Consider the following 51,725-nt stretch of genomic DNA (forward strand, 5'->3'; position numbering starts at 1 on the left):
GACCAGCAACTGACCCCGAACCAGCTGCTGAACCAGCTGGACGTAAACCCCGACCAGATGCCCGCCGCGGATGCGCTAGAGGCCGAAGTGAACCGCCACAAGCGCCAGCGTGACGCCATGGGCGCAGTGAACCTGCGGGCCGAGGAAGACAGCAAGGACGTTCAGGAAGAATTCGACACGCTCAGCAGTGAAAAGGCCGATCTGGAAGAGGCGATCAAAGCCCTGCGCAGCGGCATCTCCAGCCTCAACCGCGAAGGCCGCGAACGTCTGCTGACCGCTTTTGAACAGGTGAACTCGAACTTCGCGATGCTGTTCAAGCACCTCTTTGGCGGGGGCGAGGCCAATCTTGTGATGGTCGAAAGCGACGACCCGCTGGATGCGGGGCTGGAAATCATGTGCCAGCCGCCGGGCAAGAAGCTCTCGACCCTCAGCCTGCTGTCGGGCGGCGAACAGACGCTGACCGCGACCGCGTTGATCTTCGGCGTCTTCCTTGCCAATCCAGCTCCGATCTGCGTGCTGGACGAGGTTGATGCGCCTCTGGATGATGCAAACGTGACGCGTTTCTGTGATCTGCTGGACGAGATGTGCCGCCAGACTGACACGCGGTTCCTGATCATCACCCACCATGCGGTGACAATGGCGCGCATGGATCGCCTGTTCGGTGTCACGATGCAGGAACAGGGCGTCAGCCAGCTGGTTTCGGTCGATCTGAAGAAGGCCGAGCAGATGGTGGCCTGACCGCTCACTGCAAGTTTATGACGGTTGCGGCTTTATCGCGCTAACCTGAGCGCATGACGCACTTTCTGATCCCCGCCCTCATCGCCGCCGGCCCTGTATTTGCAGCCGACTGGCCTGTCAAAACCGGGGACACACCCCTTACGGCCGCAGAGCTTGATGCTTTGGCGGGGCAGACGCTGACCTTTTACGACGACGGACAGGCCAAATTCTCGGCCGGGGGTGCCTATTCCTATACATACGCAAGCGGAGATTCTGCCTTCGGAACTTACGAGATTGCTGATGATGGCAGCGTGTGCATCGCTTACCGCAACGGGTTCAGCCGTTGCGATTTGTATGTGCGTAACGGGGACAGGTTGATCCTGATTGACGAAAAAGGCGATCGGTATCCTGTGCGTAGCAAGTGAACTTGATCTGAAAGTTTTGCATTTTCTGCGCATTTGATAGACGAAACCCGACAAATCAGATGATCTATGGGAGAAAACCTGATAGCCAAGGTGGTATCGTCCCGGAAATCTTCACTGACGGACGGAGACAGGCACATGTGCCGATTTTTGGCTTGGGTTGGGCAGCAGCGATACCTGGACGAACTGGTCCTCGAGCAAGAACAATCGCTTGTCATTCAAAGCCGAAACGCATTGATCGGAAAAACACCGATAAACGCGGATGGGTTCGGTCTGGCATGGTATTCTGATCGTGACACGCCGTGTTTTTACAAGGACACTCATCCAGCGTGGTCTGATGCCAATCTGAAGCAATTGGCGCATCACACGAAATCTCGCCTGTTTCTGGCCCATGTACGGGCCTCGACGGGTACGGCGACCTCGCGCAACAACTGTCACCCCTTCGGCGTTGGCAGGTGGAGTTTCATGCATAACGGTCAGGCCGGGGGTCATGAACGAATCCGGCAAGAGCTTGATGCCATGATCCCGGCGCATCTGTACCAGCATCGTATGGGCGCAACCGAGAGCGAGGCGATCTTTCTCATCGCTCATGGCGAAGGGCTGGACGCCGATCCTGTGGGTGCAATGGCCCGTGCGGTCGGTCGGGTCGAAGCCCTTTCCAGGCGCAGCGGAGCATTACCCTATCTTCGGTTTGCCGCCTGCTGGTCGGACGGCAAACGGGTTTTTGCGGCCCGTTATGCCTCGGATCGGTTTGCGCCCAGCTTGCACTACAAGGCCTGCAAAGACGGTATCATCATTTCGTCCGAGCCACTGGATGCCAACAACGAGGGGTGGCTCGAGATACAACCCAACACGGCAATCGAAACCGAGGGTGCCGCGGTGACGACGCGCGCCTTTGCGCCTTGTGTTTTGCAGCAACGGGAATGGGTCGCGTAAGAGTGGTTGCCGCCTAAAGCCGGTTTAGCAGATCCACTGTCGGCCACGCATCCGCAGGCAGGCCAAGCCGCTTCTGTTCCGCCTGCACGGCTGCCCGCGTGCCAGCGCCCAGGATCCCGTCGACCTTGCCAATGTCATACCCTTTGGCCTGAAGCTTGCTTTGCAGCTGCTTCATCTGTGCACCGTTCAGACCCTGTGCGGGATTGCCGGCATCATAGATCTGTGCCCCTTCCAGACGTGTCCCGAAATAGGCGGCGGTCAATACATAGACAAAGCTCTGGTTCCATTCGAAATAGACGTCGAAGTTGGGATAGGCCAGAAAGGCAGGACCCTTGTGCCCCTGGGGCAGGATCAGCGAGGCGGGCAGGTTTGCCAGCGACCCGCCGCGTGCCTGAACGCCCATGGCCTGCCAATCGGCCACCGACCGGGGCTTGCCGGGGCCGGACAGCGACCAGTCCATCTGCGCGGGCACTGTGACCTCTTGCAACCACGGTTCGCCTGCGCGCCAGCCCAGATGCGACAGCATCTTGGCCCCGGACATCAGCGCATCGGGGGCCGAGGTTTTCAGGCGGACATGCCCGTCGCCGTCACCATCGACACCGTTTTCCAGAATGTCCCGCGGCAGCATCTGGACCATACCGATTTCTCCAGCCCATGCGCCCGTTGTGCGGGCCGGGTCGAAATCACCATTCTGATAAAGTTCGATGGCGGCGAAGATTTGAGGGCGGAACAGGTCGGGGCGACGGCAGTCATGGGCCAAAGTCACCAGCGCATTGCGGGTGTTGAAGTCGCCCTGAAATGATCCGTAATCTGTCTCGAACGCCCAGAAGGCCAGCAACACCCCGCGTGAGATTCCGTATTGCTTTTCGATCCGGTCAAACACCGCATCGTATTTGCGCGACATCGCTTGCCCGCGTTCGATCCGGTTTTGCGAAATCAGCCGTCGGGAAAACTCGATAAAGGGTTTCTGAAACACCCCCTGCGCCCGATCGGCCTTCATCACGGCGCTGTCCTGCTGCACGCCTTTGAAAAATGCGTTCACGGTGGATTTGTCAAAGCCTTGCTGCACGGCCTCGGCCTTTAGCCCTTTGACAAAGGAATTGAAGCCACCGCCACATTGGGCCAGGACAGGTTGGGCAAACAGGGTGGCGGCGATCAGGCCGGAAAGAAAACGCATGACAAATGTCCGTCAGTAAATCAGGTCGATCCCAACCGACACCGACACGAGCCCAAGCGCAAGCCCCCAAACACGCCACAACATGCGACATGCGCGGAAAATGTCCAAAGCTCCGATCTCGCGCTGAGCATTGCCATTGACCCATGCCAGATCCCGCACCTTGCCGTCATAGCTGCGCGGCCCGGCCAGGGCGACGTTCAAGGCGCGGGCCATGGCGGCCTCGGGCCAGCCCGCATTGGGCGAGATGTGACGGTGCGCATCTGCCAAGATTTCGCGCCAGCGCGACCACTGGCCCGACAGCGCCACGATCATCACGCAGGTCAGGCGGGCCGGGATCAGGTTCAGCAGGTCGTCGAACCGGGCCGCAGCCCAGCCAAACGCGCGGTACGTTTCATTGCGATACCCGATCATGCTGTCGGCCGTGTTCACCGCCTTGTAGACCAGCAGCCCCGGCAACCCGGCAATCAGAAACCAGAAAGCAGGCGCGATGACGCCGTCACTTAGGTTTTCAGCGGCGCTTTCGATGGCCGAGCGTGCCACCTGTGCCTCGGTCATGTCCCGTGTATCGCGCGAGACGATCATGGCCACCCGTGCCCGCCCCTCTGACAGCGAGGCCATCAACCCTTCGCCCACGGCACGCACGTGGGCGACCAACGATTTTTGCGCCAGCAGGATCGCGCAGACCAGGATTTCAACCACTGGCCCCAACAGGGACAAACCCCACCCAAGCACCCCTGCGCCGCAAACCAGCACGATAAGCACACCCACCCCTTTTGACCGGCGCTGGGCCCCGTGGTTCAGGCGTGTATCCAGCCAGCCGATCAGGTTGCCGATCATCACCGCCGGATGCCTGACGCGCGACCAGAGCCAGTCGGGTTCCCCCAGCGCTGCGTCAAGACACATGGCACAGACCAGCATCAGGCCAAGGCTCACAGGGCGGCCTCCAACCTGTTCCATCCATCCTCGGGCGGGAGCCCAAGGCGCAGATAGGTTTCAGAATAGGGGAAGATGCGGCTCCAGATATGGGATTGTGCCAGACGACCTTGCCAATGGGTGGCGTTGTCGACCTGATAAAGTCGGAACAGGCTGGTGCCGCCGATCACCTTGGCCCCCTTTCTCGTGACCAGCGCATCCAGCCTTGAGGCCTCGTCAGCCAAACGCGCACGCGTGGCGTCCGCCCAACGGTTGTCCATCAAAGCCTGTGTGCCGATCCGCAAGGCCGGGCCTGATACCGACCAAGGACCGGTCAGATCGTTCAACCGGCTGATCATATCCGGCCGTCCGATGGCAAACCCCAGTCTTACCCCGGCCAGCCCCCAGAATTTGCCAAAACTCTTCAGCACGATCGCGCCGGGGCGGTCTGCCAATTGGATCAAGGACTTGTCCGGCATGACGTCGCAAAAGCTTTCGTCAATCACGGTAAGTGGTGCCGATACGTCGCTTTCCTGCCAGATACGTCCGTCCGGGTTGTTCGGATGTACGATCACGCGGGCGTCGCTCGGCGCGTCTTGCCGTACCTTCCATCCCTGCGCCGAAAAGGCGGCGGCGTGTTCGTTATAGGTGGGTGGCGTGATCTGTACCGTACCCGTCGCGGTCAGAGCCGGCAGACGCGCGATGATGGCCGACGCTCCGGGCGCGGGCAGGATCGCGGCACGCTGCGGCACGTTCCAGAACCGGCGCGCGGCACCGCTGAGCCGTTCAAACGCCCCGTGATCCGGCAATTCGGCCCAATCCCCGGCCGTCAGGCCGGACACGGGATAGGCATGGGGATTGATGCCGGTGGACAGATCGATCCAGTCGGTGCGTTGCCCGCCGTATTTGACAATCGCTTTGTCCAACCCGCCGCCATGGTCACGAACCGCGCGTGGATTCAGACTTTCATCCAATGTGTTCATCTGCTCTCTCTGCGAGAAATTACCGCTTTTGGCCCGCTTCAAGCGGATTTTCGCCTCTTACACAAGCAAATCCGCCTGTTCACGGAGCTGTGGGGCTGCTGTTAACACTTTGTTAAGGAAATAACGAGATCACGGACCATGGGGGTCGGCACCACTCACCATACCAAGTGCCGAGGTTGTTGCAAATGAAAGTTCTGATTGTTGAGAGTAATCCCGACCTTGGTCGGGTCTGGAAAAGGCATCTGGAACGGCAGGGCGCCGAGGTCACGCTGGTCGAGACGCAGGAAGCCGCCATTCTAGCGCTGTACGGCACGGATTTCGAAATCATCGTGCTGGATCTGGTTCTGGAAACCGGCAGCGCATTGGCCGTGGCCGATTTTGCAAGCTATCGCCGCCCCCAGGCGCGGGTGATCTTTGTTACCAACACCACCTTCTTCTCGGATGGATCGATATTTGCCCACAGCCCGAACGCCTGTGCTTATGTGCAAAGCGAAACACCGCCAGAGGATCTGGCGGCGATGGTCGAGCATTACGCAGCAGGGCGCTGATCGCGGCGGTGCGGTTCTGTGTAATCCAGCACCGGGTTCACCGGAATGATCCGGTGCGGATTGATGCTGTCATGGCTGTAGTGATAGTGGCGCACGATATGGTTCATGTTCACCGTGGGGGCCACGCCGGGCCATTGGTACAGTTCACGCGTAAAGGCCCATAGATTCGGGTAATCGATCAGGCGCCGCTTGTTGCATTTGAAGTGCAGGTGATAGACCGGATCAAAGCGGATCAGCGTCGTAAACAGCCGCCAGTCAGCCTCGGTGATTCGATCCCCCATCAGGTAACGGTTCCGGGCCAGACGATCTTCCAGCCAGTCCAGCGTGTCGAACAACGGGCCCACGGCGGCGTCGTAGGCCGCTTGCGAGGTGGCAAAGCCAGACTTGTAGACGCCGTTGTTGACGTCTGAATAGATGCGCGCGTTGACCTCTTCGATTTCATCGCGCATCGCTTCGGGCCAATAATCATCGGTATTGCCGGTGATCCCGTTGAAGGCCGAATTGAACATGCGGATGATTTCCGAGCTTTCGTTCGACACGATGGTTTCCTGCCGCTTGTCCCACAGGATCGGCACGGTCACGCGCCCCGAATAGGCTGGATCGGCTTTGGTATAGATCTGGTGCGCAAAGCCCAGCCCGTAAAGGTCGTCTCCCGTCGCGCCATGAGCGTCTGTTTCAAAGGTCCAACCCTGATCCAGCATGTCCGGATGCACGACCGACACCGAAATCAGATCGCTCAGCCCTTTCAGCTGGCGAAAAATCAGCGTGCGATGGGCCCAGGGGCAGGCATAGCTGACATAAAGGTGATAGCGCCCGGGTTCTGCTTTGAACCCACCTTTGCCTGATGGCCCCGCCGCGCCGTCAGCTGTCAACCAATTGCGAAACTGCGCGGCGCTGCGCTGGAATGCACCGCCCGTGGATTTGGTATCATACCAGGTGTCGTGCCATTTTCCGTCGACCAGCAGGCCCATATCTTTTCCTCCGCATGTGCGTTCCAAAAAACATAGGGCCAGAGCCTGCACCTGCCTATGCGAGCGCCCGCGCAAACCCTCTGCACACGCGCACAGCAAAGGCCGGGATTTCTGCGCAACAAACCTTGGCCGGATCGCAGTCTGTGACGTGCTTCACTGGATTTTTACAACTTATCCCGCACAATAGAAGTCATTCACGGGGGAACGGATTTATGAGTACCTATGTTTCAAAGGAAATACGCGCCGAGTTGGACGCGGCCCGAATCGCCACATTGAAAAAAGCCAGCCGTTTACGGGTGGAGATGGGCGACAATACTTACAAAATACTCAAATTGTGGAAAGACGGTTTTACGGTCGAGGCGGAAACCACGCCGCGCCTGCGCGGGCTTGTCGATATCTTTGACGGGGCCAACCACCTCTACCAATGCCTCATCGTCGCGGACGAGGATGAAGGCGGTGAGATGCGGTACGAATTCAAACGCAGCACGGCGACCCATGACAGCGCGCCGCTTGACTTTTACCGCGCGCCCGATGCGCCGATCGCCCTGCTGGGGCATGACGACTAGGGGCGAATTTCAACCGGTGTTCCGATTTGGCCCAGGCTTTGGTCGACGCCAAAGGCCAGCGGTGCCAGCCTAAAGACAGGCACGCGCGGGCCAAAGCGGACTCAGCCAAGTCAACCGGCACCTGTGAAAACAGGGCAGGGCTTGCAAGCCCTGGCCGGCACGTACTTATTGCAGATCCCCGAAGGCTTGTTTCAGCCGCTGGCAAGCTTCCTCGACCCGCGCCCGTTGCGTGGCCAGGTTGAACCGTTCAAACGTTTCTCCTCCAGTGCCAAAACCCGGACCTGACGATGTTGCGATCCGCGCGTCCTCGCGCAATCGACGCACAAACTCAGCGTGATCCATGCCGGTGCCCGAGAAATCGACCCAGGCCAGATAGGTCGCCTGCAAGGGCATCGACCAGAGCCCCGGAATCTCGGCGATGGTCTGATCGAACAGACGCCGGTTTTCCTCCAGATGCGCGATCTGGGCATCTACCCATTCGGCCCCTTCGGGGCTGTAGGCGGCGGTGATCATCGCCACGCCCAACGCACCGGGATCATAATCCAACGTTTGCAGCCGTTGCTTCATGGCCGCACGCAATTTGGGATCGGGAATGATCATGTTGCCGGTCCGCTGCCCGGCGATGTTGAAGGTCTTCGATGCCGCAGTCAGCGTCACGGTCCACGGGCGTGCATCCGGGGCCGCCACATCCATCGGCACAAATTTGGCGCCGGGGTAGACCAGATCGTGGTGAATCTCGTCCGATACCAGGATCAAACCGTTCCGTTCGGCAAACGCGGCCACGGCCTGCAACTCCTCGGGCGCCCAGACGCGACCTGACGGGTTTTGCGGCGAACACCACAGCAGCATTTTCTCGGACCCGTCCAGCCGGGACTGGGCGTCGTCCAGATCAAGGCCATAACTTTCCCCGTCCCGCACCAAAGGGCATTCCACGACCCGGCGGCCCGATTTGTTCACCTTGTGGGCAAACTCATGGTAAACGGGGGTGAAGATCACGATGCCATCACCGGGATCGGTCCAGACATCCAGCGACAGGGCGATTGCATTGCCCAAGCCCTGAGTGGTCAGAATCCAATCCGTGTCGATTTCCCAATCATGGCGGGTTTTCATCCACCATTGAACCGAGGCCAGATAGTCCGGGTGCATCCATGAATAGCCGAAAACGCCGTGATCTGCGGCTTTGCGCACGGCCTCGATCACGCAGGGTGCCGTTTGGTAATCGGAATCGGCCGTCCACATGGCCAGACCGTCCTCGGGCGAGACGCCATACAGCATCTCCATCTTGTCCCATTTTGAACTGTTGGTGCCCCGGCGGTCGATCAGGTCGTTGAAAGTCATGTCTGCTCCATTTTCTCGACCGAAAGCTAACCGCAATTCAGGCAGGTGCAAGGGGGGCGTTGCGGCGCGGGGCGGGATGGCCTAAATCAGCCTCATGAAACGCACTATCCTGATCCATCCCGATCCCCGCCTGAAAAAGGTCTGCGCGCCTGTGCCCGACCTGACGGACGCGCTGCGCACGCTGGCTGACGACATGCTGGAAACCATGTATGACGCACCCGGGATTGGCCTTGCCGCGCCGCAGATCGGTGTGCTGGAACGGCTGATCGTGCTGGATTGCGTCAAGGAGGAAGGCGAGACCCCGCGCCCGCTGATCATGTTCAACCCCGAGGTCATCGCCTCTTCCGAGGAAACCAATGTGTACGAGGAAGGATGCCTGTCGATCCCGGATCAATATGCCGAAGTGACCCGCCCCAAGGTGGTCGATGTCACATGGATGGACGAGAAGGGAAACCTGCAACAGGAGACTTTCGATGGGCTTTGGGCCACTTGTGTGCAGCATGAAATCGACCATCTGAACGGCAAGCTGTTCATCGATTACCTCAAACCGCTGAAACGGCAGATGATTACCCGCAAGATGCAAAAGCTCAAGCGTGAACGGGCGCGCGCATGACCGTCCGCACCTGTCTGCCCTGGCCTGACAAACGCTTGCGCACAAAGGCGGATGAGGTGACTGAAATCACCGATGACATTCGCCGGATTTGGCAGGACATGATAGACACGATGGAGGCCATGCCCGGTGTCGGTCTGGCCGCGCCGCAGATCGGAGTGATGTTGCGCCTGGCCGTGGTCGATGGGTCGGCCGAGCGGGGCAAGGCCGTGCGTCTGGCGAACCCGGAAATCCTGCACAGCTCGATCGAACTGCGTGAACATGAAGAGGCCAGTCCGAACCTGCCGGGCGTGTCGGCCACGATAAAACGCCCGCGTGCGGTGACTGTCAAATTCCTGAACGAACAGGGGATGGTGGACCGTCGCGATTTTGTCGGCATCGAGGCCACCAGTGTCCAGCATCAGATCGACCATCTGAATGGCCGGATGTATTTTGACCGGCTCAGCAAGGTCAAACGCGACATGCTGCTGCGCAAAGCCAAAAAACAGGGGTAAAGATGCGCGTTGTTTTCATGGGAACCCCGGACTTCTCGGTGCCGGTTCTGGATGCACTGGTCGAGGCCGGGCATGAGATCGCCGCCGTCTATTGCCAGCCCCCGCGCCCGGCGGGGCGGGGCAAGAAGGATCGCCCGACGCCGGTTCACGCGCGTGCCCTGGCGCTGGGTCTGGACGTGCGTCACCCAACCTCGCTGAAACCGGCCGAGGAACAGGACAGTTTTGCGGCACTGAACGTGGATGTGGCGGTGGTTGTGGCTTATGGGCTGATCCTGCCGCAGCCCATCCTCGATGCGCCGGCTCATGGCTGCCTGAACATTCATGCCAGCCTGTTGCCGCGCTGGCGCGGGGCGGCTCCGATCCACCGCGCGATCATGGCGGGCGATGCGCAAACCGGCATCTGTATCATGCAAATGGAGGCGGGCCTTGATACCGGCCCCGTTCTGTTGCGGCAGGCCACTGATATCGGGCCCGAGGAAACCACTGCGGAACTGCATGACCGGCTCTCGGCGATGGGCGCGGCCTTGATTGTTGAGGCGTTGGCAAAGCTGCCCGGCCTGACCCCTGATCCGCAGCCCGAGATTGGTGTCACCTATGCCGCAAAGATCGACAAGTCCGAGGCCCGCGTGGACTGGTCGCGCCCCGCGGTCGAGGTCGATCGGCAGATCCGCGGCCTGTCGCCCTTTCCCGGGGCCTGGACCGAGATCGACGGCAACCGGGTAAAACTCCTCGCTTCGCGTCTGGCCCAAGGGCAGGGTGCGCCGGGCGAGGTTCTGAATGACGATCTGTATGTGGCTTGCGGGCAGGGCGCCATAGAGCTGCTGCGCTTGCAAAGGGCGGGCAAAGGCGCGCAGGATAGGAAAACGTTCCAGCGGGGCTGGCCAATCCCGATCGGCACCCGGATGTCTTCGGAGTAAAGCCATATGTTCATGGTGATGATGGGCACTGTCGTGATTGCCGGGATCGTCGGGTATCTGTCCGAACAGACCGGTTTCACCCATAACGGCTATTTGCAGTCCATCATCATCTGCGTGGGCGGGGCGTTCCTGTTCTACTTCATCCGCATCATGTTCGGCATCAGCTTTGGCCCTCCGGGTCTGGATGCGGTGATCTCGTCTGTCGGCGCGCTGATCATCGTGCCGACGCATTGGAGGAAATGACATGCCCATCGTCGCCCTGATCATCATCCAAGCTACGCTTGAAGTTTTGCTCGCTAGGTTGATCCCGACGGCGATGCTGATCGGTATTGTTGGGGCTATGATCGGTGGGCCCCTTCTGTGGTCTCTGATACCCGACGCTGGCTGGATGTCGGGCTTTGCGGGCGCGGTTCTGGGCGCATTGCTGGTGATCTGGATCTGGCAGACCTACCTGCGCCGCTAACCCCTTGACCCGGCGTCTTTCCTCCGTCCAGATCGCATTCAACGAAAAAGGGGAATGATGATGCCGTATGATTTGAAGCCGGGAGATGTTGCCCTGATGGGCATTCCTTTGGATCTGCATTCCTCGTTCCTGCAAGGGCCGGCCTTCGCCCCCGGACGCATCCGCGAGGCGCTGCATTCCGGCGCGGCCAACCTGACGGCCGAGGATGGCACAGATCTGGGTGCAAGTGCCCAATTCCGGGATACCGGCGATTTGGATGTGTTTGAAATGCGCGGGCAGGAGCCGATAGACCGGATCGAGGCCGAAGCGGCGAAACGGATCGCTACCGGCGCGCGCCTGTTGTCGCTGGGCGGCGACCATTCCGTGGCCTATCCGCTGATCAAGGCCCATGCCGACTGGTACGAAGGCCTGAACATCCTGCATATCGACAGCCACCCGGATTTGTACGACACGCAGGATATCGGACCGCTCGGCCATGGCTGCCCCTTTGCCCGGGTGATGGAGAGCTGCCCGGTCAAGCGGCTGGTGCAGGTCGGCATCCGCACCATGAACGCCCATCAGCGCGAACAGGCCGACAAGTTCGGCGTCGAGGTGATCGACATGCGCAACTGGCGCCCCGACTTGCAGATTTCATTCGATGGCCCGGTCTACCTGTCACTTGATCTGGATGCGCTGGACCCGGCCTTTGCCCCGGGCGTCTCGCACCATGAACCTGGTGGGCTGAGCACGCGCGAGGTTATCGACCTGATCCACCGGTTCAAAGGTCAGCTGGTCGGGGCGGATATCGTCGAGCTCAACCCGCATCGCGACCCCTATGGCATGACGGCGATGGTGGCCGCGAAATTCGTCAAGGAAATCGGCGCGCGCTTGCTGAACGGCTGACTTACCGTTCGTCGCACACCGTCGCAGACCCAAGTGCCGGAGCGCCCCTGGTAGTCAAATCGAACCGGTTCGCCTCGGCGGCGGTCATCCAGTGGATGCTGTCGGCCGGGGCAGCAAACAGGGTGTACCAATAAAACTCTTCATCCACACCGATATCCTTGAAATAGTCCAGGTATCGGTCATGTTCGGGATCGTCCTCGGGCAAATCGGTCGCCACCAGACCCGACCCGGCCCAGCTGTGGACACCGACACAGGCCCCCGGTTGCAGCTCGCGGCGGTTTCCGGCCAGGAACAGATCGGTGCCCCCGCTGGCCACCAGACCGTTCGATGGAACAACGGTATCGAACCCGGCCCTGTGCACTTCGCGGGCGAAGATGACATTGGCGTCATCATCAACCGATCCTTCAATGTATTGCAGAATCAGAGTGCGGGCTTCGGGGTTTTGGGCCGTCACTTCCTCAAAGGCAGACAGCGTTGTCTCGTCAATCGTGCCCGAGGCGATGATCTGGTCGCCCTGCGCAACAAAACTGACAGGGGTGTAATACGCGCCGCATGAGGCGAGCAGGGCCAGGCATGCTGTGATGGATGCAAGTCTGAATGTCACGTTGGCCTCCGGGCTGTGCTTTCAAAAGGGGTATCAGCCAGCCGCTTTGGCGTCCACTATCGGGCTCAATTGCGCGGCGGCCGGCTTTTGTAGACCGGCAATTGCCAGCCAAACATCAACGACCCGGCGCGCAACGCCCAGCACACCAGGGCGCAGAGAGCCAGAGAAAACGCAGGCTCTGCCCCCAATCTGGCAGCCAGCACTGCCGTCAGGGCACCTGTGAAAGCGCAGGACACATAAAGCTCGCCCTGTTTCAGCACCAGCGGCACTTCGTTGCAGACCACATCGCGCATCAGCCCGCCCAGGCATCCGGTCGTCACACCCATCAAAACGACAATGATCCCGGACTGATCCAGCGACAACGCCGCGCCGGTTCCGGCCGCGACGGCCACTGACAGTGCAAAACTGTCCAGCCAGACCAGCCAGTTATAGCGGCTTTCCACCAGATGTGCGGTAAAGAACACCAGGACCGACGCCGCGACTGCGATCAGGATGTAATTCGGCTGCCCGACCCAAAAGATCGGGTGACGATCCAGCAACAGGTCGCGCACCGTACCGCCCCCGACGGCGGTCAGGCAGGCCATGAAGGCAAATCCCACCAGATCCAGCTGGGCACGGCTGGCCACCAGTGCCCCTGTCAACGCGAAGATCAGAACCGAGGCATAGTCAAGCAGCGTCAGCGCGGTCACGCCTGTGCCTTTTTCGGTTTGAACGGCGCCATGCCGGCCCGAGCCAGCTCATCAGCTTTTTCATTCTCGGGGTGGCCTGCGTGCCCTTTGACCCACTCCCATGTCACATCATGCCGTTCCTGCGCCTCATCCAGACGCTGCCAAAGATCAACATTCTTGACCGGTTTCTTGTTCGAGGTTTTCCAGCCGTTGCGTTTCCAACCGAAAATCCAGCCGGTGACGCCGTTCTTCACATAGGCGCTGTCGGTGACGACGGTAATCCTTGACGGTCGCTCCAGCGCTTCAAGCGCGCTGATGGCGGCCAGCAATTCCATCCGGTTGTTGGTCGTCTCGGCCTCGCCCCCGTTCAGCTCACGTTCTTTCAGAACCCTGTCCCCGTCCATCGCGCGCAGCAGCACGCCCCAGCCTCCGGGGCCCGGGTTTCCGGAACAGGCACCGTCCGTATAGGCAAACAATTCAGGCATGGGCGAACACCAGAATGAACCCGTCATACGATCCGGCCAGGCCTTTGCCCATGCCATGGACTGCGCGATCAATCGTGAACCCTGCCGCGTGCAGGGCGTCCGTGATCTCGGCCTCAGTGTAATAGGTGTAGTAGCGATCCAGTTCGTCTCGATGTTCACCGGTGCCCAGCTTCATCCCCAGAAACAGTTGCCCTCCGGGTTTCAGAGCCGTGTGGATCGCTTTCAGATGACCCGGGAAATCAGCACGCGGCGCGTGCAGCAGGGAAAAGCTGGCGTAAATGCCGTCATATTTGGCGGTCTCTGTGACGTCGTCAAACGTACCCAGATGCGCGTCCACTCCGTTCTCGCGGGCATGTTCGACAAAGGCCGGTGTGGCATCCAGCGCCCGAACCTTCAGCCCCTGACGCATCAGAAAGCTACTGTCCGATCCGGGTCCGGACCCCAGATCCAGCACATTCCCACCTGCGCCAACCGCATCGGCGAAAGCCTGACGGGCCTCAAGCTGTTCGGGTGGTAGGGGGATGTTCAGATATTCCGCCACCCTGTTGGTATAAGCGGTGATCGTACGTTCATCGGTCACAGGTACACTCCGACTGCAAGGCTGGCCAAAACAACGGCAGTCAGCAGGATACGCAACCGCATCCACCAGACCGGCGTCAGCCGCCAATAGGAAAACAGGGCGTCCAGCAGCAGCAGGCCCGCGAACCCGTACATCAGATTGGTGCCCGCGTTGATCGGCCCGCCACCTGTCATGGCAAAGGCCCAAAGAGCAGGCAGAACCGACAACAGATAGCACAGCGCCGCCTTGCTGCCCGACGTCCTGGTGGCAAAGCCCCAGAGAACGCCGGACATGAAGCTGAGGATGACCGATCCATAGAACAGCTGTACATACGGCCCCACGAAACGCGGGCCAAAGGTTTGCGCGCCCCAGGCATTCAGGTCGCTGTTCAGATAGGTCAGGGCGCCCCAGACAAACGGGATCAGTCCCGCCAGTCCCAGACAGAGCGGCGCTTTCGGCACTCCGTTCACGCCGGTTGCCTCAACACGCGGGGGACTTTGAACTCGACGTTTTCAATGGCGGTCTCGACCGGCTCGACGGTGACATCATAATGCGCGCCGAACGCTTCGACCACCTCATTCACCAGAACTTCCGGGGCGGACGCGCCTGCGGTGACAGCCACGGTCGAGATACCCTCGAGCGCGCGCCAGTCAATCTCGGTGGCACGCTGGACCAGCTGCGCGTACTGACACCCCTCGCGCGAGGCAACCTCGACAAGGCGGCGCGAGTTCGATGAGTTCGGCGCGCCCACAACCAGCAAGGCATCAGCCTTGGGGGCCACGGCCTTCACCGCCTCCTGCCGGTTGGTCGTGGCATAGCAGATGTCTTCTTTGTGTGGGCCGACAATCGCCGGGAACCGGGCCTGAAGGGCCGCGATGATATCCTTGGTGTCATCGACCGAAAGGGTGGTTTGGGTGACAAAGGCCAGCTTATCCGGGTCGCGCACCTGCGCCGTGGCCACGTCGTCCACGGTCTCGACCAGCAGCACATCGCCCTCGGGCAACTGCCCCATGGTGCCCACGGTTTCGGGGTGGCCCTTGTGGCCGATCATGATCATCTGCAACCCGGCGTCCGCGTGGCGCTGCGCCTCGACATGCACCTTCGAGACCAGGGGGCAGGTGGCGTCCACATAGATCATCTCGCGCTGGGCAGCCTCGGCGGGAACGGATTTCGGCACCCCGTGGGCGGAAAAGATCACCGGGCGGTCATCGGGGCATTCCTGCAATTCCTCGACGAAAACGGCCCCTTTGGCGCGAAGGCCATCGACAACGAATTTGTTGTGCACGATCTCGTGGCGCACATAGACCGGTGGGCCCCATTTCTGCAAAGCCATCTCAACGATTTTGATGGCACGGTCCACACCGGCGCAGAACCCGCGTGGGGCGGCAAGGTAAAGTGTCAGTGGCGGCTTTTTCATCAGGCTGTCTCCTTACGGCACAGGTAAGTCTTTTCCCGGCCTTGGTCCAGACAGGACATCGTCATTCATCTGACACGAATCGTTGCTAATCAGGTGATGTTTAAGCACCTGTACCTTGTTAAAGAAGCGCGGCCAGGACTGATGTCCTGACCGCGCAAATTTTCCCCATCGTGACAGGCTTGTCGCCTTGTCAGCTGTTGCTGGCAACAGCGACGCTGCGATGCTCCGTCGGCATTTCACGCGGCGGGCGACCGATGACATCGCGCAGATCTTCCAGCTCGATGAAATTGTCGGCCTGGCGGCGCAGTTCGTCCGAGATCATCGGCGGTTGGCTGCGGATGGTCGAAACCACCGATACGCGCACACCCTGCCGTTGCAGGCTGGCGATCAACGGGCGGAAATCCCCATCACCCGAGAACAGCACGATATGATCGACGCGCGGCGCCAGTTCCATGGCATCGACTGTAAGCTCGATATCCATATTTCCTTTGACTTTCCGACGCCCCATGCTGTCGGTGTATTCCTTGGCCGGTTTGGTGACCATGGTGAAGCCGTTGTAATGCAGCCAGTCAACCAATGGACGGATCGGCGAATACTCGTCGTTTTCCAGCAGCGCTGTATAGTAGAAGGCCCGAAGAAGCTTGCCGCGGCGCATGAATTCCTGCCGCAGAAGTTTGTAGTCAATGTCAAAACCGAGTGCTTTTGCCGCAGCATAAAGATTCGAGCCGTCGATGAACAGCGCTAGCCGTTCGTCTTTATAAAACATAAATGTTCCCTTCCGGTATAATCCAGTGCGTGCCGCGTTACGTGAGTGAGTGAGTGATAAAATGACGCGCGCTGGTACGCCTATAATTAGAACTTCTGTCGATTATCGCAAGTATGCAATGGGTCGAATGTAGGGTATCACATGAGCAAATCCATGCCAAATGCCGTTGTTGCACTGGGTGCAAATCTCGATTTGAGAGGAAATAGTCCCGCTGTAACACTTCAGAACGCGCTTGACGCGTTATCGCGTCACGATGTGGTGATTCGCTCTGTCAGTCGTTTTTTTGCCACGCCGTGCTTTCCCGCCGGGGCCGGCCCGGATTATGTGAATGCCGCGGCGCTGATTGCAACCGAGAAATCTCCGTCGCAGCTGTTGCAGATGTTGCACGACGTGGAACAGGAATTCGGGCGCGAACGGGTGCAGCGTTGGGGAATGCGGACGCTGGATCTGGATCTGGTCTGTTTCCAGGATCAGATCCTGCCGGATCGCGCCACGTTTGATCGCTGGCTGACCCTGCCGACCGACGCGCAAAGGCAAGAGGCACCGGATCAGTTGATCTTGCCGCATCCGCGCCTTCAGGATCGCGCCTTTGTCCTGGTGCCGATGGCCGATATCGTGCCCGACTGGCGTCATCCGGTTCTGGGTCGCACGGTCTGCGAGATGATCCAGACCCTTCCCGCGGAAGAGGTTGCGGCGGTCACGGCGCTGTGATCCGTGCAAATGCAGCATTTCCTGCTTGTCAAGGCGCGGATTCGCGCTTAGATAAACCCCTTCCTGACATGGATTCAGAAACGGAGAGCGCCCCATGGCCCGCGTGACGGTTGAAGATTGCGTAGACAAGGTTCCAAACCGGTTCGAGCTGGTGATGCTCGCCGCCCATCGGGCGCGTGAGATTTCCGCCGGTGCAGCGATTACCGTTGACCGCGACAACGACAAGAACCCTGTCGTGTCTCTGCGTGAGATCGCCGACGAAACCCAAAGCGCGGACGAACTGCGCGAGCGCCTGATCGAGGCCAACCAGACCCAGATCGAGGTTGACGAGCCCGAAGAAGATCAAATGGCGCTGCTGATGGGTGCCGAAACGGACAAACCCGCCATGGACGACATGTCCGAAGAGAAGCTCCTGCGCGCTCTGATGGAGGCTCAAGGGCAGGGGTAAGCCCTGAAGACGAAGGTGCGGACCGGATGATTTCTGCTGACGATCTGATTGCGCTGGTCCGCAACTACAATCCCAAGACGAATGCTGACCGCGTTGCGCTGGCCTATGAATTTGGCCAGCAGATGCACGAAGGGCAGTTCCGCCATTCCGGCGAGCCCTATTTCACCCATCCCGTTGCCGTTGCCGCCATCCTGACCGAACAGCGTCTGGACGATGCGACCATCATCACGGCGCTGCTTCACGACACGATCGAGGACACCAAGGCCAACTATGGCAAGGTGTCCGACCTGTTCGGGGATGAGGTCGCCAAACTGGTCGACGGCGTCACCAAGCTGACCAATCTGCAACTGTCCAGCCGCGAGACCAAGCAGGCCGAGAATTTCCGCAAGCTGTTCATGGCCATGTCCAAGGACTTGCGCGTGATCCTGGTCAAGCTGGCCGACCGTTTGCACAACATGCGCACGATCAAGGCGATGCGTCCTGAAAAACAGGTGATCAAAGCGCGCGAGACGATGGATATCTACGCACCGCTTGCGGGCCGGATGGGTATGCAATGGATGCGCGAGGAACTGGAAGACCTGGCTTTCCGTGTTCTCAACCCCGAAGGCCGCCAGTCGATCATCCGTCGCTTTATCACTTTGCAACGCGAAACCGGCGACGTGATCCACCGCATCACCGGCGACATGCGGCACGAGCTGGAGAAAGTGGGCATCGAGGCCGAGGTGTTCGGCCGCGCCAAGAAACCCTATTCGATCTGGCGCAAGATGCAGGAAAAGGATCAGGGTTTCTCGCGCCTGTCCGACATCTATGGGTTCCGCATCATCACCCGGACCGAGGAAGACTGCTATCGAACGCTGGGGGCCATCCACCAGCGCTGGCGCGCGGTGCCGGGGCGGTTCAAGGACTATATCAGCCAGCCCAAATCGAACGGTTACCGCTCGATCCACACCACGGTTTCGGGCCGGGACGGCAAACGGGTCGAGGTGCAGATCCGCACCCGCCAGATGCACGACGTGGCCGAAACCGGGGTCGCGGCGCACTGGTCCTATCGCGACGGTGTGCGCACCGAGAACCCGTTCGCCGTCGACCCGGCCAAATGGATTTCCAACCTGACCGAGCAGTTCGACAACGAGGAAGATCACGAAGACTTCCTCGAAGCCGTCAAGCTGGAAATGTATTCGGACCAGGTGTTCTGTTTCACCCCCAAGGGCGACGTGGTGAAGCTGCCGCGTGGCGCGACGCCGATCGATTTTGCCTATGCCATTCACACCCGGATCGGTCACGCCTGTGTCGGGGCCAAGGTTGACGGTATCCGCGTTCCACTCTGGACGCGGCTCAAGAATGGCCAGTCCGTGGACATCATCACCGCCGATGGTCAGACGCCACAGGTCACGTGGTTGGAGATTGCAGTCACCGGCAAAGCCCGTACCGCCATTCGCCGCGCCCTTCGCGAGGTGGATCGGGAGCGATTCATCAAGCTGGGCAAGGAGCTGGCCCGTTCCGGGTTCGAGCACGTGGGCCGCAAGGCGACCGACAAGGCGCTCGATACCGCGGCAAAGCACCTGCGCCTGAAAGACCGGCACGAGCTGCTGGCCCGCCTTGGCAGCGCCGAACTGACCGCACATGAGGTGGTTCAGGCCGTCTATCCCGAACTTGCCAAGGACGATGGCGACGCCATTCCGCTGCGTCGTGCGGTGATTGGCCTGGAGCCGGGACAGAAGTTCGACCGGGCACCCTGCTGTCAGCCGCTGCCGGGGGAACGTATCGTTGGCATCACCTATCGGGGCAAGGGTGTGGTCGTGCATGCCATCGATTGCGACCGGCTCAGCGAGTTCGAAGGCGAACCTGACCGGTGGGTCGATCTGCACTGGCACTCGGGCACGCACCCGGCCGTCTATGGCGCGACGCTGGATCTGACCATTGGCAACGATGCCGGGGTTCTGGGGCGTATTTGCACATTGATCGGCGAGAAAAAGGCCAATATCTCGAACCTCGAGTTTGTCGATCGCAAACCGGATTTTTACCGCCTTCTGATCAATGTCGAACTGCGCGACCTTGAACAGCTGCATTCGCTCATGCTGATGCTTGAGGCGGAAAGCGACGTTGCAGCGGTCGAACGTTATCGGGACCGGACCAAAACCGCGACCGCGGCTGGCTGAGAAGGGGTGATCACGGGTGGTTTTCAAGCGCCGAGACCGACGCTCTCCAGTCCAGATCGCATCGGATTTCGTCTATCCGCGTGGCGGATGGACCCGCGCCTTCCATTACGTGAAACACCGCGTCCGGCGCTTGCCGGATACCCCTGACCGGATCGCGCGCGGCATCGGGGCAGGGGTGTTTGCCGCCTTTACGCCGTTTTACGGGTTGCACTTTCTTGTCGCCGCCATCGGTGCCCGGCTGATCAAGGGGAACATTCTGGCCGCGCTCAGCGGCACGTTTTTCGGCAACCCGCTCACCTATGTTCCGATCGGGGTGATCTGTCTTCAGACCGGGCATTTCCTGCTGGGTACCGAATACGAAGAAGGCGACACACAAGGGCTGATGGGCAAATTCGCCAGCGCCATAGGGGACCTCAAGAACAATTTTCTGGCGTTGTTTACGGATCGCGTGGCCGACTGGCACGGGCTGTCGCAGTTCTACGATGACGTCTTCTATCCCTATATGATCGGTGGGATCATTCCGGGCGTCGTTGCGGGGGTGATCTGCTATTACCTCAGCCTGCCGCTGATCCTGACGTATCAGCAGCGCCGCCGCGCCAGGATCAAGGCGAAGTTTGAGGAAATCAAACGTTTGGCCGAAGATTCGGCTGCCGTTTCTTCGGCAGAGCCTCTAGGCTCGGGCAGAAACATGCAAAAGGAATCGAGTGATGTCTGAGAACCATCTGCGTCTGGGTGTGAACATCGATCACGTTGCCACCGTGCGCAATGCGCGGGGTGGGGATTATCCAGATCCGCTGCGCGCTGCCAAACTGGCGGAAGAAGCGGGGGCCGATGGCATCACCGCGCATCTGCGCGAAGATCGACGCCATATCTCGGACGCCGATATCGACGGGCTGATGGAGGTTCTGTCGGTGCCGTTGAATTTTGAGATGGCCGCGACGCCCGAGATGCAGAAAATCGCCCTGCGCCACAAACCGCACGCGGTCTGCATCGTGCCCGAAAAGCGCGAAGAGCGCACCACCGAAGGCGGGCTTGAAGTCGCGCGCGAGGAAAACAAGCTGGCGCATTTCATCGCGCCTCTGCGTGATGCCGGCTGCCGCGTGTCGATCTTCATCGCCGCCGACCAGCGCCAGATCGAAGCCGCCCACCGCATCGGTGCCGAGGTGATCGAGCTGCACACCGGCGCCTATTGCGACGCCCATGCCGAAGGCCGTATCGAGGATGCCGAACGCGAGCTTGAATCGCTGCGCCAGATGTCCACCTTCGCCCATTCGCTGGGGCTTGAGGTTCATGCGGGCCATGGCCTGACTTATGACACGGTAAAGCCGGTTGCCGCTTTCCCAGAAGTCAAAGAGCTGAATATCGGTCATTTCCTGATTGGCGAGGCGATTTTTCTGGGCCTGACCCCGGCCATTCAGGAAATGCGTCGCCTGATGGACGAGGCGCGGGCGTGATCACCCCCGGCTTTGTCGCCATCTGGCTGGCCTGGCTGATGGCCGGAGGCTCTCCGGGCCCCGCCACGATGGGCATTGCCGGAACCGCCATGAACGAAGGCCGCACCGCTGGGCTGGCCTTTGCACTGGGCATCTGTGCCGGGTCCGCCGCCTGGGGCATTGCCGCAGCACTTGGCCTGTCGGCGATCATGCTGGCCAATGTCTGGGTGTTCGAGGTGATCCGCTATGTCGGTGTGGCCTATCTGGGTTGGCTGGCGCTGAAGGCCTTGCGCCGTGCGATGACCGCGGACGAGGTCGCTTTGGGCAAACCGGTCACAGGCGCGCTGCCGACGATCTTCGCCAAAGGCGCGGCCATTCACCTGACCAACCCCAAGGCGATCCTCAGCTGGGGCTCGATCTATGCCATCGTCGCGCCCAATGATGCCAGCCTGTCGATGCTGCTGGGCTATTTCGCCATGCTCTATACCGGATCGCTGCTGATCTTCATCGGCTATGCCTTCCTGTTTTCATCCGAACGCATGGTCCGAACCTACCGTCGCGCCCGCCGCTGGTTCGATTTCGCCTTCGCCGGGTTCTTTGGTGTGGCGAGTTACAAGATCCTGACGGTGCGGTTGTCATGATCCTTGGCATCGGCACGGACCTCGCAAATATTGACCGCATTCAGGGCACGCTCGACCGGTTCGGCGACCGGTTCCGCAACCGTGTCTTCACCGAGACCGAACAGCGCAAAGCCGAACGCCGCGCCGACACCGCGGGTACGTATGCCAAGCGCTGGGCCGCGAAAGAGGCCTGTTCCAAGGCGTTGGGCACCGGTCTGCGCATGGGCATCGCGTGGAAGGACATGGCCGTCACCAATCTGCGCACCGGCCAGCCCGTGATGCATGTGACAGGCTGGGCCGCCGAACGCCTGAATGAAATGACCCCCGAAGGGCACGAGGCGATCATCCATGTCACCCTGACCGATGACCATCCTTGGGCGCAGGCTTTCGTGGTGATCGAAGCGCGTCCGCTTCAAGATCACACCACGCAGCCTTGACTTGCCCCCATCGCCCCCGCATGTAGCAGCGAAGCCAAGCAAAGAACTGGAGAGAGCAGTATGGCCGAGGAAGCCAAGACCGGAAATCCCGTCTGGGAGACGATCAAGACCATCGTCTATGCGCTGCTGATTGCCGGCGTGTTCCGTACCCTCTTCTTTCAGCCGTTCTGGATCCCCTCGGGCTCGATGAAGCAGACGCTGCTGATCGGTGATTTCCTCTTCGTCAACAAGATGGCTTATGGCTATTCCTACGCATCCTGCCCCAGCCTGATCATCCCCAGCGTCGGCCTGAACGTGGATGCCGAAGATATCTGTGGCTGGATGCAGGGCGAAGACAATACCCGTATCTGGGGCGGTGATCCGGAACGTGGCGATGTCATCGTCTTTCGCCATCCGGTCACCGGGCGTGATTATATCAAACGCCTGATTGGCTTGCCGGGCGACCGGATCCAGGTCCGCAATGGCCAGATCATCCTCAATGGCACTCCGGTTCCTCAGCAGCCCGACGGCGTGTTTACCGAGATTGCGGAACCGCAAGGCCCGCAGCGCCTGCGCCCCCGCTGTGAAAACGGCCCTGTTGGAATTGGCGGCGCCTGCGAAAAGTCGCGCTTGATCGAAACCCTGCCCAACGGTGTGTCCTATGACGTGCTGAACATCGGCAATCAGGCATCGGACAATACCGGCATCTATACCGTGCCCGAGGGCCATTATTTCTTCATGGGTGACAACCGTGACAATTCCAGCGACAGCCGTCTGCCGCAATCTGCCGGTGGTGTCGGATACGTGCCTTACGAAAACCTGATCGGTCGTGCCGACCGGATCATGTTCTCGTCCGCGGGCCGTTCGATGCTGTTCTTCTGGACCTGGCGCGGTGATCGGTTCTTCAAGGCGGTCAATTGAAACTATCGGCTGAAATAAAGGCGTTCCAGCGGCGATTGGGGTATGAGTTCAAAAACCCCGAACTGCTGGTGCGTGCGCTGACCCATGGCTCGGTATCTTCGTCCACCCGCCCCGACAATCAGCGGCTGGAGTTTCTGGGAGACCGCGTTCTGGGCCTTGTCATGGCCACTGCGCTGCTTGAAGCTGACAAGAAGGCGTCCGAGGGTCAGTTGGCCCCACGGTTCAACGCACTGGTCCGCAAAGAAGCCTGCGCAGATGTGGCCCGCCAGATTGATCTGGGCGCGGTGTTGAAACTGGGCCGGTCCGAGATGCTGTCCGGTGGCCGTCGCAAGCAAGCGCTGCTTGGTGACGCGATGGAGGCCGTGATCGCCGCCATCTATCGGGATACGGGGTTCGAGGCCGCCCGCGATGTCATCCTCGCCCTTTGGGGGGATCGCATCCACAAGGTCGAGGCCGACGCCCGCGACGCCAAAACCGCGCTTCAGGAATGGGCGCAGGCGCGCGGCCAGAAACCACCCAGCTATGTCGAGGTCAAACGCAGCGGCCCCGACCACGCCCCCGTCTTCACCATCGCCGCCCGCCTTCAGGACGGAACCGAGGCACAAGCCACCGCAGGTTCCAAGCGCCAGGCCGAACAGGCAGCCGCCAAGGCCTTGCTGGAGCGGGTCGGCTGATCTCTGTTTAAGCTCGGCCTGTCACAAACTTCAATCTAACTTGAAGACTATAGAAGCCACGACAGACGACCTGTATCTGGGTATCAGTCGTTTTGGCACCAGTCAGGCTACGGCAGGTCAAAGCACTCAGGAAACAACATAAAAAAGGCAATTCAATGCAACGTGCAAAACTCTCGCTCGTCAATATCGGCTTTCTGTTCATTGCCGGGTTTGTGGCAACCATGGCCTTCGATTTCTGGGGGCAAGTTGTCAGTCCCGGGATCGGCTGGGCCAACCTGTCACCCGAAGGTCTGGCGCAGAGTTTGCTGTCCAGTCTGGGCCTGCCCAGCAACGCTTTTCTGGGCTTCTTCGTGCATTTCTACATTGTCGGCCTGATTGCCTATCCTTTGGGTTGGTTCCTTATTTTCCAGCCAATCTGGGTCAAGGTTCTGGGTCCGGCCCACATCTTTGTAGCCTCGGCAATCTATGGATTCGGTCTGTGGGTGTTTGCTATCGGAGGTGTCACGACCTTTGCCGGTCTGCCACCGTTCCTGAACTTTGTCGGCATCACATGGGTCGCCCTGATCGGACACGTTTTGTACGGTATCGTGTTTGTGGCCGTGCTGAACCCCATCCTGCGCCGTCACCCGTGATCTGACCCGTACTATCCGTCGGTCCGGCGTCGGGCCGGCGGCTTTCATTGATCACTCCACCCGGATGAACCCGGTCAGTCCGGTTTTCTGATGTTCGATCACATGGCAATGAAACGCCCAGTCGCCGGGGTTGTCCGCCACCAGTGCCATATCCGCCACCTCATCCTTCAACAGCAGCATCGTGTCCGTCATCAGCGGTGGCAGGGTGCGCAGGTTGGATCGCAGCGGCACAAAGGCCAGCCCGTGCAGGTGGATCGGGTGCAGATTGGGCGATTCATTGCGCAATCGCAGGACATAGCTTTTTCCCTGTTCCAGAACCGCCAGCGGCCCGGTGCCTTGCGCCGCATCGCCCGGCCAGGGTTTGCGGTTGATCGACCAGAAACTATACCCCAGCGTGCCGCAGAACCCGTCATTCGGGGCACCGCCCTCTGGCGTCCAGCCAAAGACGAACTCATGCAATTCCGCACGGTCTGGTTCGGGGCGCGCAACGGGGTTTGCCCGCAACGGGCGCAGCTCTCGCAGATCGCGCGCCGCTGATGTGCCGGTCGCCCGCAAGCGCGCCATGGCGCGGTGGGGCTGGCCGGGAAACTTGGCCATCAGGTCCGCCGACTGCCCTTCGCCCTCGGGCATCCGGACGGCAATATCCACCCGTTGACCGGGGCCCAGCAACAGCGGATCGTCCGCCGTTGGCACCGGCAGATCGATCTCGACCGGATGCCCGTCCCAGGCGATGATCCGGGTCTCGGCCCCCTCGGGATGCAGCTTGTAGATGCGGGTCGTGTCCGTGTTGACCACCCGCAGCCGCACCAGACTGCCCGCCGCGTGCTCATAGACCGCCGCGCCCTGCCAGTTGGCGGTCTGCACCGTGCCAAACGTGCCCGCCCGCGCCGCACCTCGTGCCGTATAGGCAGGCAGGAACGCGTCATCCTCGTCCAGCCGGAAATCCCGCAGATTGATCACCTGCTCGCTGTCGAACCCCGGCTCTTCCGGCTCGGCAATCACCATCACGCCGGTCAGCCCGCGCGCCATCTGCTCCATCGTCATGCAATGGGGGTGATACCAGTAGGTCCCCGCATCCGGTGGCGTGAATTCATAGGTGAAACTTTCGCCCTCGCCGATGGGCATCTGGGTCAGGTAGGGCACCCCGTCCATCTCGTTTCGGATGCGCAGCCCGTGCCAGTGCATCGAGGTATAATCCGGCAAGGTATTGCGCACGCTCAGCCGCATAGGCTCGCCCTGCCGCCCATACAGAACCGGCGGCGGCGCATCGGGCGACAGGCTGACCATCCCTGTGGTCAGCCCTTCGCGCAGCCGGTAACTGGCGGGTTGCAGCACCAGTTCCTGCGCCGCATCACCTGCCGCCAGCGACCATCCGCCCAACCCAACCGCGCCAGCGGCGGCACTGCTTCCAAGAAGAAACTCGCGACGTTTCATGACAACCTCTCTGAAAGGATTTGCTGCCGGGCTGGAACTGGCTGGGCATCTGTGCCTGTCCTGCCACCGCAAACGCAGGGCCGCAATGCGACAAATCCCTCTGGCCCGTCGCCCCTTTCTGCTATAGGGGGGCGCAGTTGCAGACAGGATTGCCAGACACATGACCACACGCGCCGGATTTATCGCCCTGATCGGAGAGCCCAACGCAGGCAAATCCACCCTCCTGAACCGCATGGTCGGGGCCAAGGTCTCGATCGTGACCCATAAGGTGCAGACCACGCGCGCCCGTATCCGGGGCGTTGCGATGGAAGGCGATGCGCAACTGGTGTTTGTGGACACGCCGGGCCTGTTCAAACCGCGCCGCCGTCTGGACCGTGCCATGGTCGCGGCTGCCTGGGGCGGGGCCGCCGATGCCGATGTCGTTGTGCTGATGGTCGAGGCGCATCGCGGCATCACCGAAGGGGTCGAACGCATCCTTGAAGGGCTGGCCGAGATCGGGCAGGGCCGCACCATCGCGCTCGCCATCAACAAGATCGACAAGGTACCGTCCGAGAAACTGCTGGCGCTGACCAGCGACCTGAACGCGCGCTATCCGTTTGCCGAAACCTTCATGATCTCTGCCGAAAAAGGCCACGGCGTCGATGACCTGCGCAAGTGGCTGGCGGGCGAATTGCCCGAAGGCCCGTGGCTTTACCCCGAAGATCAGATCGCCGATCTGCCCCTGCGCATGATCGCCGCTGAAATGACGCGCGAGAAGCTGACCCTGCGCCTGCATCAGGAACTGCCCTACCAACTGACGGTCGAGACCGAAAACTGGGAAGAACGCAAGGACGGCTCGGCCAGAATCGATCAGGTCATCTATGTCATGCGCGACGGCCACAAGGGCATCGTTCTGGGCAAGAAGGGCGAGACGATCAAGGCCGTCAGTCAGGCCGCGCGGGCGGAACTGGAAGAATTCCTCGACCGCAAGATCCACCTGTTCCTGCAAGTGAAAGTCCGGCCCAACTGGCTTGAGGAATCCGAGCGCTATTCGGAAATGGGTCTGGATTTCAAAGACGGCAACGCATGACCCGCCTGACCGCCGATTTCTGGGTTCACGCCTATCTGGCGCGGCTGCGATTTCAGGATATCCCGGCCTATGTGGTGGCCCATGGCGATGACACCGCAGGCGCAGTTCTGGTCAAGCTGAACACGCTGGATGGGCAGGCTGTTGCCTTCCAACGCAGCTTTGATCTGATGAGTGGTGAACGGAAATGGGTGGAACTCTCGTCTGGCCCGGAGGGCGAAGTGGACGAAGCCATCCACCGCCAACGCAGCTTTGACCCCGACCTCTGGGTGATTGAGGTCGAAGACCGGCAGGGGCGGCACCTGCTGGGCGAAGAAGGGCTGGAGTGACCACTGTACAGATTGGTCTTTGACGCAGAGACCAAAACGACTATTTTACTGCGGCTATTGCCCCGGGGATAGCGCGCAACCAAGAGGTGCTTTCGTGACTGAAACGCTTGCGGAGAAACTGGAAAAATCCGAACTCGGCCACTGGATGCAGCGGTTCGAAAGCTTCATGGTCTTTGTCGGGGTCGTCGGTCCTTTTGCCACGCTTCCGCAACTGATCAAGCTCTACTTCACCCATTCCGAACACGCCACTGGTCAGTCGCTTCTGTCTTGGTCGCTTTATGCCGGGCTGTCCTTCCTGTGGTTTGCATATGGTCTGGTGGTCGGCAAGTTGCCCATCTATGTGGGCAACGGTATCTCGATGGTGCTGAACCTGCTGATGGTCATAGGAATTCTGGTCCATGCGGGTGTGACCTTCTGAACTCCACGCTGGCTTGGGTCTTTCTTGTTCGCGGTCGCAGACGATGCTCGGGGCCATCAATCCGCGTCGCCAAAATAGACAAAGCTCATCTTGTTCCCGTCAGGGTCGCGTGCGTAGGCACCAAAAAAGTTTGGGCCATATTGGGGGCGGTCCCCCGGATCACCTTCGTTGGTTCCGCCATTTTCAAGCGCGGCCGCGTGCGCATCACGCACTTCCTCTGTGCTTTGGCACAGCAGGCCAACCATGTTTCCGTTGCCGATCGTCGCGTCTTTTTTGTCGAACGGTGTCGCGACCCATATGCATCCGCCACCGCGCAGCTCATAGCATACAGCATGCGGCATATACTCGGCGATGACCTTTCCGCCGATCCGGGGCATAACCGCGTCGTAATAGCTGCGTGCCTTGGCAACGTCGTTGGAACCGATCATGACGTAATTAAGAGACATATTTGGAATCCCATTTTAGAACATAAGTAGAACATTATGGCCTGAACGGGATTAAAGCAACGCATTCTTTTGCACGCATCTGGCGATACCCCGGACGGCAGACGGGGGTTCCATCGGGCCAAGGGGCAGCAGGCGCGTTCTGCCGGGGCGCATTTGTGATCTGAAGAATGGCGGCGGGTTCATGTTGAGGCACAACGGAAACCACCGTGGTCAGGTCTGGTCGCTATATCGTGCCGGACCGTTGCAATGAAATGCCGATGCTCTGCCCTTCAGTCTATGCATGTCTTGGGATCACGCGCCATGTCCGCCGTTCCACCCGTCTTCGTACTCGCCCAACACCCTGGACAGGTGCAGCAGAGACGCAGAAAAGCGTGCGTAGACATCCCTCGACAACATCGGCTTGTTGTCATCCAGCACCTGCACGAGTTCGACAACGGTCGACGCAAATGTCTCATAGACCTGCATGTCTGCCGCCGTGGGGTCCGGTGTCCAGATTTCGCGTTCGTCGTAATATGTGGCGGGTTTCGGTTCGTCATCGATCATGCTGCGGCCCCTTCTGTTGAAGCGCAGTTGGGGGTCGCAAAAACGCGTACAAGCCGGGTGGCGCGAAGTCACAAAACTATGGCGGCTTCGGAAAAGAACGCGCGCTGAAAAGGGGTTGAAGCACTTCCGCTCTTGCGTGCAAACGTCGCTTGGGATTTTCTGCGAACCACAACCCAACCAGCAACAGGGTCAGGTTTTGGACTGGCGCGATCACGGAATACTCCTGACATTACGCCGCCATGGTGAAACAGCGGCGATCATCGAGGTCTTTACCGAAGGCCACGGGCGTCACGCCGGTGTGGTGCGTGGCGGAACCAGCCGCAAGATCGCGCCGATCCTGCAACCCGGCGCGCAGCTGGATGTGCTGTGGCGCGCGCGGCTGGAAGAACATATCGGCACCTTTCAGGTCGAACCCCTGCGGTCCCGCGCGGCAGCCGCGTTTTCAGGGCGGCTGGCCCTGTCCGGGCTGAACGCGGTCGTTTCGCTGTTGTCCTTCTGCCTGCCCGAACGGGAACCACACCCCGCGCTCTATACCCGGACCGAGCGGTTGATGGACCTGTTGGGACAGGATGAGATATGGCCGCTGGCCTATCTGCGATGGGAGCTCGCGTTGCTGGACGAGCTTGGATTTGGCCTTGATCTGACCGCCTGCGCCGTGACCGGTGTGACCGAAGGATTGATCTATGTATCCCCCAAAACAGGCCGGTCCGTCAGCGCGAATGGCGCCGGGGATTGGGCGGACAAGCTGTTGCCCCTGCCGCCCTGTCTGCGCGGCGAAGGCACTGCGCCCGATGCCGAGGTCGCTGAGGCCCTGCGCACAACCGGATATTTCCTGGAGCACCGCGTTGCTCCGTCTTTGGGGCATAACCCGCTGCCCGAAGCGCGCGCGCGGTTCATGGATCAGGTCACTCGGCGGCTGTGAATACCATCTCGTGCCCGTCCTCATTGCGCAAGATCAGCACATTGCCTGACACCTCGGATTGGGTCATGGCCATAAGGGCGGCGAAATAGACCCCTTCGGCCTCAAGCCCGGCGCAGGCGGCCCGCGTTGCTCTCAGGTCCTGAATTTCGAACCACGGGTAGGGCGCGTTCAGCGTGCCGTCATAGCCGTTGCAGGGGGCCTTTCCGGCGATCCTGCCCTCTTCGGGGAACCGCAGCAGGGCGCTTGCGGCAAAGGGCTGTCCGTCGATCTCCTGCAACGCCCATGTCCGGTCTGCCGCGCCATAGGCGGCGACGGTTTCATCCCTGTCGCATTGGAACAGTGCCATCAAGGGCAGGGTCAGGATCAGACGTGTCATGGCTGGGTCTTAGCGCATAGGGGATGTTGTTGGAACCGGGTCAGTAGGGCAAAGACCCGTTCAGAAGCCGCTCGCGCACTTCCAGCCGGGGTTTCCAGTTATAGCGCGTATCTTCACGCACCGGCGCCCAGTACAACGCGCCACTGTTGCGCCAGGGATCAAGGATGATGCCGTCATACATCGAATCCCCCTTGGCACTGATCAATGCCGAATGGTGAATGATGCGAAAAGACGTCGGCGGTGACGTGGCCCAGTGCAGATCTAATGTTCGGAAATTTTCCTGCCGCAGCCGCCTGGTCATTGCTTCTGCCCAATCGTTGCACAGCCCCTTTTCGCGGAACCCGTTGATGACCTTGGCGTTGTGGATGATCGCCGGGTCGGTGACATTCCAATCCCGCGCCAATTGTTGCGAATAGGAATAGGCGATTGTGGCCGCCCTCTGTGCCTCGGCCGGATTAACATCGGGCCCAAGCGCCTGGATCGACTGCGCCAGCGCATCAATATCGTTCCGGCTCACCGTCGGCTGCGGGGTGGTGCAAGCCGCCAGAGCAAGAGCCGCAAGAACAGCGCACATGGCAAGGAAAGATCGGGTCATGCGGTATCCCAAAAGTTAATTTTTCCGTCTCGTGTCCGGCTGATGCTCTACCGGTGAAAGGGGCGGGATCAAAGGGGGAAGTTTTGAAACACGTGGGTCATTTGTGACCGTCACGCGGGCTGCGAGGGGCGATGGTATGTTTTGTACAAAACGTACTCTGCATGGTTCGGACCGGCTACAGATTGTGCAAAACAAGAAAAAGACCCGGCGCAAGCGCCGGGCCAGTCGGGGAAACAGGGCTGCCGGATTGGGTCACCCGAGCAGACGTCGTGCGATGACCTGTGCCTGAATTTCGGCAGCCCCTTCGAAAATGTTGAGGATACGCGCGTCACACAGAACGCGGCTGATCTTGTATTCCAGCGCAAAGCCGTTTCCGCCGTGGATTTGCAGCCCGTTGTCCGCCGCAGCCCAGGCCACACGCGCACCCAGCAGCTTGGCCATACCGGCCTCAAGGTCACAGCGCTGGCCGTGGTCTTTTTCCCATGCGCTGAAATAGGTCAGCTGACGCGCGATCATGATCTCGACCGCCATCATCGCCAGCTTGCCCGACACGCGCGGGAAATTGATCAGCGACTTGCCGAATTGCTTGCGGTCGATGGCATATTGCATGGCGATATCCAGCGCGCTTTGCGCCACGCCGATTGCACGCGCGGCCGTCTGGATGCGGGCACTTTCGAAGGTTTCCATAAGCTGCTTGAAGCCCTTGCCTTCTTCACCGCCCAGCAGGTTTTCACCATTGACATGGAAGCCGTCAAAGCCCAGCTCGTATTCCTTCATGCCGCGATAGCCCAGAACCTCGATCTCACCACCGGTCATGCCGGGGGTGGGGAAGGGATTGTCGTCCGTGCCCGGTGTCTTTTCTGCCAGGAACATGGACAGGCCGCGGTGATCGGTGCTGTCGGGATCGGTCCGCGCCAGCAAAGTCATGACATGGGTCCGCGCGGCGTGGGTGATCCAAGTCTTGTTGCCGGTGATCTGGTAATTACCGTTCTCGTCCTTCACGGCACGGGTGCGCAGGCTGCCAAGATCCGAACCGGTGTTGGGTTCAGTAAAGACAGCCGTCGGCAGAATTTCGGCGCTGGCCAGTTTTGGCAGCCAGTTGGCCTTTTGCTCTTCCGTGCCGCCGGCGATGATCAACTCGGCCGCGATTTCCGAACGGGTGCCCAGCGAGCCGACGCCGATATAGCCACGCGACAGTTCTTCGGACACGACGCACATGGATGCCTTGGACAGGCCGAAACCGCCAAACTCTTCCGGGATGGTCAGCCCGAAAACACCCATTTCCGCCAGTTCTTCGATGATTTCCAGCGGGATCAGCTCATCCTTGAGGTGCCATTCATGCGCATACGGTTCGACCTTTTCCTGCGCATAGCGGCGGAACTGGTCGCGGATCATCTCAAGTTCTTCGTCCAGACCCGACGCGCCGAACATGGTGGCGCCGGCCTGATCCTGCATCAGCTCGACCAAACGGCTGCGTGCGGCTTGTGAATTTGCCCGCGCCATCAAGGTCTGTACTTCGGACGACTGAAAGCCCGACAGCGCATCCCAGCCGAGGCCCATATCCTGAAGGCGCACGACCTCGCCCTGGTTCATCGGGATGCCACCTACGACCTGATGCAGATACTCGCCAAAGGCTATCTGGTGAAGCAATTGCTCGACCTCGCCGAACTTACCTTCGGCCTGAAGTGCTTCGGCCCAGCGCTGCATTTGTCGCAGCGACTGATTATACGTGGCCAGCCATGCCAGCCCATGCGCGGCGGTCTGGTTCGCCTCGATCAGAGCGCCAGAGATACGGCCATCCGCCGAGACCATGCCGCGCACGGATTCACGGGCTATTTCAAAAACGGCTTCTACCGCGGGTAGGGCAGCCCGGGTCAAATTCAGAAGATCGGGCAAAACTGCAGCAGTTGTCATCTCGGTCATATCCTGTCCGTCGTGGGCCATGAATCGCGTCCTTTCCTCGGTCGTCTGGTCATATCATGCTGCACGTGCAGCGCAACAAAAATACTTATTACGCTGCGAAAAAGTTCAAAAATTACGCCGTCATTTTTGCAATGCAGAAGAAAATCCAGATGATATCTAGGGGACATGACCCTGTTTTCCATTCTGTCCCCGCAGGAACTGTTGTTGGCCATGGCAATCGCGTTTGCCTCTGGGTGGGTCAAGGGCATGGTTGGTTTCGCAATGCCCATGATTTTGGTATCGGGGTTGAATTCATTCCTGCCGCCGGATCTGGCCTTGGCGGGACTTATCCTGCCGACGCTGGTGACCAATGGGCAGCAGGCCCTTCGCGGTGGTCGCGCTGCTGCGGTCGCATCGATTCGGCGGTTTAGGGTTTTCCTTGTTGTCGGCGGTCTTTTCCTGCTGCTGAGCGCGCAGTTGGTCGCTTTGATCCCGGGGTCTGTCTTTCTGGTTTTGATGGGCGGTTTTGTGTCGTTTTTTGCGCTGTTGCAGGTTCTTGGGTTCAGAATGGCGCTGAGCCAACCGTCGACCGCAATCGAAGCCCTTGTAGGTGGCGTGGCGGGGTTTGTCGGCGGCATGTCAGGAGTTTGGGGGCCTCCGACAGTTGCCTATCTGACGGCGCTGAACACCCCCAAGACCGAACAGATTCGAATTCAGGGTGTTATCTATGGTTTGGGGGCGGTTTTGCTGCTGGCCGCACATCTTGGATCAGGCATCCTGCATGCAGAAACACTTCAGTTTTCCGCAGCTCTGATCTTGCCGGCCATGGTCGGGATGTGGATCGGCATGAAATTGCAGGACCGTATTGATCAGGCAAGCTTTCGCAAGGCGACCTTGTTGGTATTGCTGATTGCGGGCCTGAACCTGCTGCGACGTGGTTTGGTGGGGTAACACCTCAGCCCGAGCGCTTGTCGGCAAACCGGAAAGCAAAATACAGGCCCAGCATCAGGAAGAACAAGCCCGAGATATCGCCGATCAGAAATGCGATATATTCCACCGTCGCGCTGCCAAAAGCCAGGTTGGTCAACCCGGAGACAAGGAAGGACGTTATGATTCCGACTCCCATCACACATATCCAACAGGGTTTGCGATCCGGACGGGGAAACAGATCACACCCGATTGCCTTGAGAAGATAGAAAACGGCCGGGACGGTCAGAACTGCAATCGCCATGGCCATCAGGCGGCTGGGCAGAAACACATCCATTCCACCCAAATAGGCAAAAACGATGAAGACGCCGGGCAACAATGCGAAAACGGCGCGCCACCCCAACAGCCACGCCGACAGAACCCGCACGCCATGCGGCAAAAACAACAGGCTCGCCCTGCTTGGGTATTCCGGAAAAAACACGTTCTGCAACGGCATGAGGACGGCGAATGTAAGGAACGACGCCAGCACATAGGCCAAAGAGGCCATAAGCGTTTCAGTAGCCCACCCGCGCAAAGTAATCACGGCCTCTTGCGCGTGTGGAACGCATCATTTGGGTGCATGAACGATGTACCGTCCCCGGTTGGCGCTGCCGCTTTGAGAAAGATAGCCTTTTTCGACCAGCGATTTCAGCGCGCGAAAGAATGTCGGGCGCGAAACACTTTGAACCAACGTGTGCTCGATCAGGCCGAATGTGCGCACTTCCTGATCGGACTTGGAAAGCTCTTCGGCGGCATAGTAGATGTCGCGTTCAACCGGAGATAGTTTTTCCAGGCCTAAAGTACGCTCCATGCTTTGCATCAATTTGCGCAGTTCGGTGAGTTTCGAGATCTCAGTCATAATGTTACCTATCGTTTGCCGTGCCATTTGCCGCCTAATTGCGACTGTTTGAGCCATACTGAATGACGCGCAAGTCAGCAGGTCTCGTGTTGACACTCATCCCCATTTACTTAGACTAGGTGACTGATTAGGTTGCTCAATCCAGCGTTGTGAGTGTGCGCACATGAGCGACCCCCAATCTAATTTCAGTCAGTGCCCGGCGCAAAAGTGCCGGGTTTTTTCGTCTCAGCGATTATCAGGGCTAGCGCAAATTTCATTTTGAAACAACGCAATTGTATGTGCTTTTTGCGACAAACAACCTTAGGGAGAAGCGCAGTAGGTGTAAAAAAAAAGGGGCGCTGTGGCCCCTTTTCCTGATTTATCCGATTGCGACGGCTTTGATGTCGTCATCGATGAAGGGCAGATATTGTTCAAAGTTCTCGGCAAACATCTGCACCAGTTTTTCGGCCTGTTTGTCGAATGCGGCCTGATCGTCCCAGGTACGGCGCGGGTCCAGCAGGACTTCGGCAACTCCCGGCACCGAGACCGGAACGTCAAAGCCGAAATTGGCATCCTTGCGGAACTCGGCGTCGCGCAACGAGCCGTCCAGAGCGGCGGTCAGCAAGGCGCGCGTCGCGCGGATCGGCATCCGGCTGCCGACACCATAGGCGCCGCCGGTCCAGCCGGTGTTGACCAGCCAGCAGGTCGCGCCGTGCTGAGCGATCTTGTCCCGCAGCAGGTTGCCGTATTCCTCAGGGCGACGGGGCATGAACGGCGCGCCAAAACAGGTCGAGAATGTCGGCTGCGGCTCGGTGATGCCACGTTCGGTCCCGGCAACTTTTGACGTGAAACCCGACAGGAAGTGATACATGGCCTGGGCCGGCGTCAACCGCGCGATCGGTGGCAGAACGCCAAACGCATCGCAGGTCAGCATGATGATATTCTTCGGGTGACCACCCAGTGCGCTTTTGGATGCGTTCGAGATATATTCAAGCGGATAGGCGCAGCGCATGTTGGCGGTCAGCGAGTCATCATCGAAATCCAGTTCCTTGGTTTCGGGGTCGAAGACCATGTTTTCGATCACGGTTCCGAACTTCGAAGTGGTGGCGTAAATTTCCGGCTCTGCCTCGGCATTCAGGTTGATGGTCTTGGCATAGCAACCGCCTTCGAAGTTGAAGGTGCCGCGATCCGACCAGCCGTGCTCGTCATCCCCGATCAGAATGCGCGAAGGATCGGCGGACAAGGTGGTTTTGCCGGTACCGGACAGGCCAAAGAACACGGCGGTGTCGACCGGGTTGCCAACGGCATGGTTGGCCGAACAGTGCATCGGCATCACACCTTTTTCGGGAAGCATGTAGTTCAGCAGTGTGAAAACGGACTTCTTGTTTTCACCGGCATATTCAGTGCCGCCGATCAGGATCAGTTTGCGGTCGAAGTTCATCGCAATCACAGTCTCGCTGCGGCAGCCATGCTTTGCCGGGTCGGCCTGAAAGCTGGGGCAGTTGATGACAGTGAAATCGGCCGTGAACTCATCCAGATCTTCGCGGTCCGGGCGACGCAGCAGGTGGCGGATGAACAGGTTGTGCCACGCCAGTTCGGTGATCATTCGTACATTGATTGCGTAAGCCGGGTCCGCGCCACCGACGAGGTCCTGCACGAAATAGTCGCGGCCCTTCATGTGGGCCAGCATGTCTTCGTACAGCGCGTCAAAGCCTTCGGGGCTCATTTCGGCATTGTTTTCCCACCAGATGGTGTCGGCAACGCTGTCGGTCTTGACGACGTGTTTGTCCTTGGGTGACCGGCCGGTGAACTTACCGGTGGTAACCAGGAACGCACCGCCATTGCCAAGTGTGCCTTCGCCGCGCTTCAGCGCTTCTTCGATCAGCGCCGGTTCCATGAAGTTATAATAGACATTGCCCAGACCCTCGATGCCCTGATCCTCGAGGCGGAATTGCGGGTTAACCCGTCCAGATGTCATGTGTGTCTTCTCCTGTGGCGGCGCGGGGGCTTTGGGCCCTGAGGCGCCTTTGGGGCAGTGTACCGGGAAAACCGGCGGCTGAGCGCGTCTTATCATGGTCGTTCAGGACATGAACAGGCGGGTTTGACGCAGTTAGCGCAACCAAGTCCGGGTTTAGCGCCATCACAAATTCAATGACCGAGAACCGGGCATATTTTTGCGGGCATAAAGGCAAATTTGCCGCAGACCTGCCGCAACAAAGGCACGATTCGCAGTTACGGATTGATTCGGCGTCTTAAAACCGCCAACAATGCCTTACAAATAAGCGAATTATTGCGCGAGTGAGCAGGAATAGGGGTGAGCCCGATGTCAAAGATTGCACTTGTGGATGACGATAGAAACATTCTGACGTCTGTATCCATGACCCTCGAAGCCGAAGGTTTCGAGGTTGAAACGTATAATGATGGCCAGGCCGCGTTGGATGCGTTCAACAAGAAACTGCCGGACATGGCTGTTCTGGATATTAAGATGCCGCGGATGGACGGCATGGACCTGTTGCAACGGCTGCGTCAGAAGACGCAGATGCCGGTGATCTTCCTGACCTCGAAAGACGATGAGATCGACGAGGTTCTGGGCCTGCGCATGGGCGCGGATGACTATGTAAAGAAGCCTTTTTCGCAGCGTTTGTTGGTCGAACGCATTCGGGCTTTGCTGCGCCGCCAAGAGGCGACAAGCGGCGATGCAGTCGCATCCAACAGCAATGACACCAAAGTCATGGAACGCGGCGACTTGCGGATGGACCCGCTGCGCCATGCGGTCAGCTGGAAAGGCAATGATGTGTCCCTGACCGTGACCGAGTTCCTGCTGCTTCAGGCGCTGGCCCAACGTCCGGGATTCGTCAAAAGCCGCGACCAGCTGATGGATGTCGCCTATGATGATCAGGTTTATGTTGATGACCGGACGATTGACAGCCACATCAAGCGTCTGCGCAAGAAGATGCGCGCGGCTGATCCCGAGTTCTCGGCGATCGAAACCTTGTATGGTATCGGTTACCGGTACAACGAAGAATAGGCGCGGCCGCCTGCAAGAGGTAATGGGGTCTCGTGCGCGACACCGAACAAGCCAGCGAATTGCGCGACGGTGACGTCGTTCTTGGGGATGACTGGGTCATTCCCCAGGACCCCGAGTCAGCGGAGCTGAGGGAAAAGCGATCGCGGAGGAACCTGTTTTCGCTGCGTGGTTCACCCTTGGCGCGCAAAATCATCACGTTCAACCTGATCGCTCTGGTGATCCTGGTCACCGGGTTGTTGTATCTGGACGACTCGCGAAAAGAGAAGGTTCAGCAGACCGCCCGCAATCTGCTGGGCGATGCGCAACTTGTCAGCAACGTTTTTGAAACCCAGTTGCGTCAGGGCGTACAGCAAACCGGGCAGAATGCCGGGAACCTGGACGTCAAGGATACCTTGTCTGGCCTTACCTTGCCCGAAGGGGGCGAGGTTTTTGTTTATGACGCCAGTGGCACGTTGATCGGCTGGACACGTGGTGCCCCGCAAGCCTCTGACATGCCGGTTCTTCTGCGATCCGAGGCCGAGATTCAAACCGGCAGTACGGTGATCAGCGACACGCTGCATGCCGTCTGGACGGGTTTGTCGAACCTGCTCAACTGGTCGACTGAAACCGAGGCGCCGACGCTGGCGCAGCGTGTTCAGACCATTATTCCGCAAGCGATTGCCGGTCAGAGTCAGGTGCAGGCGGTACAGGATGGCGCGGGTGAGACGGTCATCGTGGCTGCTGCACCAATTCTTTATGAGGACGTACCCGCCGGCGCGGTGGCCATTACCGGCCCGGCTGGCGAAATCGACGCGCTTGCCCGCCGCGAGCAGGAGCGCATTCTTCAGATGTTTGTCGTGGCACTGCTGGTATCCGTGGGCCTCAGCCTTGTACTGGCCTCGACCATTGCCAACCCGCTGGCCGATCTGGCATCCGCGGCAGAGATGGGCAAAGACCGGGGCACGGGGGTCAATCCCGGGCGTATCCGCATTCCTGACCTCAGCGCCCGTCCTGATGAAATCGGACGCCTCAGCCGCGCTTTGCGGGGTATGGTGACCGCGCTCTACAACCGGATCGACGCAAACGAACAGTTTGCCGCCGATGTCGCCCATGAAATCAAAAACCCGCTGGCCAGCCTGCAATCCGCCGTGGGAACGCTGCGAATGGTCAAGCGCGAGGATCAGCGCGACAAGCTGCTGGACGTGATTGAACATGACGTACGGCGTCTGGACCGGCTGGTCAGCGACATTTCTAATGCGTCGCGTCTGGATGCGGAACTGGTCAAGGAAGAAGAGCAGCCCTTTGACCTGCTCAAGCTGCTGGGCAATCTCGGCCAGTATCTGGGTGAGGACGCGCGCTCCAAGGGCATCGATTACATTACGGATCTTCCTTCTGAGCCAATTGTGATCAACGGGCTGGAAGCGCGTCTTGCGCAGGTCTTTGTCAATCTTATCACCAACGCGATTTCGTTCTGCGAGGAAAATGACGCAATTCGCGTCTGGGTCCGGCAGCGGGACAACCGCGTGCTGGTGGTTGTCGAAGACACCGGCCCTGGGATTCCCGAACAGGCGCTTACCAAAGTGTTCAAGCGTTTCTACTCGCAGCGTCCGGCGGAACATTTCGGCAATAACTCGGGCCTTGGCTTGGCGATCTCCAAGCAGATAGTCGAAGCCCATGGCGGGGTGATCTGGGCTGAGAACATTCGCCCGACAGAGGCCGATATCACATCGGATCCGCTGGGTGCCCGCTTTGTCGTGGGGCTGCCCGTCTAAGTCCATGCATATTGATTCGGTGTCACTTGCGAAAGATCAGGACAGCGCCTGTGTTCATGCCTCCTGCGTTTCGGTTGCCGGACGCGGGCTTTTGATCATCGGGGCGTCCGGCACAGGGAAGTCCGGGGTGGCGTTGCAAATGATGGCGTTCGGTGCGGAACTGGTCGCCGATGACCGCGTCAATTTGGAGATGCAGCAGAATCGCGTGATCGCCTCGGCAGTATCGCAGATCCGCGGTTTGATCGAGGCACGCCAGATTGGCTTGATCAAAGCCGAGCCTGGGGGGCCGGTTCCATTGGATTACGTGGTGGATCTGGATCAGCCAGAGCCCGAGCGTCTGCCCGGCCCTTTGACGGTTTCCGTACTGAGGCAAACTGTTCCCTTGCTTCGGGGCGCGGGCGTGCCCAACTTGGCTGTAGCGATGATGCAGCTTCTAGGAAATGGGCGCGTAAACCCGGAATGGCCGAACACATGACATCGCAAAGACGGATCGTACTTGTAACGGGGCCCTCTGGTGCAGGCAGATCCACAGCCATTCATGTGCTGGAAGATCTGGGCTTTGAAGCCATCGATAACCTGCCGATGGGGCTTTTGCTGCGCTTGCTCGACAGCGCGGACAGCGACCGTCCCATGGCATTGGGCATAGATGCCCGCAACCGTGATTTTTCGACGATCGGTTTTATAGAATTGGCTGAAAAGCTGGGCCGTTTGGCGCAGGTCGATCTGACGGTTCTGTATCTGGATTGCAGTGATGATGTTCTGGTGCGCAGGTTTTCAGAAACCCGAAGGCGGCATCCCGTCGCCAAGAATGCCAGCCCGGAAACCGGCGTTCAGCGTGAAAAAGAGCTGCTGGCGCCGATACGTGAGATTGCGGATACGCTGATCGACACCAGCCTTCTGAACGTGCACCAGCTGCGGGAAGAGGTCGAGAACTGGTTCGCCCCGCAAAGCGGGCGGCATCTGGCGGTTTCCATCGAATCCTTTTCCTACAAACGCGGCCTGCCGCGCGGATTGGACATGGTGTTCGATTGCAGATTTCTGACGAATCCGTACTGGCGCCCGGAATTTCGCGCAGCGGATGGTCGACACCCTGACGTTGCGCACTATGTGCAGTCAGACGCTAACTACTTACCGTTTTTTGAACGTGTGTTGGGCTTGCTGACCCTGCTGCTGCCAGCCTTTCGGGCCGAGGGCAAAGCGCATCTTTCCGTGGCGTTTGGGTGCACCGGGGGCCAGCACAGATCAGTTGCCCTGGCAGAAGCCGTTGCAAAGGCCCTTGCGGAAGACGGGCAGCAGGTGGCAATTAGGCATCGCGAGATGGAACGTCGGTCGTTGAATGTGAGGTCGGATTGATCGGAATTGTGATCGTTGCACATGGGGGGTTGGCTCAGGAATACCTGGCCGCGATGCAACACGTGGTCGGACCACAGGCCAGCCTCGTGGCGGTCGCGATAGAGGCTGACCATGACCGGGACGAAAAACAGGCCGAAATCTGCCGCGCCGCGGACGAAGTGGACACCGGCGATGGTGTGGTTGTCGTCACCGACCTCTATGGCGGCAGCCCTTCGAATCTCAGCCTGCGTGCCTGCGCGCCTCAGGACCGGCGTATTCTGTATGGGGCAAACCTGCCGATGCTGATCAAATTGGCCAAAAGCCGCCACTTGCCCATTGGTGATGCCGTCCGCCAGGCAATGGAGGCTGGACGGAAGTACATCAATGCGCAGAATGTGACATTGGATTGAAAGCGGATTATTGAATATGACGAGCCGAAGCCTGAAAATTATCAATGAAAAGGGCCTGCATGCACGCGCCTCGGCAAAGCTGGTCGAGGTTGTAGAGGGGTTCGATGCACATGCTGAGGTGTCAAAAGACGGACTTTCTGCATCGGGCGACAGCATCATGGGCCTTTTGATGTTGGCAGCATCGCGCGGAACAACTATTGACGTCGAGACGTCCGGGCCGGATGCTGAGGCATTGGCAGAAGCTCTGGAAACGCTTGTGAACGACAAGTTCGGAGAGGGGTTCTAAGCCGCCCCGCCGGGACAGGAAGAACGGGAAGACCAGGAATTGGCGGAAACGACGCACGAGACCAAGACAAGCCCGGTGGTGGATGGGACCGCAGATCAGGGTGAGATCTACGACCGTAGAACGCTGACCTATGCGAATTCATTCGATGATGCCTGGACTGCAACCGCCATTCGGGCCATCGAGTGGTGCACAGGCAAGCTGACCATTTTGCGCATGGTCAACAAGTTCGAAAAGAAGAACGAATACTATCGTGGCCAGAGGTTCTGGGGCGGTGCCCTCGAGACTATGGGAATCGACCTGACCACGCCGCAGGAACAGATTGACCGTATCCCCAAGACCGGCCCGGTTGTTGTTGTCGCGAACCACCCGCACGGTATGGTCGATGGCATGATTTTGGCAGAACTGATCGGCCGGGTACGCAGTGATTACCGCATTCTGACCCGTTCGGTCCTGACAGGGCTGGACGAAGCGGCCACGTCATTCATGATTCCGGTTCCGTTTCCACATGACCCCGAGGCGCAGGCCAAGATGCTGGAAATGCGCGGCAAAGCCATGGAACATCTCAAAAACGGTGGCGTTGTGGCGCTGTTCCCATCCGGCGTCGTGATGTCCTCGGATGATTGGTTCGGGCCTGCGATCGAGCGGGAATGGAACGTGTTCACCGCCAAGATGATCCGCCGTTCAGGCGCGCGTGTGGTGCCGATTTTCTTTCCTGGCAGCAATTCGCGCTGGTATCAGATCGCTAACCGGGTCTCTGCAATTCTCCGGCAGGGATTGTTGCTGCACGAGATCGTCCGATCCTGCAACAAACCTCAGTCGCCGGTGCTCGGCGAACCGATTTCGGACCGCGACATGGAACTGCTGGAACGCGACCCGCGCGGTTTCATGGCCTGGCTCAGAAATCACACCATGTCTCTGGGCAAGTCGGAACAGACCTGACCCGCGTCTTCATCTGGCCAAAAATATCCCGGGGGTGAGCCCGGACAAAGTCCGGGCGAGGGGGCTGGCCCCCTTCAGCGTGTCGGCACCGGAACTTCGCCTCGGTAATCATAAAAGCCGCGCTCGGTCTTGCGCCCCAGCCACCCGGCCTCGACATATTTCGTCAGCAGGGGGCAGGGGCGGTATTTGGTATCGGCCAACCCGTCATGCAGCACGTTCATGATCGCCAGACAGGTGTCCAACCCGATGAAGTCCGCCAATTCAAGCGGGCCCATGGGATGATTCGCCCCAAGTTTCATGGACTGGTCGATGGATTGAACGTTGCCCACACCTTCATAGAGCGTGTAGACCGCCTCGTTGATCATAGGCATCAGGATCCGGTTCACGATAAAGGCCGGAAAGTCCTCGGCGCTGGCCGCCGTTTTGCCCAACCGGTCCACCACCGCTTTGCAGGCGCTGAAGGTGTCTTCATCCGTGGCGATGCCGCGGATCAACTCCACAAGCTGCATAACAGGGACAGGGTTCATGAAATGAAAACCCATGAACCGTTCCGGCCGGTCCGTGCGGCTTGCCAGCCGGGTGATGGAAATCGAGGATGTATTTGACGTCAGAATCGTATGCGGCAGCAGGTGCGGTTGCAGGTCCTCGAATATCGCCTGTTTGATCGTTTCCCGCTCGGTTGCCGCCTCGATAACCAGATCGGTTTGGCCCAGTTTCGGCAGCTCAAGCGTGGTCGTAATCCGTTTCAGCGCAGCCCTCATCGCCTCGTCGGTGATTTTACCGCGCGACGCCTGCCGTGCCATGTTGCCTTCGATTGTGGAAATGGCGCTTTCCAAAGCATCCTGGCTGACATCATTCAGCAAGACGTCGTATTCCGCCAACGCCAAGACATGAGCAATGCCGTTGCCCATTTGTCCCGCGCCAATCACCCCGACCGATTTAACTTCCATGTTCTGCTGCCTTTGCCCTGGAGGATACCGCGACAGTATCGGCAGACCGGGGCAGGCGGCAAGAGGATCGCGGCGGTCAATTTTGCTTCAAATGCGCGCATTAGGAAAATCTCAATATCTATGGCCGCAAGATGGCACCGGGTGAGAAAACGGGGGGCTTGATATGAGCTTTCATCAGACAAACAGCGGCAGGGAGTCCGCCTGCCAGTATACCAATTCGAAACTTTGGTTCCGGGGTCCACCCGGCACGTTGGACCAACCCTATGTGGCCTGTCTGGGAGGAGAGGAAACCTTCGGCAGATTCGTCGATGACCCGTTTCCTGCCGTGCTTGAGAAGCGATTGGGAAAGCCATGCGTCAACTTCGGCAGCCTGTTTTGCGGAGTCGAAGCGTTGTCCACTGATCTGGGGGTGCTGAATCTGGCCAATCGGTCAGACCTGTGCGTGTTGCAGGCACCCGATCTTCTGCGCCAATCGAACCGGTTTTACCGCGTACACCCGCGTCGCAACGATCGGTTCCTTGAACCCACCGCGGACTTGCTGGGGCTGTACCCGGATGTTGACTTCACGGAAATCCATTTTGTGCGCCATTTGTTGGAGCGGCTAAGCGCAACAGAAGACGCACGATTCGAAGTCGTAGCGCAGGAACTGCGAGAGGTCTGGATACGCGCCACCGGGGACTTGATAGAACGGATCGAACCCGGCTTGGTTCTGCTTTGGCTGCATGTGCAGCGGCAAACCGGATCGCATGTCGACCATATCCTGCCCGACACCGCCATGATCGAACAGCTACGCCCGCTATGCGCAGATGTCGTCGAGGTTTCGGTCGCTGTATCCGCTCGATCAGATGATCTCGAAGACGTAATGTTCGGGACGCTTCAGCAGCCGATTGCGGAACATATGATCGGCCCGTCCGCGCATCGAGAAATTGCCGATCATCTGCTGATCGCCTTGCGGAACCTGAATTGAAAAAGGCCCGCCTATTGGCGGGCCTTTGCAGATCAATCCGGATATCCGGTTCAGCCGAGCTTTTCGGTCAGTTCCGGTACCGCCTGGAACAGGTCCGCGACCAGGCCGAAATCGGCGACCTGGAAGATCGGCGCCTCTTCGTCCTTGTTGATCGCCACGATGACCTTCGAGTCCTTCATGCCGGCTAGGTGCTGGATCGCGCCCGAAATGCCGACGGCGACATACAGATCCGGGGCAACAACCTTGCCGGTCTGACCCACCTGCCAGTCGTTCGGTGCATAGCCCGAGTCAACAGCTGCACGCGACGCGCCAACCGCAGCGCCCAGCTTGTCGGCCAACCCTTCGATCAGTTTGAAGTCCTCTTCGGAGCCGACCCCACGGCCGCCCGAAACAACGACGCCGGCCGAGGTCAGCTCTGGACGGTCGCTTTCGGCCACCTTGTCTTCGACCCATTCCGACAGGCCGGGGTTTTCGCCGACCGACACGGTCTCGACCGCGGCCGAACCACCTTCGCCGGCAGCGTCAAAGCTGGCGGTCCGGATGGTGACAACCTTCTTGGCGTCGTTCGACTTGACGGTCTGGATCGCGTTGCCCGCATAGATCGGGCGCTCAAACGTCGAGCCATCGACCACGCCCGAGGCATCCGAGATCACCATCACGTCCAGCAGGGCTGCGACGCGGGGCATCACGTTCTTGGCGTCGGTGGTGGCCGGGGCAACGATATGCTCATAGCCGTCGGCCAGGCCCACGATCAGGGCTGCGGTCGATTCCGCCAGGCGGTGGCCCAGCGACGGGTCTTCGGCGACCAGAACCTTGGAGACACCGTCGATCTTGGCCGCAGCCTCACCGGCAGCAGCGGCAGACCCACCAGCGGCCAGAACGGTCACGTCACCCAGCACTTTCGCGGCGGTCACGGCCTTTGCGGTCGCATCCATCGCCAATTCGCCGTTGTTCACTTCTGCGAGAAGAAGAACAGCCATTACACAGCCCCCGCTTCTTTGAGTTTCGAAACCAGCTCATCCACCGAGCCCACGATGATACCTGCGGCACGTGCCGGCGGCTCTTCGGTCTTGACGATTTCCAGACGCGGCGTGACGTCGACGCCGTAATCGGCGGCGGTCTTCTCGTCCAGCGGCTTTTTCTTCGCCTTCATGATGTTGGGCAGCGACGCATAGCGCGGCTCGTTCAGGCGCAGGTCAACGGTCACGATGGTCGGCATCTTGACGCTGATGGTCTGCAGACCGCCGTCAACCTCGCGGGTGATCTTGGCGGTGTCGCCTTCGATGTCCAGTTCCGAGGCAAAAGTTCCCTGGCTCCAGCCCAGCAGGGCCGACAGCATCTGGCCGGTGGCGTTCATGTCGTTGTCGATCGCCTGCTTGCCCGCCAGAACGATACCCGGCTGCTCTTCCTCGACCACTTTGGCCAGGATCTTGGCGACGGCCAGAGGCTCGATGTCCTGGTGGACGTCATCTGCCGCGACCACAAGAATGGCGCGGTCTGCGCCCATGGCCAGCGCCGTGCGCAGCGTCTCCTGCGCCTGCTTCACGCCGATCGAAACAGCAACGACCTCGTCGGCCTTTCCGGCTTCTTTCAGGCGGATCGCTTCTTCCACCGCAATCTCGTCGAACGGGTTCATCGACATTTTGACATTGGCGAGATCAACACCGCTACCGTCCGCTTTCACGCGGACCTTCACATTGTAGTCAATCACGCGTTTGACAGGCACCAGTACCTTCATTGTAGCGCTTTCTCCTCAAAAAAACGGCAAGCCGCGAAGGCGACTCCACCAATGCTCTCGACCGACTAGATAGCGCCTGCCGCAGTGGCACAACAGAGCAAAATCGTCACGTCATGGCGTCGGGACGTCGCGTTTTGCAATTTTTTTGCCAAGAGGCGAAAGAATATTACCCGCGGCTCTGCATTTCGTGATCAGCGGTTCGCGCCCGGAACCCACAACACGTCGTCTTTCCCGTTTGCATTTGCGCAACGTGCTGCAACAAAGAACCAATCGCTGAGACGGTTGAGGTATTTGACCGCCACGTCGTTGACGGGCTCCATATTCGACAGCTCGACCGCAAGCCGTTCCGCCCGGCGCGAAACGGTCCGGCAGACGTGCAGATGTGCTGCCAGGCGCGAGCCACCCGGCAGGATGAAGCTGCGCAGAGGTTCCAGCGTCTCGTTCATTGCGTCGATCTCGGCTTCCAGCCGGTCGATCTGGGCAGGCACGATGCGTAGAGGGGGGTAATCGGCCTCGGCGTCTTTTTCCATGTCGGGGCGGCAGAAGTCGGCACCCAGATCAAACAGGTCGTTTTGAATGCGCGACAGCGCGATCTCGACATCACCTTCGGCCTCGGTTCGTGCCACGCCGACAAAAGCGTTCAGTTCGTCCACGGTGCCATAGGCTGCGACGCGGCCCGAATATTTTGCCACGCGCTCTCCGTTGCCCAGGGCGGTTTTCCCGTCATCGCCAGTGCGTGTGTAGATTTTGTTGAGTACGACCATTTATTGAACTCCCTGTCCGCGCAAATACACGAAAAGCACGATCAGCAACACGGCGATGAACTGAAAGAGAATGCGCAGGCGCATCATCTTGTTGCTTTTCTTCGCCGCCTCCATGCCGCCTTTGCCGAAATTCGCGATGCCTAAGGCCAGCACTACGACAACTGCCGCCATGGCCAGAAGAAGAATGACCATCAGAAGGTCCATTTGAAGTCACCGTCCGGTTTTTTTCGATTACCACCCATCTAGCGTCCGGGCGTCGAAAAGCGAACGGGAAATATCGTCTCAGATATCCGAAAGGATTCGATCAGTGGCGTTTGTAGGCAGAATGCGGCGCAGCATCCCGGCGATATATGTCGGAGTGGTCACATAGTAACGTGGTTTGGGGCGTCGGGCCTGGACCGCATGGGCAAGCTTGTCCGTGACGGCTGAGGCGGGCAATTCAAATCGGTCTGGCCCACTGCTTTCGTAAAGGCGCTTCAGCAGAGATCCTTCATATTTTTCCCGAATGGCCGAGTTTTCCCAATCGATGTATTTCTCGAACATGGGGATCGCCTTTTCCCGGAGTTTCGAGGTGATCGGACCGGGTTCGATCAGGGCGACGTGGATGTCGGTATCCCGAAGTTCAAGCCGCAGCGTGTCGGTCAGCCCTTCGATCGCGTATTTCGTGGCAACATATGCGCCGCGCCACGGGAAGGCGACAAGACCCAGAACCGAGGAACACTGCACAATCCGGCCATGGCCCTGTTCCCGCATGACGGGAATGACCTGTCGGGTCAGTTCGTGCCAGCCAAAGACATTGGTCTCAAATATATGGCGCAGGCCATCTGTCGGAACATCCTCAACCGCGCCGGGCAAGCCATGTGCGCCATTGTTGAAAAGGGCATCCAGCGAGCCGCCTGTAGCCTCAAGAACATAAGACAAACCCGACGTGATGCTGTCTGTGTCGGTGTAATCGATTCTGGGGCTTTCGAACCCCTGTGCACGCAGGCGATCACAGTCGCGTTGTTGGCGGCAGGATGCAAAAACGCGCCAGCCTCGTGCACGCATACCGTGTGCCGCGTCCAGACCGACGCCTGACGAGCATCCCGTGATAAGAATCGATTTCTGCATATGCCTTCCGAGCCTGATCCCCGCCCATAGCTATGGCGGGGTTTGCGGCAGGGCAATGACACTTCGATGTCAGTTCGTTGTTTTCCGGACGAGTGATGCTGAAATCCATCCAACCTGTTGCCCCGGCAACACGCGCAGGCGCAACCAGCCGGTACCTGAATCCGCAAAAACCTCAACCTGCTGGCCGATCCTGGCTTTGCCGATGATCGGATAGATTGTCCCCGGCCCATCGCGCAGGTTCACGCGGGTTCCCGAAATTTCACGGATATCCTTGGCGGCCTCGACCGGGGCGGGCAGTTCAACCGTCGGCAGCTCGGCGTCGGTGGTGACCTGTTCAAGAGAGGCCAGACCCTGTTCGAGCGACGCAAGGGTCAGAGTGACGTTTTCGTCAGCGAACAGTGATGGGTTTGCCTTCAGGCCAGCTGCAACTTGCGACAACAGCGCTTTGGTTTCTGCTTCGTCCAGCTCGGCGACAGGTTCAGTGACCGGTGCGACCGGCGCCGGAGGCTTCACCGCAGCGCGCACGACCAACCTTTCCGCGGACGCGGGTTCGATAGCTGGTCTTGAAGGCCTCGGGGCATTTGCAACACGCTCGGGCGCCGCAGTGCGGACACCGCGCGGCTCGAAGTCGGGGCCTCCGCTCATCACGTAAAAAGTCCAGCCGAGTGCGGCGAAGGTAACAAGTACAAGGCGCGTCATGGCGCATCCCCCAATTCAATCGTAACAACAAAATAGGCAGCAATCATTCAATTGTTGGAATGGTAGCATAATAGAAGGGCAGAGTCGAAAATTCGGGGAAAACACCGACTTGCCTCCCCCTGTTGCAAAAAGCCCGACTTGTCCCCAGTAAAATACGCGTTGCTTGCTTTACCAAGGCGTTCTTGCGTCGTATCACATCATGTATGAACGATACGATCGACGACCCCAACATGGAGGCCCCCGACCACGGGGGTGAGGTTGCAGAACCGCTGCGCCGCGCGATAGGCGAGCGTTACCTGACCTATGCGCTGTCCACCATCATGCACCGCGCCCTGCCGGACGCGCGGGACGGATTGAAGCCGGTGCACCGGCGAATCCTCTATGCGATGAGAGAGCTGCGACTCAGTGCAACCGGAGGTTTTCGCAAATCCGCCAAGATTTCCGGCGACGTGATGGGCAATTACCACCCGCATGGCGATGCCGCGATTTACGACGCAATGGCGCGCCTGGCGCAGGATTTCAACGTGCGTTACCCGCTGGTCGACGGGCAGGGGAACTTCGGGAATATCGACGGCGACAATCCGGCGGCCTCGCGATATACCGAGGCGCGGATGACCATCGTGGCCGAGGCGCTGCTGGAAGGTCTGAACGAAGACGCCGTGGATTTCCGCGACAACTATGATGGCACGCTGACCGAACCTGTGGTGCTGCCTGCGCAGTTTCCGAATCTTTTGGCCAACGGCGCCAGCGGTATCGCCGTCGGCATGGCGACCAACATCCCACCGCACAACATCTCGGAGCTTTGCGACGCCTGCCTGCATCTGATCAAAACGCCCGACGCGCGGGACGACACGCTGCTGAACTATGTCCCCGGCCCGGATTTTCCGACCGGTGGCGTCATCGTCGAACCGCCCGAGAACATCGCGCAGGCCTATCGCACCGGGCGCGGCTCGTTCCGGCTGCGCTGCAAGTTCGAGGTCGAGGATCTGGGCCGCGGCCAGTGGCAGATCGTGGTCACCGAGATTCCCTATCAGGTTCAGAAATCCAAGCTGATCGAAAAGATCGCGGAACTGATCCAGACCAAGAAAATCCCGATCCTTGCAGATGTGCGCGACGAATCCGCCGACGATATCCGTCTGATCCTCGAGCCACGCTCAAAGAACGTGGACCCCGAGGTGCTGATGGGCATGCTCTATCGCAACTCGGACCTTGAGGTGCGGTTCAGTCTAAACATGAACGTGCTAATCGATGGGGTGACGCCCAAGGTCTGTTCGATGAAGGAGGTGCTGCGCGCCTTCCTCGATCACCGGCAAGAGGTGCTGATCCGCCGCTCGCGTCACCGCATGGCCAAGATCGACCACCGGCTGGAAGTGCTCGAAGGCTTTATCGTTGCCTTCCTGAACCTCGACCGTGTGATCGACATCATCCGCTATGACGATGACCCCAAGGCCGCGCTGATGCGCGAGGACTGGGGCATCGACCACATCCGCGCCACCAGCGAGGCCGACTATGTCTCACCCAAACCGGGTGAGGGCGAGTTGTCCGAGGTTCAGGTTGACGCCATCCTCAACATGCGCCTGCGCAGCTTGCGCCGTCTGGAAGAGATGGAACTGGTGCGCGAACGCGATGAATTGATGCTGGAGCGGGCCAACCTCGAAGACCTGCTGGCCGATCCCGCCCTGCAATGGGCCAGGATTGCCGAGCAGTTGAAAGAGACGAAGAAGACCTTCGGCAAAGACTACGAGGGCGGTGCGCGCCGCACCCGCTTTGCCGAGGCCGGACAGGTCGAAGAAGTTCCGCTTGAGGCGATGATCGACAAGGAACCGATCACGGTCGTTTGCTCGCAAATGGGTTGGATTCGCGCCATGACCGGTCATATCGACCTCAAGCGCGAACTGAAGTTTAAGGACGGTGACGGCCCGCGTTTCATCTTCCACGCGGAAACGACCGACCGTTTGCTGGTCTTTGCCTCGAATGGGCGTTTCTACACCGTCAGCGCAGCCAATTTGCCCGGCGGGCGCGGCATGGGCGAGCCTTTGCGCCTGATGGTGGACCTGCCCAATGAGGCACAGATCATCGACATTCTGATCCATAAGCCCGGGCGCAAGCTGTTGGTGGCCTCAGATGCAGGCAACGGTTTTATGGTGCCCGAGGATGACGTGCTGGCGCAGACGCGCAACGGCAAACAAGTGCTGAACGTCAAGGGTGACGAGACCGCGATGATCTGCAAGCCTGTGGAAGGCGATCATGTCGCTGTCGTGTCCCAAAACGGCAAATTCCTGGTCTTCCCCACGGAAGAACTGCCAGAGATGGGTCGCGGCAAGGGTGTGCGTTTGCAGAAATACAATATGGCGCGGGGCCGTCAGGGAACGCTTGAACTGGATGGGGGCTTGTCCGACATCACGACGTTCAATTGGGAAGACGGTCTCAAATGGTCCATGGGCGGCGACAAGACCCGACATGAGGCGGATATGACGCAATGGCTGGCCAAACGCGCCAGTGTCGGAAAAAAGCCACCCTATGGCTTCCCGCGTGACTATAAATTTTCGTGATCGCGCGCCAAAGCGAGTGGATTTCTGCCGATACGGCTTGGCACAGCCCGTATCGGTGCGTTAGATCAAAGCAAAACAGGCCTATCGAGACGAGAGATATGTTGCGCATTCTGACGCTGATCACCGGACTGGCCCTGATGGCCGCTTGCACGCAGACACAGGTGTATGAGCCGCCTGAATCCCTCGGAGAATTCAAGCTTCGTGTGAATTATGCCTTTGCGGACAAGGCCGTTCAGGGACCTGTATCGCGGGACGCCACGCCTGACGAATGGACAAAAGCGATCCAGAACGCGGTTGATATTCGTTTGGGGCGTTACGAAGGCTCACAGGAATACGACCTTGGCATCAGCCTTGAAGGTTACATGCTGGCCCCGCCGGGGATCCCTGTGATCTACAACCCCAAAAGCACTGCGATTGTGTTGGTCAACGTCTATGACGTGAAGAAAAAAGAGTTTCTGGCCAAGGGTAAGCAATTCCAGGTGCTGGAAGACACCACCGGCGGAAGTGCCCTCAAAGGATCGGGGCATGAGCGCACAAAAGAAGAACAGATGAGCGGTCTGGCCCTCAAAGTAGCCGACCGTGTCGAGGAATGGCTGGCTGAAGAGCACAAGGAAAACGGCTGGTTTGACAAACGGCCGGACCTGATCCAGCCGTTGGAATCTGTCGAGGTCACGCAAAATCCGGCAGGATAAGCGCTTTTCCCTCAGGATGTGCTTGATTTTCCCCTTTGAACCAAATATCTCGCGCGCGCAGATGTAACCACGGGACCAAGGGTCCCCCAAATCGCAAAAGGGCGCCTGAGGAATGGCAAAGGAAAAGTTTGAGCGTACAAAACCGCACGTCAACATCGGCACGATTGGCCACGTTGACCACGGCAAGACCACGCTGACCGCAGCAATCACCAAGTATTTCGGT

General features: G+C 59.4%; 65 protein-coding genes (1 of these 65 running past the window's edge). 37 read left to right on the forward strand and 28 right to left on the reverse strand.

What is annotated here, in order from left to right:
- The 3 genes from AC2FNN_RS03415 to AC2FNN_RS03425 form a co-directional block, all read left to right on the forward strand.
- Window positions 1–738, forward strand: the end of a protein-coding gene (locus AC2FNN_RS03415) for a chromosome segregation SMC family protein (RefSeq protein ID WP_496756597.1). The gene continues 2,718 nt to the left of window position 1, outside the view; only the last 738 of its 3,456 coding nucleotides appear in the window; the start codon falls outside the window, past its left edge; the stop codon is at window positions 736–738.
- A gap of 53 nt (window positions 739–791) precedes the next feature.
- A complete protein-coding gene (locus AC2FNN_RS03420) occupies window positions 792–1,142 on the forward strand; it encodes a hypothetical protein (protein WP_496756598.1) in 351 nt (116 codons plus the stop codon).
- A 135-nt stretch (window positions 1,143–1,277) separates the two neighbouring features.
- Window positions 1,278–2,075 (forward strand): class II glutamine amidotransferase, encoded by a 798-nt coding sequence (locus AC2FNN_RS03425; RefSeq protein WP_496756599.1) that lies wholly within the window; start codon window positions 1,278–1,280, stop codon window positions 2,073–2,075.
- A gap of 13 nt (window positions 2,076–2,088) precedes the next feature.
- Here AC2FNN_RS03425 and AC2FNN_RS03430 read toward each other — a convergent pair whose 3' ends face one another.
- The 3 genes from AC2FNN_RS03430 to AC2FNN_RS03440 are packed head-to-tail and all read right to left on the reverse strand — an operon-like array spanning window position 2,089 to window position 5,147.
- Window positions 2,089–3,252 carry a lytic murein transglycosylase gene (locus tag AC2FNN_RS03430; protein ID WP_496756600.1) on the reverse strand — a complete coding sequence of 388 codons (1,164 nt, stop codon included), beginning with the start codon at window positions 3,250–3,252 and terminating at the stop codon, window positions 2,089–2,091.
- Window positions 3,253–3,264: 12 nt separating this feature from the next.
- Window positions 3,265–4,185, reverse strand: coding sequence for an adenosylcobinamide-phosphate synthase CbiB (gene cbiB, locus AC2FNN_RS03435; RefSeq protein WP_496756602.1), 921 nt, complete (start codon window positions 4,183–4,185; stop codon window positions 3,265–3,267).
- Window positions 4,182–5,147 carry a threonine-phosphate decarboxylase gene (locus AC2FNN_RS03440; RefSeq protein WP_496756603.1) on the reverse strand — a complete coding sequence of 322 codons (966 nt, stop codon included), beginning with the start codon at window positions 5,145–5,147 and terminating at the stop codon, window positions 4,182–4,184. The genes cbiB and AC2FNN_RS03440 overlap by 4 nt, the downstream gene beginning before the upstream one ends.
- A gap of 185 nt (window positions 5,148–5,332) precedes the next feature.
- Here AC2FNN_RS03440 and AC2FNN_RS03445 point away from each other — a divergent pair, with 185 nt between their 5' ends.
- Entirely contained in the window at window positions 5,333–5,695 is a 363-nt protein-coding gene (locus AC2FNN_RS03445) for a response regulator transcription factor (protein WP_117869888.1), read from the forward strand.
- Here the strand turns inward: AC2FNN_RS03445 and AC2FNN_RS03450 are convergent.
- Window positions 5,677–6,666: a glutathione S-transferase family protein gene (locus AC2FNN_RS03450; protein WP_496756604.1), complete on the reverse strand. Its 990-nt coding sequence runs from the start codon at window positions 6,664–6,666 to the stop codon at window positions 5,677–5,679. The two genes, AC2FNN_RS03445 and AC2FNN_RS03450, sit on opposite strands and share 19 nt — an antisense overlap.
- Window positions 6,667–6,878: 212 nt before the next feature.
- Here AC2FNN_RS03450 and AC2FNN_RS03455 point away from each other — a divergent pair, with 212 nt between their 5' ends.
- Window positions 6,879–7,232, forward strand: coding sequence for a hypothetical protein (locus AC2FNN_RS03455; RefSeq protein ID WP_496756606.1), 354 nt, complete (start codon window positions 6,879–6,881; stop codon window positions 7,230–7,232).
- 165 nt (window positions 7,233–7,397) lie between these two features.
- Here AC2FNN_RS03455 and AC2FNN_RS03460 read toward each other — a convergent pair whose 3' ends face one another.
- Window positions 7,398–8,570 (reverse strand): MalY/PatB family protein, encoded by a 1,173-nt coding sequence (locus tag AC2FNN_RS03460; protein ID WP_496756608.1) that lies wholly within the window; start codon window positions 8,568–8,570, stop codon window positions 7,398–7,400.
- A gap of 94 nt (window positions 8,571–8,664) precedes the next feature.
- On the opposite strand from AC2FNN_RS03460, the gene def (AC2FNN_RS03465) reads away from it, so the two are divergent.
- From def (AC2FNN_RS03465) to speB, 6 genes are read left to right on the forward strand one after another with little or no spacing between them, the layout of a single operon-like run.
- Window positions 8,665–9,183 carry a peptide deformylase gene (gene def, locus AC2FNN_RS03465; protein WP_496756610.1) on the forward strand — a complete coding sequence of 173 codons (519 nt, stop codon included), beginning with the start codon at window positions 8,665–8,667 and terminating at the stop codon, window positions 9,181–9,183.
- On the forward strand, window positions 9,180–9,674 hold the full coding sequence (gene def / locus AC2FNN_RS03470; RefSeq protein WP_496756611.1) for a peptide deformylase: 495 nt from the start codon (window positions 9,180–9,182) through the stop codon (window positions 9,672–9,674). The genes def (AC2FNN_RS03465) and def (AC2FNN_RS03470) overlap by 4 nt, the downstream gene beginning before the upstream one ends.
- A gap of 2 nt (window positions 9,675–9,676) precedes the next feature.
- The gene (gene fmt, locus AC2FNN_RS03475) at window positions 9,677–10,591 is read left to right on the forward strand and encodes a methionyl-tRNA formyltransferase (RefSeq protein WP_496756613.1); all 915 of its coding nucleotides are present in this window, start codon (window positions 9,677–9,679) and stop codon (window positions 10,589–10,591) included.
- A gap of 6 nt (window positions 10,592–10,597) precedes the next feature.
- Entirely contained in the window at window positions 10,598–10,834 is a 237-nt protein-coding gene (locus AC2FNN_RS03480; protein ID WP_209506192.1) for a hypothetical protein, read from the forward strand.
- Window position 10,835: 1 nt separating this feature from the next.
- Window positions 10,836–11,054 (forward strand): GlsB/YeaQ/YmgE family stress response membrane protein, encoded by a 219-nt coding sequence (locus AC2FNN_RS03485; RefSeq protein ID WP_496756614.1) that lies wholly within the window; start codon window positions 10,836–10,838, stop codon window positions 11,052–11,054.
- 60 nt (window positions 11,055–11,114) lie between these two features.
- Entirely contained in the window at window positions 11,115–11,936 is an 822-nt protein-coding gene (gene speB, locus AC2FNN_RS03490) for an agmatinase (protein ID WP_496756616.1), read from the forward strand.
- Window position 11,937: 1 nt separating this feature from the next.
- Here the strand turns inward: speB and AC2FNN_RS03495 are convergent, their stop codons facing one another.
- The 7 genes from AC2FNN_RS03495 to AC2FNN_RS03525 form a co-directional block, all read right to left on the reverse strand.
- Entirely contained in the window at window positions 11,938–12,540 is a 603-nt protein-coding gene (locus AC2FNN_RS03495) for a COG3904 family protein (RefSeq protein WP_496756617.1), read from the reverse strand.
- A gap of 65 nt (window positions 12,541–12,605) precedes the next feature.
- Window positions 12,606–13,229, reverse strand: a complete 624-nt coding sequence (locus AC2FNN_RS03500; protein WP_496756618.1) for a trimeric intracellular cation channel family protein — start codon at window positions 13,227–13,229, stop codon at window positions 12,606–12,608.
- On the reverse strand, window positions 13,226–13,693 hold the full coding sequence (rnhA, locus tag AC2FNN_RS03505) for a ribonuclease HI (protein ID WP_496756620.1): 468 nt from the start codon (window positions 13,691–13,693) through the stop codon (window positions 13,226–13,228). The genes AC2FNN_RS03500 and rnhA overlap by 4 nt, the downstream gene beginning before the upstream one ends.
- Window positions 13,686–14,273: a class I SAM-dependent methyltransferase gene (locus tag AC2FNN_RS03510; RefSeq protein ID WP_496756621.1), complete on the reverse strand. Its 588-nt coding sequence runs from the start codon at window positions 14,271–14,273 to the stop codon at window positions 13,686–13,688. The genes rnhA and AC2FNN_RS03510 overlap by 8 nt, the downstream gene beginning before the upstream one ends.
- On the reverse strand, window positions 14,270–14,722 hold the full coding sequence (locus tag AC2FNN_RS03515; protein ID WP_496756622.1) for a DUF3429 domain-containing protein: 453 nt from the start codon (window positions 14,720–14,722) through the stop codon (window positions 14,270–14,272). Before AC2FNN_RS03515 ends, AC2FNN_RS03510 begins: the two co-directional genes overlap by 4 nt.
- On the reverse strand, window positions 14,719–15,669 hold the full coding sequence (gene ispH / locus AC2FNN_RS03520; RefSeq protein ID WP_496756623.1) for a 4-hydroxy-3-methylbut-2-enyl diphosphate reductase: 951 nt from the start codon (window positions 15,667–15,669) through the stop codon (window positions 14,719–14,721). The genes AC2FNN_RS03515 and ispH overlap by 4 nt, the downstream gene beginning before the upstream one ends.
- A 190-nt stretch (window positions 15,670–15,859) precedes the next feature.
- Entirely contained in the window at window positions 15,860–16,435 is a 576-nt protein-coding gene (locus tag AC2FNN_RS03525; protein WP_117869875.1) for a LabA-like NYN domain-containing protein, read from the reverse strand.
- 141 nt (window positions 16,436–16,576) lie between these two features.
- Between AC2FNN_RS03525 and folK the strand changes: the two genes are divergently transcribed.
- The 10 genes from folK to AC2FNN_RS03575 all read left to right on the forward strand — a co-directional run bounded on the left by folK (window position 16,577) and on the right by AC2FNN_RS03575 (window position 24,449).
- The gene (gene folK / locus AC2FNN_RS03530) at window positions 16,577–17,146 is read left to right on the forward strand and encodes a 2-amino-4-hydroxy-6-hydroxymethyldihydropteridine diphosphokinase (RefSeq protein ID WP_496756625.1); all 570 of its coding nucleotides are present in this window, start codon (window positions 16,577–16,579) and stop codon (window positions 17,144–17,146) included.
- 94 nt (window positions 17,147–17,240) lie between these two features.
- A complete protein-coding gene (gene rpoZ / locus AC2FNN_RS03535; protein ID WP_117869873.1) occupies window positions 17,241–17,594 on the forward strand; it encodes a DNA-directed RNA polymerase subunit omega in 354 nt (117 codons plus the stop codon).
- A gap of 26 nt (window positions 17,595–17,620) precedes the next feature.
- Window positions 17,621–19,753, forward strand: coding sequence for a RelA/SpoT family protein (locus AC2FNN_RS03540; RefSeq protein ID WP_496756627.1), 2,133 nt, complete (start codon window positions 17,621–17,623; stop codon window positions 19,751–19,753).
- 16 nt (window positions 19,754–19,769) lie between these two features.
- Window positions 19,770–20,468, forward strand: a complete 699-nt coding sequence (locus AC2FNN_RS03545) for a DUF2062 domain-containing protein (protein ID WP_171724853.1) — start codon at window positions 19,770–19,772, stop codon at window positions 20,466–20,468.
- The gene (locus AC2FNN_RS03550) at window positions 20,461–21,207 is read left to right on the forward strand and encodes a pyridoxine 5'-phosphate synthase (RefSeq protein WP_496756629.1); all 747 of its coding nucleotides are present in this window, start codon (window positions 20,461–20,463) and stop codon (window positions 21,205–21,207) included. The genes AC2FNN_RS03545 and AC2FNN_RS03550 overlap by 8 nt, the downstream gene beginning before the upstream one ends.
- Entirely contained in the window at window positions 21,204–21,827 is a 624-nt protein-coding gene (locus tag AC2FNN_RS03555; protein WP_496756630.1) for a LysE family translocator, read from the forward strand. Before AC2FNN_RS03550 ends, AC2FNN_RS03555 begins: the two co-directional genes overlap by 4 nt.
- Complete coding sequence (acpS, locus tag AC2FNN_RS03560) at window positions 21,824–22,243, forward strand: holo-ACP synthase (RefSeq protein ID WP_496756632.1); 420 nt, start codon at window positions 21,824–21,826, stop codon at window positions 22,241–22,243. Before AC2FNN_RS03555 ends, acpS begins: the two co-directional genes overlap by 4 nt.
- A 60-nt stretch (window positions 22,244–22,303) precedes the next feature.
- Window positions 22,304–23,143, forward strand: coding sequence for a signal peptidase I (gene lepB, locus AC2FNN_RS03565; protein ID WP_496756633.1), 840 nt, complete (start codon window positions 22,304–22,306; stop codon window positions 23,141–23,143).
- Window positions 23,140–23,817 (forward strand): ribonuclease III, encoded by a 678-nt coding sequence (rnc, locus tag AC2FNN_RS03570; RefSeq protein ID WP_171637563.1) that lies wholly within the window; start codon window positions 23,140–23,142, stop codon window positions 23,815–23,817. Before lepB ends, rnc begins: the two co-directional genes overlap by 4 nt.
- A 155-nt stretch (window positions 23,818–23,972) precedes the next feature.
- On the forward strand, window positions 23,973–24,449 hold the full coding sequence (locus tag AC2FNN_RS03575) for a hypothetical protein (protein WP_171637561.1): 477 nt from the start codon (window positions 23,973–23,975) through the stop codon (window positions 24,447–24,449).
- A 51-nt stretch (window positions 24,450–24,500) separates the two neighbouring features.
- Here AC2FNN_RS03575 and AC2FNN_RS03580 read toward each other — a convergent pair whose 3' ends face one another.
- On the reverse strand, window positions 24,501–25,883 hold the full coding sequence (locus AC2FNN_RS03580) for a multicopper oxidase family protein (protein ID WP_496756636.1): 1,383 nt from the start codon (window positions 25,881–25,883) through the stop codon (window positions 24,501–24,503).
- Between the two features lie 160 nt (window positions 25,884–26,043).
- Between AC2FNN_RS03580 and era the strand changes: the two genes are divergently transcribed.
- The 3 genes from era to AC2FNN_RS03595 all read left to right on the forward strand — a co-directional run bounded on the left by era (window position 26,044) and on the right by AC2FNN_RS03595 (window position 27,696).
- Window positions 26,044–26,952, forward strand: a complete 909-nt coding sequence (gene era / locus AC2FNN_RS03585; RefSeq protein WP_496756637.1) for a GTPase Era — start codon at window positions 26,044–26,046, stop codon at window positions 26,950–26,952.
- Window positions 26,949–27,278, forward strand: coding sequence for a DUF1491 family protein (locus AC2FNN_RS03590; protein WP_496756639.1), 330 nt, complete (start codon window positions 26,949–26,951; stop codon window positions 27,276–27,278). Before era ends, AC2FNN_RS03590 begins: the two co-directional genes overlap by 4 nt.
- Before the next feature lie 94 nt (window positions 27,279–27,372).
- Window positions 27,373–27,696: a SemiSWEET transporter gene (locus AC2FNN_RS03595; RefSeq protein WP_496756641.1), complete on the forward strand. Its 324-nt coding sequence runs from the start codon at window positions 27,373–27,375 to the stop codon at window positions 27,694–27,696.
- Window positions 27,697–27,752: 56 nt separating this feature from the next.
- On the opposite strand, the gene AC2FNN_RS03600 is transcribed toward AC2FNN_RS03595, so the two are convergent.
- Complete coding sequence (locus AC2FNN_RS03600; protein WP_496756642.1) at window positions 27,753–28,142, reverse strand: VOC family protein; 390 nt, start codon at window positions 28,140–28,142, stop codon at window positions 27,753–27,755.
- A 291-nt stretch (window positions 28,143–28,433) separates the two neighbouring features.
- The gene (locus tag AC2FNN_RS03605) at window positions 28,434–28,685 is read right to left on the reverse strand and encodes a hypothetical protein (protein WP_152457090.1); all 252 of its coding nucleotides are present in this window, start codon (window positions 28,683–28,685) and stop codon (window positions 28,434–28,436) included.
- A 196-nt stretch (window positions 28,686–28,881) separates the two neighbouring features.
- On the opposite strand from AC2FNN_RS03605, the gene recO reads away from it, so the two are divergent.
- Entirely contained in the window at window positions 28,882–29,607 is a 726-nt protein-coding gene (gene recO / locus AC2FNN_RS03610; protein ID WP_496756644.1) for a DNA repair protein RecO, read from the forward strand.
- Here the strand turns inward: recO and AC2FNN_RS03615 are convergent.
- The 3 genes from AC2FNN_RS03615 to AC2FNN_RS03625 form a co-directional block, all read right to left on the reverse strand.
- Complete coding sequence (locus AC2FNN_RS03615; protein WP_496756645.1) at window positions 29,591–29,983, reverse strand: META domain-containing protein; 393 nt, start codon at window positions 29,981–29,983, stop codon at window positions 29,591–29,593. The two genes, recO and AC2FNN_RS03615, sit on opposite strands and share 17 nt — an antisense overlap.
- Before the next feature lie 40 nt (window positions 29,984–30,023).
- Window positions 30,024–30,578, reverse strand: coding sequence for a hypothetical protein (locus tag AC2FNN_RS03620; RefSeq protein ID WP_496756647.1), 555 nt, complete (start codon window positions 30,576–30,578; stop codon window positions 30,024–30,026).
- 252 nt (window positions 30,579–30,830) lie between these two features.
- Window positions 30,831–32,522 (reverse strand): acyl-CoA dehydrogenase family protein, encoded by a 1,692-nt coding sequence (locus tag AC2FNN_RS03625; protein ID WP_496756649.1) that lies wholly within the window; start codon window positions 32,520–32,522, stop codon window positions 30,831–30,833.
- Window positions 32,523–32,666: 144 nt separating this feature from the next.
- On the opposite strand from AC2FNN_RS03625, the gene AC2FNN_RS03630 reads away from it, so the two are divergent.
- A complete protein-coding gene (locus tag AC2FNN_RS03630) occupies window positions 32,667–33,431 on the forward strand; it encodes a TSUP family transporter (protein WP_496756650.1) in 765 nt (254 codons plus the stop codon).
- 4 nt (window positions 33,432–33,435) lie between these two features.
- On the opposite strand, the gene AC2FNN_RS03635 is transcribed toward AC2FNN_RS03630, so the two are convergent.
- The 3 genes from AC2FNN_RS03635 to AC2FNN_RS03645 form a co-directional block, all read right to left on the reverse strand.
- Window positions 33,436–33,954 carry a hypothetical protein gene (locus tag AC2FNN_RS03635; protein ID WP_496756651.1) on the reverse strand — a complete coding sequence of 173 codons (519 nt, stop codon included), beginning with the start codon at window positions 33,952–33,954 and terminating at the stop codon, window positions 33,436–33,438.
- A gap of 60 nt (window positions 33,955–34,014) precedes the next feature.
- Complete coding sequence (locus AC2FNN_RS03640) at window positions 34,015–34,305, reverse strand: hypothetical protein (protein ID WP_152457096.1); 291 nt, start codon at window positions 34,303–34,305, stop codon at window positions 34,015–34,017.
- Window positions 34,306–34,663: 358 nt separating this feature from the next.
- A complete protein-coding gene (locus AC2FNN_RS03645; RefSeq protein ID WP_496756653.1) occupies window positions 34,664–36,262 on the reverse strand; it encodes a phosphoenolpyruvate carboxykinase in 1,599 nt (532 codons plus the stop codon).
- A gap of 345 nt (window positions 36,263–36,607) precedes the next feature.
- On the opposite strand from AC2FNN_RS03645, the gene AC2FNN_RS03650 reads away from it, so the two are divergent.
- The 7 genes from AC2FNN_RS03650 to AC2FNN_RS03680 are packed head-to-tail and all read left to right on the forward strand — an operon-like array spanning window position 36,608 to window position 42,030.
- The gene (locus AC2FNN_RS03650; protein WP_171169148.1) at window positions 36,608–37,312 is read left to right on the forward strand and encodes a response regulator transcription factor; all 705 of its coding nucleotides are present in this window, start codon (window positions 36,608–36,610) and stop codon (window positions 37,310–37,312) included.
- Window positions 37,313–37,344: 32 nt separating this feature from the next.
- Window positions 37,345–39,063 (forward strand): ATP-binding protein, encoded by a 1,719-nt coding sequence (locus tag AC2FNN_RS03655; RefSeq protein WP_496756654.1) that lies wholly within the window; start codon window positions 37,345–37,347, stop codon window positions 39,061–39,063.
- Window positions 39,064–39,067: 4 nt separating this feature from the next.
- Entirely contained in the window at window positions 39,068–39,538 is a 471-nt protein-coding gene (locus AC2FNN_RS03660) for an HPr kinase/phosphorylase (RefSeq protein WP_496756656.1), read from the forward strand.
- Window positions 39,535–40,416, forward strand: coding sequence for an RNase adapter RapZ (gene rapZ, locus AC2FNN_RS03665; protein WP_496756657.1), 882 nt, complete (start codon window positions 39,535–39,537; stop codon window positions 40,414–40,416). Before AC2FNN_RS03660 ends, rapZ begins: the two co-directional genes overlap by 4 nt.
- Entirely contained in the window at window positions 40,413–40,805 is a 393-nt protein-coding gene (locus tag AC2FNN_RS03670) for a PTS sugar transporter subunit IIA (protein ID WP_496756658.1), read from the forward strand. The genes rapZ and AC2FNN_RS03670 overlap by 4 nt, the downstream gene beginning before the upstream one ends.
- A 16-nt stretch (window positions 40,806–40,821) precedes the next feature.
- Window positions 40,822–41,091, forward strand: coding sequence for an HPr family phosphocarrier protein (locus tag AC2FNN_RS03675; RefSeq protein WP_152457104.1), 270 nt, complete (start codon window positions 40,822–40,824; stop codon window positions 41,089–41,091).
- 39 nt (window positions 41,092–41,130) lie between these two features.
- A complete protein-coding gene (locus AC2FNN_RS03680) occupies window positions 41,131–42,030 on the forward strand; it encodes a lysophospholipid acyltransferase family protein (RefSeq protein ID WP_496756660.1) in 900 nt (299 codons plus the stop codon).
- 74 nt (window positions 42,031–42,104) lie between these two features.
- Here AC2FNN_RS03680 and AC2FNN_RS03685 read toward each other — a convergent pair whose 3' ends face one another.
- Window positions 42,105–42,980, reverse strand: coding sequence for a 3-hydroxybutyryl-CoA dehydrogenase (locus AC2FNN_RS03685; RefSeq protein WP_496756661.1), 876 nt, complete (start codon window positions 42,978–42,980; stop codon window positions 42,105–42,107).
- Window positions 42,981–43,143: 163 nt separating this feature from the next.
- Between AC2FNN_RS03685 and AC2FNN_RS03690 the strand changes: the two genes are divergently transcribed.
- Window positions 43,144–43,947: a DUF6473 family protein gene (locus AC2FNN_RS03690; protein ID WP_496756662.1), complete on the forward strand. Its 804-nt coding sequence runs from the start codon at window positions 43,144–43,146 to the stop codon at window positions 43,945–43,947.
- Window positions 43,948–43,997: 50 nt separating this feature from the next.
- Here the strand turns inward: AC2FNN_RS03690 and AC2FNN_RS03695 are convergent, their stop codons facing one another.
- The 6 genes from AC2FNN_RS03695 to AC2FNN_RS03720 all read right to left on the reverse strand — a co-directional run bounded on the left by AC2FNN_RS03695 (window position 43,998) and on the right by AC2FNN_RS03720 (window position 48,258).
- Window positions 43,998–44,927: an electron transfer flavoprotein subunit alpha/FixB family protein gene (locus AC2FNN_RS03695; protein ID WP_496756663.1), complete on the reverse strand. Its 930-nt coding sequence runs from the start codon at window positions 44,925–44,927 to the stop codon at window positions 43,998–44,000.
- Window positions 44,927–45,685, reverse strand: coding sequence for an electron transfer flavoprotein subunit beta/FixA family protein (locus tag AC2FNN_RS03700; protein ID WP_496756665.1), 759 nt, complete (start codon window positions 45,683–45,685; stop codon window positions 44,927–44,929). Before AC2FNN_RS03700 ends, AC2FNN_RS03695 begins: the two co-directional genes overlap by 1 nt.
- Before the next feature lie 191 nt (window positions 45,686–45,876).
- Window positions 45,877–46,449, reverse strand: a complete 573-nt coding sequence (locus AC2FNN_RS03705) for a cob(I)yrinic acid a,c-diamide adenosyltransferase (protein ID WP_496756667.1) — start codon at window positions 46,447–46,449, stop codon at window positions 45,877–45,879.
- The gene (locus AC2FNN_RS03710; protein WP_117869843.1) at window positions 46,450–46,653 is read right to left on the reverse strand and encodes a twin transmembrane helix small protein; all 204 of its coding nucleotides are present in this window, start codon (window positions 46,651–46,653) and stop codon (window positions 46,450–46,452) included.
- 78 nt (window positions 46,654–46,731) lie between these two features.
- Window positions 46,732–47,559, reverse strand: a complete 828-nt coding sequence (locus AC2FNN_RS03715; RefSeq protein ID WP_496756668.1) for an SDR family NAD(P)-dependent oxidoreductase — start codon at window positions 47,557–47,559, stop codon at window positions 46,732–46,734.
- A 69-nt stretch (window positions 47,560–47,628) separates the two neighbouring features.
- Entirely contained in the window at window positions 47,629–48,258 is a 630-nt protein-coding gene (locus tag AC2FNN_RS03720) for an SH3 domain-containing protein (RefSeq protein WP_496756670.1), read from the reverse strand.
- Between the two features lie 203 nt (window positions 48,259–48,461).
- Here AC2FNN_RS03720 and AC2FNN_RS03725 point away from each other — a divergent pair, with 203 nt between their 5' ends.
- From AC2FNN_RS03725 to AC2FNN_RS03735, 3 genes are all read left to right on the forward strand, one after another.
- Window positions 48,462–50,810 (forward strand): DNA topoisomerase IV subunit A, encoded by a 2,349-nt coding sequence (locus AC2FNN_RS03725; protein WP_496756671.1) that lies wholly within the window; start codon window positions 48,462–48,464, stop codon window positions 50,808–50,810.
- Between the two features lie 98 nt (window positions 50,811–50,908).
- A complete protein-coding gene (locus AC2FNN_RS03730) occupies window positions 50,909–51,502 on the forward strand; it encodes a hypothetical protein (RefSeq protein WP_496756673.1) in 594 nt (197 codons plus the stop codon).
- 112 nt (window positions 51,503–51,614) lie between these two features.
- The coding region (locus AC2FNN_RS03735; RefSeq protein WP_170744588.1) for a GTP-binding protein at window positions 51,615–51,725 on the forward strand (111 nt) is incomplete at its 3' end.

This window comes from Ruegeria sp. BHSA118, assembly GCF_059613405.1.

Coding starts and splice junctions, on each gene's coding strand:
- AC2FNN_RS03440 (WP_496756603.1), bottom strand. CDS start 5,147: ATGAACACATTGGATGAAAGTCTGAATCCACGCGCGGTTCGTGACCAT.
- AC2FNN_RS03625 (WP_496756649.1), bottom strand. CDS start 32,522: ATGGCCCACGACGGACAGGATATGACCGAGATGACAACTGCTGCAGTT.
- rnhA (WP_496756620.1), bottom strand. CDS start 13,693: ATGCCTGAATTGTTTGCCTATACGGACGGTGCCTGTTCCGGAAACCCG.
- speB (WP_496756616.1), top strand. CDS start 11,115: ATGCCGTATGATTTGAAGCCGGGAGATGTTGCCCTGATGGGCATTCCT.
- def (WP_496756610.1), top strand. CDS start 8,665: ATGAAACGCACTATCCTGATCCATCCCGATCCCCGCCTGAAAAAGGTC.
- era (WP_496756637.1), top strand. CDS start 26,044: ATGACCACACGCGCCGGATTTATCGCCCTGATCGGAGAGCCCAACGCA.
- AC2FNN_RS03630 (WP_496756650.1), top strand. CDS start 32,667: ATGACCCTGTTTTCCATTCTGTCCCCGCAGGAACTGTTGTTGGCCATG.
- AC2FNN_RS03710 (WP_117869843.1), bottom strand. CDS start 46,653: ATGGACCTTCTGATGGTCATTCTTCTTCTGGCCATGGCGGCAGTTGTC.
- AC2FNN_RS03445 (WP_117869888.1), top strand. CDS start 5,333: ATGAAAGTTCTGATTGTTGAGAGTAATCCCGACCTTGGTCGGGTCTGG.
- AC2FNN_RS03430 (WP_496756600.1), bottom strand. CDS start 3,252: ATGCGTTTTCTTTCCGGCCTGATCGCCGCCACCCTGTTTGCCCAACCT.
- folK (WP_496756625.1), top strand. CDS start 16,577: ATGAGCAAATCCATGCCAAATGCCGTTGTTGCACTGGGTGCAAATCTC.
- AC2FNN_RS03485 (WP_496756614.1), top strand. CDS start 10,836: ATGCCCATCGTCGCCCTGATCATCATCCAAGCTACGCTTGAAGTTTTG.
- AC2FNN_RS03725 (WP_496756671.1), top strand. CDS start 48,462: ATGAACGATACGATCGACGACCCCAACATGGAGGCCCCCGACCACGGG.
- AC2FNN_RS03450 (WP_496756604.1), bottom strand. CDS start 6,666: ATGGGCCTGCTGGTCGACGGAAAATGGCACGACACCTGGTATGATACC.
- fmt (WP_496756613.1), top strand. CDS start 9,677: ATGCGCGTTGTTTTCATGGGAACCCCGGACTTCTCGGTGCCGGTTCTG.
- AC2FNN_RS03705 (WP_496756667.1), bottom strand. CDS start 46,449: ATGGTCGTACTCAACAAAATCTACACACGCACTGGCGATGACGGGAAA.
- AC2FNN_RS03685 (WP_496756661.1), bottom strand. CDS start 42,980: ATGGAAGTTAAATCGGTCGGGGTGATTGGCGCGGGACAAATGGGCAAC.
- AC2FNN_RS03620 (WP_496756647.1), bottom strand. CDS start 30,578: ATGACCCGATCTTTCCTTGCCATGTGCGCTGTTCTTGCGGCTCTTGCT.
- AC2FNN_RS03715 (WP_496756668.1), bottom strand. CDS start 47,559: ATGCAGAAATCGATTCTTATCACGGGATGCTCGTCAGGCGTCGGTCTG.
- rapZ (WP_496756657.1), top strand. CDS start 39,535: ATGACATCGCAAAGACGGATCGTACTTGTAACGGGGCCCTCTGGTGCA.
- AC2FNN_RS03645 (WP_496756653.1), bottom strand. CDS start 36,262: ATGACATCTGGACGGGTTAACCCGCAATTCCGCCTCGAGGATCAGGGC.
- AC2FNN_RS03690 (WP_496756662.1), top strand. CDS start 43,144: ATGAGCTTTCATCAGACAAACAGCGGCAGGGAGTCCGCCTGCCAGTAT.
- AC2FNN_RS03420 (WP_496756598.1), top strand. CDS start 792: ATGACGCACTTTCTGATCCCCGCCCTCATCGCCGCCGGCCCTGTATTT.
- AC2FNN_RS03600 (WP_496756642.1), bottom strand. CDS start 28,142: ATGTCTCTTAATTACGTCATGATCGGTTCCAACGACGTTGCCAAGGCA.
- AC2FNN_RS03575 (WP_171637561.1), top strand. CDS start 23,973: ATGCAACGTGCAAAACTCTCGCTCGTCAATATCGGCTTTCTGTTCATT.
- AC2FNN_RS03650 (WP_171169148.1), top strand. CDS start 36,608: ATGTCAAAGATTGCACTTGTGGATGACGATAGAAACATTCTGACGTCT.
- AC2FNN_RS03640 (WP_152457096.1), bottom strand. CDS start 34,305: ATGACTGAGATCTCGAAACTCACCGAACTGCGCAAATTGATGCAAAGC.
- AC2FNN_RS03580 (WP_496756636.1), bottom strand. CDS start 25,883: ATGAAACGTCGCGAGTTTCTTCTTGGAAGCAGTGCCGCCGCTGGCGCG.
- AC2FNN_RS03615 (WP_496756645.1), bottom strand. CDS start 29,983: ATGACACGTCTGATCCTGACCCTGCCCTTGATGGCACTGTTCCAATGC.
- AC2FNN_RS03425 (WP_496756599.1), top strand. CDS start 1,278: ATGTGCCGATTTTTGGCTTGGGTTGGGCAGCAGCGATACCTGGACGAA.
- def (WP_496756611.1), top strand. CDS start 9,180: ATGACCGTCCGCACCTGTCTGCCCTGGCCTGACAAACGCTTGCGCACA.
- AC2FNN_RS03525 (WP_117869875.1), bottom strand. CDS start 16,435: ATGTTTTATAAAGACGAACGGCTAGCGCTGTTCATCGACGGCTCGAAT.
- AC2FNN_RS03635 (WP_496756651.1), bottom strand. CDS start 33,954: ATGGCCTCTTTGGCCTATGTGCTGGCGTCGTTCCTTACATTCGCCGTC.
- AC2FNN_RS03730 (WP_496756673.1), top strand. CDS start 50,909: ATGTTGCGCATTCTGACGCTGATCACCGGACTGGCCCTGATGGCCGCT.
- lepB (WP_496756633.1), top strand. CDS start 22,304: ATGGCCGAGGAAGCCAAGACCGGAAATCCCGTCTGGGAGACGATCAAG.
- AC2FNN_RS03540 (WP_496756627.1), top strand. CDS start 17,621: ATGATTTCTGCTGACGATCTGATTGCGCTGGTCCGCAACTACAATCCC.
- AC2FNN_RS03720 (WP_496756670.1), bottom strand. CDS start 48,258: ATGACGCGCCTTGTACTTGTTACCTTCGCCGCACTCGGCTGGACTTTT.
- AC2FNN_RS03675 (WP_152457104.1), top strand. CDS start 40,822: ATGACGAGCCGAAGCCTGAAAATTATCAATGAAAAGGGCCTGCATGCA.
- rpoZ (WP_117869873.1), top strand. CDS start 17,241: ATGGCCCGCGTGACGGTTGAAGATTGCGTAGACAAGGTTCCAAACCGG.
- AC2FNN_RS03695 (WP_496756663.1), bottom strand. CDS start 44,927: ATGGCTGTTCTTCTTCTCGCAGAAGTGAACAACGGCGAATTGGCGATG.
- AC2FNN_RS03590 (WP_496756639.1), top strand. CDS start 26,949: ATGACCCGCCTGACCGCCGATTTCTGGGTTCACGCCTATCTGGCGCGG.
- acpS (WP_496756632.1), top strand. CDS start 21,824: ATGATCCTTGGCATCGGCACGGACCTCGCAAATATTGACCGCATTCAG.
- AC2FNN_RS03700 (WP_496756665.1), bottom strand. CDS start 45,685: ATGAAGGTACTGGTGCCTGTCAAACGCGTGATTGACTACAATGTGAAG.
- AC2FNN_RS03605 (WP_152457090.1), bottom strand. CDS start 28,685: ATGATCGATGACGAACCGAAACCCGCCACATATTACGACGAACGCGAA.
- AC2FNN_RS03480 (WP_209506192.1), top strand. CDS start 10,598: ATGTTCATGGTGATGATGGGCACTGTCGTGATTGCCGGGATCGTCGGG.
- AC2FNN_RS03455 (WP_496756606.1), top strand. CDS start 6,879: ATGAGTACCTATGTTTCAAAGGAAATACGCGCCGAGTTGGACGCGGCC.
- ispH (WP_496756623.1), bottom strand. CDS start 15,669: ATGAAAAAGCCGCCACTGACACTTTACCTTGCCGCCCCACGCGGGTTC.
- AC2FNN_RS03460 (WP_496756608.1), bottom strand. CDS start 8,570: ATGACTTTCAACGACCTGATCGACCGCCGGGGCACCAACAGTTCAAAA.
- AC2FNN_RS03660 (WP_496756656.1), top strand. CDS start 39,068: ATGCATATTGATTCGGTGTCACTTGCGAAAGATCAGGACAGCGCCTGT.
- AC2FNN_RS03550 (WP_496756629.1), top strand. CDS start 20,461: ATGTCTGAGAACCATCTGCGTCTGGGTGTGAACATCGATCACGTTGCC.